Here is a 57,671-nt window from a genome sequence, read left to right as displayed (position 1 = left end):
TCGTCCAATCCGCCAAGGGTTCTGTTTTGCCTGGATTGTTTTCTGGCTTCCAGGAGGCTAACTGCGAGATAGATCGCCTCCTGGTCTTTTGCGGCATTGAATTTTTGGATCAAAGAAATAAACAGCCAAATCGTCGCCAGTGCAGGGATCAACCAGACAGGATGCTCGGCTATCCCCAGAATGACTAAAACACCAAACGCCAAAAATGCCGCCAGTCGAAAACTACTCAACCGAACCGCCTTCCCACGGATATCCTTAAGCTTTCGCTCTAAATTTTCACTATTGAAATCCAACTCATTCATGGACAAAGATAGCCAAAGTGAAAGATGTAACAGGAATTATAAATGCAACATGATTGCATTTATTAAAGATAAGAACTAGCTTTGTTTGACAGATTATCTATGATGTTGCTTAAAAGGTTATCGATTCTTGGTTTTACATTAGGTATTATCGGGCTATCAGGATCCCTTGGGTTTTCCCAAACCCCGACCAGGCTTTGGGAAATATTTTCTAAAACAAGGTTTCAGGAAAGGTTCAACAAAACGCACGGACTGTATTTCTACTATCCACAGTTTAGCCCTGAGCTCCTCGCTCTACAGGGCAAATCTGTGGAGCTTCAGGGATTTTTTATCCCCTTGGATACCAGCCCTTCCAAAACCCTGATTCTCTCTAAATATCCTATGGCGGAATGCTTTTTTTGTGGGGGAGCAGGTCCGGAGACCATAGCGGTGGCGTACCTCAAAAATCCCCCATCGCGAAGGCTCAAACTTGACCAAATCATTAAGGTCAGAGGTATCCTCCAGCTCAACGCGGATGATGTGGAAGAGATGACCTTCATCCTTCAAAACGCAGAAATCATTTCTTAAACCCAAGCATGTCCTTGGCCAGCACAGGCTCAATGTGGGACAGAATATCAATCACAATGAAGATGGAAAATTCAAAAAAACTCCCTGTAACCGTTTTGAGCGGATTTTTGGGAGCCGGCAAAACTACCTTGCTCAATCACATCCTGCACAACAAAGAAGGGCTCAAAGTGGCCGTCATCGTCAATGACATGGGTGAGGTCAATGTGGATGCCCGACTGATTTCGGAGGGAAACACCCTATCCCGAACAGATGAAAAGCTTGTAGAAATGAGCAATGGTTGCATCTGTTGCACGTTGCGGGAAGATTTGATGATCGAGATTGAAAAACTGGCAACTGAAAACCGCTTCGATTATTTACTGATCGAAAGTACGGGCATTTCCGAGCCTCTCCCAGTCGCGCAAACCTTCAGCTTTGTGGATGAGGAGAAAGGTATTGACCTATCCCGGTTCAGCAGACTGGATACTTTGGTCACGGTCGTGGATGCCTTGAATTTCCCTCAACAGTTTGGAAGTGGAGAAACCGTCTATTCTTCCGGACTCAATGAAGACGAAGAAGATCAGCGATCCATAGTCAACCTGCTAACCGACCAAATTGAATTTGCCAATGTCATCCTGCTGAACAAAACAGACCTGGTCAGTCCGCAACAGGCAGGTGAATTAAAAGCAATTCTTTCCAACCTAAATCCAAAAGCAAAAATCATCGATGCCCAATTTGGTAAAATCAATCCCTCTTTGATCTTGAATACCGGTCTTTATGATTCCGCCGAACTGGAAGGAACAGAAGCCTGGCAGGAGGAGCTCAGCAAGATCCATACTCCGGAAACGGAAGAATATGGAATCAAAAGCTTTGTATTTCGTGACCGACGCCCATTTCATCCGCAGCGGTTCTGGAATTACATATCCAAATCTTGGCCCTCCAGCATTCTCCGGAGCAAGGGTCTGTTTTATTTAGCCTCAAGGAAAGATCAGGCCATATCCTGGTCCCAAGCCGGAGGAAGCCTCAAGGCAGAACCTATGGGAGTTTGGTGGGCTTCGATGCCTTTCAATCAGAGAATTCAATATGCTTCCTTCATCGAGAATCAAGCCTTGATTGAATCCAAATGGCATAAAAACTTTGGAGATCGGCTCAACGAGCTGGTTCTTATCGGGCAGTTTCCGGACGAAGAGCAAATCACCAAAGAACTTGAAAAGTGCCTGCTCACCAATCAGGAGCTGATGTTATATTTTTCCAACAAACCTTTTTCAGATCCTTGGCCGTTTTAATGAAAAAACAGACTGAAAATGAGTAAGAAACAAAAAAAAGCAGAACCCCTGGCTGAAGAATGGGACTTGAGTGAAGGATTCGGTATTCTGCCCAGAGACATTTCGCTGACTCAGAATATCGGATGCGTGGGAGGAAAGTCAAAAAAACCGGAACCATCCAAAATCAAAACTGAGAATAAAGAGTAGATTTAGGTTCACTTTTATTCCATCAATTCTTATGAAAATTTCATCATTATTCAGGACTTACGCCTTCTTATTCTCGTTGTCGGTGATTTTATTCTCCTGCGAAAAAGATCCGGATACAATTGTCCCTGAACCTGACCTTTCTCTGGTAGAAGACGAATTCAAAGTCAACACCGCGATGGAGGATTTGGACAATCTCACGCTCAATGCCATGGAGGCCAGTGGCCTTGGATTTAGATTGGAATCAGCATTCAATGGCGGTCTATGTTCAACAGCAAAATTGACCCATGATATTCCCACCAAAAAAATCACGGTAGATTTTGGAACAGGATGCACTTCCAACGGAGTCACCCGAAAAGGCAAAGTGATATTTACCTATACGGGAAGCGTTTTGATTCCCGGTTCCAGTGTGGTCACCACTTTTGAAGCTTATGAGGTCAACGGGCTCAAAATCGAAGGAACCCGTACCATCACCAATACGGGTATCAACATCCAGAATTTTGAAATCACCCTAGCGGTAAAAGTTCAAAATGGAAAGATCACCTGGACGGATGGGAAGACTTCTTCTTTCAATACCGATCAAGTAAGAAAAGTATCCTTGACTCCCACGGGATATGCCGCTTCGATCACAGGTACAGGAAACGGAACAAGCAAAGGTGGAACCACCTACACCGCTGCGATCACAGAGCCACTCATCGTGACTCAATCTTGTGTCGAATCCGGTATTTGGATACCCAACAAAGGAAAAATCAATTTCAACTATCAATCCATTGTAGTCACCGTGGACTACGGTTTTGGAGATTGTGACAAAAAACTGGAGATCACCTATCCGGGAGGGGTGAAAGAAGTGGTATTGGATTAACTCTTTTCTGAAAATCAAAAAAGGCTGGCCATTTTATGACCAGCCTTTTTTGCGTTTTAGTCCTGCTTGACGTGGTGCAGAACCCGCTGTGGGAATGGGATTTCTATATCGTGGGTCTCAAATGCTTCTTTGATTTTTTCCATTGTTTCCCAATGAACCGGCCACAAATCCGGGGTATCTGTCCAAATTCTGATGATCAAATCCAAAGAGCTATCTCCAAATCCGCTCAGCCAAACGACAGGAGCGGGCTCTTTATGAATCCGCTCATCTTGGGAAACCACCTGAAGGATAACCTCTCTTGCCTTTTTCAAATCCGTTCCATAGGCGACTCCAACTTTTATTTCTGACCTTCGGGTGGGTTGAGAATTGAGATTGACCACTTCTGAATTGGCCAAAGCGCCATTGGGGATAATCACCTCCTGATTGTCAAAGGTGGTCATGTGAGTGTATAGGATGTCAATTTTTCTGACGACTCCGGTAAATCCTTTCCCGGTGATCGCATCTCCTACCTTAAATGGCTTAAATAACAAGATCAAAACCCCGCCGGCAAAATTGGAAAGTGAACCCTGAAGAGCCAAGCCGATCGCCAAACCTGCTGCACCCAAAATCGTCAGAAACGAAGTCATCGGTACACCCAAAATGGTGGCCACTCCGATGAAAAGGGAAACGAACAGGATGGCTTTGACCAAGCCGACCAAAAACGTATTTAGAGATGGGTTAGAATCTCTTCTTTCCAGGATCTTTTGAAAACCCGAAAGAAATTTGTTGACCAAAAATTTCCCCAAGAAGTAAAATAAAAGTGCGTAAATCAGTGAGGGGACAATCTTATAAGCCAGCTGAATGCCTTCATCCAAAAGTGTTTTCACTGTTTCCGGTGATAATTCCATAAATCAATTGTTAAGGTTAAACATTAAACTCGAACACAAATCTGCCAGCGGAATGCCCAATACCATCGGATTTGAAAAGTTTCAAATCCGGATTTTTCCAGGATTCTCATCCAGTCTTTTCTGGAAAAACTCCTTAAGACAGATAGCGGCGCATCATGCTGTACCATCGGAGATCTGCTAAAGATCCGGGTGAGCCATTTGATGCTATAGTAGGCCAAGGGATGGCGGTGTAGGTCATTGATGACTAGGCCAAGTCTGGCTTTTTGACGCAATGCTTTAAACAATATCACTAATTCGCTGTCGGTAAAGTGATGGGTAAAAAGCGTGCAGGTGACAATATCTGTTTTTTGAACCGTAAATTCTGGCTCAAAAACATTCAACACCTCCCATTGGACAGATGACAAATCTAATTGTCTAACCCTGGCCAATTCGATAATGTTCCCATTGGCATCGATTCCGGTGAAATTGGCGGGGATTTTTCTCCTTTTTGCCCAATTATCCATTACCCGGATCATATCTCCACCTCCACAGCCGATATCCGTAATTTCGTAGACAGGTTGGGGATTTTGTTGAATCAGTCGCTCCAAACCCAGAGTAGTTACCTGATTACCCCCCAGCCAGCGATTGATGGTTTTCAACTCTCTAAGCGTCTGCTCCAAAACCGGACCGGAACACTCCAGATCATCCATGATTTCCTTTTCGTTGCTTCTCTTCGAAAAAATACTCATCGCTTTTCCAAGTGGAGCGTTTCCAAGGTCAATCCGGGCCCAAAACCCATCGCTAAAATTTCTCCCTCCAGCGATGTATCTCTGAGCATCTTTTCCAAAACAAAAAGAATACTGACCGATGACATGTTTCCAAAATTTTTCAAAACATCCAAGGCATGAAAGTTTACCTCAGGAGCCCATCCGAATGCCTCCTGGACTTTTTGCAAAATCTGCTTTCCACCCGGGTGAATCGCAAAGTTCTTAATCTTGGAGACCCGGAAAACTTCTTCAAATACTGTTGCCAAATTGCGTATCCCCTGGTCTAGCAGCGATGGGATATATTGGCTCAGGCGCATTTCAAACCCAAAATCGCCTATCCCCCAAGCCATATCTTTTTCTCCTTCCCGAATGACCTGACTTAGGTAATTTTTGATGCTCAATCCCTTATCCGACTTCATGACCAATGCTGCCGCTGCCCCATCTCCAAAAAGTGAATTGGCCAAAAGATTGTCTTCCGTGTATTCCTTTTGAAAATGTAGCGTACACAGTTCGACCGCCACGACCAATACTTTGGCATTTGGTTCTGCTTTCAGGATTTTGTCAGCCAGCTTTAAACCGGTAAAGGCGGCATAACATCCCATAAAGTGGATGCAATACCGCTCAACTGAATTACTTAGGGAAAGCTTTTCGATCAAATCCAATTCTACACCAGGGGCTACCATTCCCGTACAAGAAACCAAGATAAGGTGGGTTACTTGTCCGGGTTCTGCCTTGGCCTGATCCAAAGCAGATAAGCTGGCCTCAAATGCCAGCTTTGGCGCCTCCTTTTGAAAAATCTCCATTCGGGCTTTAGTCCCAGGAAAGGGATGAAGTGCTTTGTTTTTGGGGAAAAAGGAAAAATCCACCGGATTTTCTTTCTCAAAATCCTCCAATACACTGTAGCGGGAATCTATTCCAGACACCCGATAAAAAAATTGAAGCTTCCTGCTTTCCAATTCATCCAGCTGATGGGCTATCTGCATAAATCGGGAAATTTCGCGCTGCGGAATCGGCTTTCCGGGATTGGAAATACCAATACTTATTATGCTGGAATCCATCTAATCAAGTTAGGAGAATATTTCTAATTTAGTCGGTACTCTATCAACCCTTTCCTCACAATAAGGTTAAGTAGACTATCCAACTTTGTTATGATCACCCGCTCCAGCATCCGCCACCTACGTATTCCTTTTTCTCTTTTCCTCATGCCGGTGTTTTTCTTTGCCCTGTCCTTGACTCCCAATCTCAATGGAGAAAGACTGCTGCTGGTATTTTTGGCGCTGCATCTGTTTCTATACCCGAGCAGTAATGGGTACAATAGCTACTTTGACAGAGATGAGGAAAGTATCGGAGGACTGAAGTTTCCTCCCAAAGTCACTCCGGATTTGTATTGGCTTTCCCAGACCTTCTTTTTCATCGCTTTGGTATTGGGCGCATGGATCAGTTGGGGTTTTGCCAGTATGCTCGCAGTCTATGGACTCGTGAGCATGGCTTATAGTCATTCTTCGATCCGACTTAAGAAATTTCCCTGGACGAGTTGGGTCATTGCCGGACTATTCCAAGGCTATTTCACCTTCGGCATGGCCTATGCCGGACTCAGTGATTTGGGTTGGGAGGTGATCTTCAAGTCCCATGTGGTCATTCCCGGCATGCTGACCAGCTTGATGCTTTGGGGCAACTATCCGTTGACACAGGTCTATCAGCATCGGGAGGATGCACGTAGGGGGGATCAGACACTGAGCAGAACTTTGGGTATCAAAGGGACTTTCGCCTTTTCAAGTATCATTTTTGGGCTGACAGGAGCTGCTTTTGTCTGGTTTTTCCTGGACCGAGGGCAGGAAAGTATTATTTGGGTCTACCTTGGAGCTATGGCGCCTATTCTGCTGTTCTTTTTGATTTGGTTTGGATTTGTACAATCTAATCCGGAAAAATATGCTTCCTACAGTTGGGCCATGGGAATGAATGCTATCTCAGCGCTAACGCTCAATGCATTTTTCCTGTACTATTTTCTGGAAAACACCCAAATCATGCAGGTATTTGGCTACTGATCAAAACGGCTGACCGTGGGTATTTCGCATAATCAAGTGGGCAGCGAAAGGCACGTGCTCGATCAGATTGCGGGCAATCACCGAGCCTTTTCCCGATCCGAAAAGTTTTTGGACAGTCCTTCCCACGGCCAATCGCTTCTTGAATTGGGCATTCCAGGAAGTAAAGTAACGTTGCTCTATCTCTTTTCGGGATGTTCCATGATCCAAGGCCTCCACGGCAAGTTTGGCCGAATGAATCGCCATTGCCATTCCATTCCCACAAAGCGGAGTGATCAATCCCGCCGAGTCACCGATCATCAGGATGTGGTTTTCGACCGGTAGCTTCGACTCAAAATTAATTTCATTGATCACCTCCGGTTTGTCTAACAGGAACTCGCTTTCACTAAAAATTCTTTTCAGGATTGGATTCTTCCACAGAATCTGCCGCTCCATTTCTTCAATGGAACCATAGGCTCGGAGTTGTTCTCGACTTCCGAGGTAGCAAAGATTATATTTTCCCTCTTCGATGGCATTTAGTCCACAATACCCGCCTCTGAAATTATGTAAGGCTACGGTATCTCTTGAAAAATCTGTCTTTATATGATATTTCACGCCGATATACGGACTTCGCTGAAGGATGAAATTTCTATGGAGCGATTTATCAAGTTTGCTTCTTTTGCCAAAAGCTCCCAAGACAAACGGAGTGTGGATCACTCTTGAATCGGAGAGGGCTAGGTGGAACAGATCTGATTTTTCATCAAAATTCACTTGAGCCACCTGAGTACCGGTCCTTACACTTACCCCTTCATCCAAAGCCTTATGGTACAACCATTCATCAAGGAAGTGTCGGCTTATCCCAAATCCCCCTAGATCCAAGGGAATTGTGACCGATTTTCCCCCTGTATCCGAAAACTCAAACTGATGGATTTGAGGCAAATCAAGAAAATCCGGATATAGGCCATGTCGAATCAAGAAGCTTACCACCTCATTGGACACATATTCTCCACATACCCTGTGAAATGGATAAGTTTTCTTTTCGATCAGCTGTACTTGATGTCCGCTTTTGGCCAAAAGAAGGCCTGAGATTAGCCCAGCCAACCCTCCACCTACGATCACCACTTCTTTTTTTTGCTTCTCCAAGTGCCTTTGATTTTATGATGCAACCGTTTATAAAAAATTAAGTTTAACTGTCGGCTTATCCCAAGGTTTGGAAGTTATTTTATTTTCCAATCAATTATGAAAGCTATGAACAAAACCCTACCCAAATTACTGAGGAGAACCACCTTTGTATTGGGTCTGATGGGCGCACTGCTTCAGGCTGAGGATACTTTCGCACAGAAAAAAAAGAAAAAAGGTGCCGAAACTCCTGCTGCCGCTGCTCCTGCCCCTGCCGCAAGACCCCAAAACAATGGACCCGCGAATGGTCCAAAGCCTTACAAAGAAGTCATCACTGCTCGCGCCAAGTCCAAAGCAGGTCTTTTTAAGGTTCACCAGATCGAAGACAAATATTTCTACGAAATCCCCGATTCCCTCCTGGGTCGTGACATGCTCATGGTCGTGAGAATCGCCAAAACTGCCGATGGAATCGGATATGGTGGGGAAAACACCACCAACCTGATGGTGCGTTGGGAAAAAAATCAGGACGACATCCTGTTGAAAGTGGTATCTGTCAACAACTATGCTGCAGATTCGCTTCCCATCTCAATGGCGGTAAAGGCATCCAACTTGGAGCCGATCCTTCAAAAATTCGCCATCAAATCACGGGCGACTGACACTACCGGGATCGTGATTGAGGCCACCGATTTGTTTACCAAAGACAATCAGGCATTGGGGCTTCAGCGAAACAGAAGAACCCAATACCGTGTGACCCGCTTGGACAACGAGAGATCCTATATCCAGCACGTCCACACCTATCCGATTAATATCGAGGCGAGATATGTCTTGACCTATGCTGCATCTGAGCCCCCATCCAATAGCGTAACAGGCTTGATCACTTTGGAAATGAACGCCTCAATGATCCTGCTTCCCAAAGAGCCGATGAAGCAACGTCTTGCTGATCAGCGTGTAGGATGGTTTGCAAGATCCTATGTGGATTATGGCGCTGATGAGCAAAGAGCTACTTCCAGAAGATACCTAGATCGATGGAGACTGGAAGTGAAGCCCGAAGATGAAGAGAAATTCAAGCGAGGAGAACTCGTAGAGCCCAAGCAACCCATTGTATATTACATCGATCCGGCTACGCCGACGAAATGGGTGCCATTCTTGAAGCAAGGGGTTGAAGACTGGCAGAAAGCTTTTGAAGCTGCCGGTTTCAAAAATGCCATCATTGCCAAAGAAGCTCCAAGCCCTCAGGAAGAACCAACCTGGAGCCCTGAAGATGCGAGATACTCGGTAATCCGCTATTTCGCTTCTGACATTCAGAATGCTTACGGACCTCACGTATCTGATCCAAGATCCGGCGAAATCATCGAGTCTGATATCGGATGGTACCACAATGTGATGAACCTTTTGAGAAACTGGTTCTTCATTCAGACCGCTGCAGTCAATCCTGACGCAAGAAGCGTGAAATTTGACGACGAAGTCATGGGCCGCCTGATCCGGTTTGTATCTGCACACGAAGTGGGACACACCTTGGGTCTTCCTCACAACTTTGCTTCCTCCGTGGCCTACCCCGTGGAAAAGTTGAGAGATGCTGCGTTTACCAAAGAGTTTGGCACTGCCCCTTCTATCATGGATTATGCGCGATTCAACTACATCGCACAGCCTGAGGACAAAGGAGTGAGCTTGATGCCGGACGTAGGTCCTTATGACAAATATGCCATCATGTGGGGTTACAAGCCGATTTTGGAAGCAAAAACTCCTGAGGATGAACTTCCGATTTTGGATCAGTGGATCCTGGAGAAGAAAGGCGATCCTATCTATCGCTATGGACGGCAAGGAAATAGCTATGACCCTACCACGCAATCAGAAGACTTAGGAGATAACGCCATGCTGGCTTCCGATTACGGAATCAAAAACCTGAAGCGGATCATGCCTAACCTGATCGAATGGACTACCGAGAAAGACAAGCCTTACAAAGGCTATGCAGATCTGGAGGAAATGTATGGTCAGGTCATCGGACAATTCAACCGATACATGGGCCATGTGCGGACTAACGTAGGCGGGGTAATGGAGATCTACAAATCTTCCGGTCAAGGGGACGCGGTATACACACACACCTCTAAGGAAATGCAAAAGTCTGCGGTAGATTTCTTGAACAAGCACCTTTTTGCTACTCCTACCTGGTTGATGGACGATGCGATCATTTCCAGAATCGGAGACTTTGGAGCTTTGGAAAGAATCCGTGGCATTCAAGTGACCACGCTTAATGGCATCCTGGAATGGGGCCGTCTGGGCAGAGTGATCGAAAACGAAGCCTTGAATGGAAACAATGCCTACAAGATTACCGAGCTTTTTGATGATCTGAGAAAAGGAATCTGGACAGAACTTGCTTCCGGCAGATCCATCGATGTTCACCGCAGAGCTCTTCAGCGTGCACATATTGAGCGATTGGAGCTTATGCTGACGGGTAATGAGCCCCAATTGCCGGCTCAATTCAGAGCATTTGCAGGACCACAAATCAATGCCTCTCAGTCCGATATCCGGCCTATGGCAAGAGGAGAATTGAAAACTCTTCAAAGCCAAATCAGAGGAGCCATCGGTAGAACTTCCGACCGAATGAGCAAACTTCACTTGGAGGATGCTTTGGAACGTATCAACAAAATCCTGAAAGAAACCTCAGGAGAATAATCCATCAAGGGCGTCGAATTCGACGCCCTTTTTTTTCACTTCCCTTTTTTGAGTTAATTTGGAACAGCAAAAGACCCCAAATGATGAATCCAAATTCCATCCTCCAATCCCACAAGCTTAGAGTCACCGATTGCCGACTGGAAATCATTCAGGAGTTTTTGAATAAAAACATTGCGCTGTCTCATTCAGATCTGGAAGAAACCCTCAACAATCAATTTGATCGGGTGACCATCTATCGTACACTCAAAACCTTCCTTGACAAAGACCTAATCCATAAAGTATTGGATGACAGCGGGGCGACCAAGTATGCCTTATGTGCCCATGGTGAATCCGATCACGATCACAGCCACGAACACGTGCACTTCAAATGTGAGGTCTGTGGAGAAACCACCTGCCTGGAGGATGTATCCTTGCCTCAAGTCAAGCTTCCCAAAGGATTTGAAAAAAAGGAGATGAACCTATTGGTGCAGGGAGTCTGCGAAAAATGTCACTAACCCTCCACCGGCTCGGGGGTTTTACTTTTTTTAGGGGTGTCTGAAGGCCAAATCACACCGGGAGGCAGGTCAATTTTAGGAGGAGTCAGATTCTCAATCCCTCCATCCCCATCGTCGCTTCGCTTCCCTTTATTGAGGGAGTTTTTGGTCAGGGTGGCTAGGAAATATACCGAAATCACATAAGCCAACCCACAGACGATAAGATCGATCACCAAACTGTTCATACCCAAAAATTTTACTTAAGATAAAGCAATGAACAGTTTAAATCAATGGAAAAGGCCATTTGTTTTCACCCGAGGCCATTATTTAAGATTTCGATCCATTTGCTTAATCAAGGGGATAGGTGGATATTTGCGCACTCAAATTCCTGATTCATGATTATTAAAACAAAAAAATACCAGCTCGAAACTGGAACCTACATCAAAATGGGGCTGAAATCCATCCTGAAAGAACAGTGGTGGGTCATCCTGATCGCTTTAGCTATTTGCTGTGGTTATTTTTGGATTGCTTCTATTTGGTGGATTATTGGTGCGGTCATCGCCTACGGTCTATATGTTCTTTTTTGGGCTATCCAATTTACCGGAGTTACGCAGATGGAGCAAAACAAGCCTATTTTTCAAAAAATGGCCTACGAGATAGACAGCCGGCAGATTTTGATGAAAATCAATACCAGAGAGGGAATGCCCGTTCAGTGGAATATGATCAAGCGGGTAGAAATGACTGCAGATGCTTTTGTACTTTATCTTTCCAAGGCCCAGTTTATTCACCTTCCTTTCCGGATTTTTAATTCAGACAATGACAAAAAATTTTTGGAAACCATTCTCAAAAGAAAAGAGCTGATTAAATAATTGGATTGATCGCAATTGCACCACCAAGTAAATCCTCTTTGGTAAAAGGATCGGATGCTTCTAACTTCCCGACTCTCATCGGGAAGGTGCTCAGCACAGGCGACCGAAGGATCCCAGATTTCAACTTTTTCGAGAAATTTCTTAATTGAGCTCAGCCTTCTATTGAGAAAGGGGATATTATGATTAAATAAACTGATTATACGCTATTCTGCCAGTTGACGAATATTTCACTGATTTTGGGCTGGAAGACCGATGACCGAAGACCGAAGATTGCCAAAAATATGGCGTTAACTTGGTCTTCTGACCTTTAGAAATGCTACTGGCAAGATTCCGTATATTCATTTTAAATAAAAAGCCCGCTGAAGTGAATTTTCAGCGGGCTTCTGTTTTTTACAGCGTCAATTACATGGAGGGCAATATCACGGTGTCGATGACATGTACCACACCATTGCTGGCTTCAATATCAGCTGCAGTCACCGTTGCATCGTTAACCATCGCTTTTCCTCCTTTAAGAGAAATTGTAACCTCACCGCCTTGAGCTGTTTTTGCCTTCATTCCATCCTTCAGGTCGGAAGACATTACTTTTCCAGGTACTACGTGATAAGTAAGGACAGCAACCAACTGAGCTTTGTTTTCAGGCTTGAGCAGGTTTTCTACAGTTCCTGCCGGAAGCTTGGCAAACGCCTCATTCGTCGGAGCAAATACTGTGAAAGGACCGTCACCCTTGAGCACCTCTACCAAGTCGCCTGCTTTCACAGCTGCAACTAGCGTGGACAAAAACTCTGTAGATACAGCCAAATCAACGATATCGGCATCTACTTCGTGAACATTGGTGTTTTTGGGAGTGAAGGCAGATGCGAAAAAGATCGTCATCACCATCAAAATTGAAAGTACTTTTTTCATGGGTAGAAATAGTTTTGGTTTATGGATGACGAACAGGCTGTTTAGCAGGATTGTTTTCAAATAGTCCAAAAGTAAGTTCAATGGGATGTGGGAAAGAAAGACGGAAAAAATAGGGGATTAACGGAAAAAATGATTCAGAACCTCATGATTTGGTAGTTTTTCGGATATTTATCTCATGCAAATCAAGCTTTTAGCCATTGGCAAAACAGACCACGCCTCCATTCAGGATCTCATTCGTGAATACAGCAGCAGATTGGGATACTATATCCGATTTGATTTGGAAGTCATTCCTGATTTGAAGAATACCAAATCGATCTCAGAAACTACCCAAAAAGAAAAAGAAGGGGAGCTGATTTTAAAAAAAATCCAGACTTCAGATGAGCTCATTTTACTGGATGAACGAGGGAAGACCTTCACATCGATGGAATTTTCGGAATACCTACAGAAAAAAATGAATGCAGGTCTACGCCAGCTCATTTTTGTCATCGGCGGTCCCTATGGATTCTCGGAGGCAGTCTACGCCAGGGCTAATGGGAAGATCTCACTTTCCAAAATGACTTTTTCGCATCAGATGATTCGTCCTTTTTTTATCGAACAGATCTACCGGGCATTTACCATCCTTCGCAACGAGCCTTATCATCACGAATAAAGCGACAGCTTTATCCCAATGTTAAGTTTTGGGTTAATTTTTTTGCTAATGTTATCAAATTGTTAATTTTAGCAACATAAGGTAACACTAGCTTCATGAATCATGAAAAGGTTTGGGTTGTTTGTAGGGATATTCATTTCAATTTTCCGCTTGGGAATTGCTCAGCAGAAACCCCTGCAGCAAGATTACCTGTTTTTTGGCTCTGAGATTGAGAAGGAAATTTGGAATTCAGAACAGAAAAACCCTTACCAACTTTTTAAAGCAGTCAATGCTTTACCGGATCTACCGGATGAAAAGTGGGATATTCTGGTCAAAGAACTAGACCAAAAAGCCGGAAAGGAAAAAGACCAACTCTCCCTACTTCGGACTATTTTTCAAAAAACCCATCAAAGGCTCCTTCGAAAATACGAGCAGCATTCTTCATTTAATGCCATGCTATCCGAAGGCAAGTTTGACTGCGTGAGTGGATCCGCTGCTTTAGGGTTGTTATTGGATCGATATGGATACGATTTTGATGTTGTCGAGACCGATTACCATGTGTTCATTCAAGTGCGCCTGGACGAAAAAACCATCATTTTAGAAAGTACCCTACCGGTAGGTGGCATGATCACCCTTCCTTCAGAAGTAGACAAATACCTCAGTGCTTACCTCCCTCAAAAAGATGCGAAAGCAACTTCATTCAATCAGCGATTGGCAGGTCAAGCGATTGATATCCGCGAAGGTACCATCTTCAGGAAAGTCAACCTGACAGAACTTGCGGGGCTTCAATATTACAATGATGCCATCGTGCACTTCAATACTCAACAGTATGGACAAGCAGTCCAGCAATTATCGAAAGCGTATTTGCTGTACCCTTCAGATCGAATCGAAGGTCTTCGTGAGCTAAGTATCGACTTGGCATACAAGACTTTCGGATACGATCTACGTAAGTAAGCCACGGTCTCCCCGAAGAATCTTCGGGGAGACCGGCTACTTTTCGACACAATCACCCCTCACTGGACGAAAAGAGCCATTTCAAAAAATTAGCCTAACCACCCGATGGCGAACCACTCAGGTGATTGGGCTTGCCTAGCGCATGATATTGATATCGGTAAAGAAACCTTCGGTGATGGTTACTTCTGCTCCCCCTCCAAGTGCGGGTCTAGCAGTGAAAGAAAAAGTACCTGATACTTTATTTCCATCCAGTTTGGTGATGTTCAAGGTGCCGGAAGTAGCATTGTGAACTACCAAATCAGCAGTAGTCCAGACCGCATTGCCGGCCATATTAAATGTCCCTGTACGCTCTTCGGTCATGGTGAATGCAAAGCTCGATCGATCCGTTGCCCCTGCTCCAATTGCGAAAGCCTTGAATCCTCCCGGTAAACTTGTAATTCGGCTATTGCCAGATCCCTTCCAAGCGACACCGTTGATCTTTGCCTCTACATTGAGGGAACCCTGAGGCAGCTCGTCTTCACTGGAACAAGCCATAAATGCGATAAAAAAGCCCAGTAAGGCAACTTTACTTAAAATATCAATCCAATTCTTCATAGGAGTAAAAGGTTAAATTTTTGAAAATGTACTTTTCAAATGTATCCTATGAATACAGGGCCTACCATACGACAAATGCCCTATTCTTTTCAAAACAGGGCATTTGTCAACTCGCTTATTCCTAAAGTTTAATGGTGGTGATGACCGTCCGGTCCATGGGCATGGCCGTGCTCGATCTCCACCGGTTCGGCATCCCGCACTGCGATGACTTTGCCTTCAAAATATAAATCAAACCCTGCAAGAGGAGGATTGAAATCCATATGAACACCCAAATAATCTACCTTCAATACTTCCCCACGCATTTGATTGCCCTTATCGTCTTGCATGGGAATCACCGCGCCTACTTTCAGGACATCCTTATTTTTCTTTCCATCCTCTTTGAAATTCGCCTTGGGGATGATCACTTTTTTGTTTTCATCATAGTCCCCATAGCCATTTTCAAAGTCAATAAATACCGAGAAGGAATCTCCTGCTGACTTTCCTTCGATCGCCTGTTCAAAAAGCGGAAGGACATTCTGGTAGCCAAACAGGAAGTAAAAGGGCTGATCTTCTGAGACCGTTTCGAATAATTCTTTTCCACTTTCTCCGTCATCCACCATCAGGGTGTATGAGACCGCCACGACTTTATCTTTGATTGCTTTCATTGTTTCCGGGTGTTTTTCCTTTTATCTAATGAGGTAAGTGACTCCAATTTGCCCTACAATATTTTTCCGATCATAGCCAGGAACAAAATATCGGTCAGGATCATTTTCCAAGTACCATTTGTAATTGAGGGTATTGACATATTGAAACTTTCCGGAAATAAGCAAGTTTCCAAACTTCCACTCCGGTGTCAAGGAGAAAACCAAATCGACAAACTTGTTTCTGAAATCTTTGGAATCTTCATATCGGTAATAATAAAAATCATTGTTGTACTCGATGCGTTCAAATTGCAAACCGATCTTTTTCAATCCCTCGACCCAGGCGACTCCCACAAAAATCTGATTGCTTCCCGGTCCATTGCCGATGCCCAATACCTGCCCTTGATGGGTGTAGCCATGCCTTACATAATCATGAATATACCAGGTACGGAGCTGACGGATATCCTCTCGGATGGTCTGACCAGACTGGGTCATTTCCGAACTGATCTCCAAGAACCGGTTGGCTTTTTTCAAGGCCATCAAATGCGTAAAACCAAACGTAAATGCTCTTCCTGATTCAGGAGTGGTAATGAAATCGGAAAAAGGCCGGTCATTGTCCCGGGTACCATATTCCCCATAAAACTCAAACCTTCCCTCGGGACTCAACCATCTGAAAAATCCAGAACTGAATTGCTGTCTTTTTTCCTGAATCGGATCATACACATTCTGGGACTTTTTCCTTCCGTTCAAAATTGGGAGCGCATCTGCCAATGTACCTACATCTGACCGATACATATGATTGACCGAACCATAACCCAAAAACAACCCGGGGACCCATTTAGGCTGATACGTCAAAACCAGCCCGGAAAGGTATCGTTGATCATCACGTTTGGGGATAAAGACGGAATTTTGCTGGATAGTGTAATCCGGCCATGGCGGAAGAAATCCCGAGTTTTTCAAAAATCCTGAAATCACCTGACCTTCAAAAGAACCGATCCCGGTCTTAACAGGCTTCCTGGTATTAAGTGTAAAGTGGAGAAACCCGGGTGCATTATTCCCCATCAAAAGTGAATGGCGTCTGGAAGGTCCCCACCAGAGGTTTTCGGTAGAAAGTCCCAGCGAAAATTCTTTGAGATTGAACCGCAGGCTGGACTGCCCGGCAAATAATCGGACCACATCCGTAGTGCCAAATCGTTCCGGCATATCGATGCGGTTCATGTATTCATAGTAAAAAAGAATGGTCGCCTGATGTTCGATTGGAAATCCTTTGTACTCCTGATTATCCGCCCATAAAAGCTCAGGCTGAAGCTGCAGGCTAAACTTCCCATATTCTGCAAAAGCTCCCCAACTGAAAACCTGCTGTATCCCTTTACTGGGGATCATCGCTCCGTCATTTACGCCAAACGCATAATTGGAATTGTACTGAGCGCGATAGATACCCGGCAAAGTAAGAAACTTCCCCTTTCCATCCTTTCCAAAACGATGGTGATATTCTGACTGATCTAAGTCAACCAAAGAACTGTCCAAATCAAATCCGTCCTTCACTCCGAAGGCATCCACCGGGTAAAGCGGACGAATCATCCAGGAAGAAGCCGAATCAATCTTCCCTGTCAACTGTAACCTTCGAAGGTAATCATCCAAAACGGGAGTTCCGACGGGGATCGTTTGTGCAAAAGAGGATGGAATCGTGGCCGCAACCAAAACCCCAAAAAGAATCCCGATCCATCTATTTTTAGCGCTCATCATCTATTGGTTTGAATGGCGAAAACCTGAATACTTGCTACCGACCATGATTCATCACAGACAGGATCAGGACTGTTCAACTGCTTCAATTCTCCGCCCATGAATACACGGACATCCGGATTGGTGTGCTCAATAAGTTGCTCGACCCGGTATCGCGTAGTATAATTTTGGAACGCTCCAAAAATGCATAATCCAGGGAGGTTGGTTTGAATGGCACCGGTTTTGGGTCTATTCTGTCTAAAGTATTGATTGGGGTAGGACTGATAGAGGCAATAAGTAGATTCGCAGGGTGTATTGGAAAAGGTCGTTCGGAAAGTTTCACTCTGATCTAATCCCATGTACCAATAATCGGGGCCGGAAAGACTATCCAGAGGGTTTCCATCCCAAGTGTCATGAATCAGGATTTCGATGGAGAGTTTGAGGTAATTGTGTGGCGGAAGATCCTTCAGATTGACAGCAACTTCCTCATTATGGTAATATCCGGCCAAGGTGTCATTTCTCCAGATGAACAATTTCCCATTTTCAAAACCTGCCAAATTCAAATCCGAAAAATCATTGGAATAGGCCAGAATCTCATTTTCTACTGTTTCGACACAAGAGGATACTCCCAAAATCACCCCAAAAAATGCCGTCAACCACGCTAATCTATACTGCTGAATTTTTCCCATGAAATCTCCTTTACTCAAAAAAACATTGTGCTACAAAGAAACAAAAAACCGACCAAACCCACGTTTTTTCTAGGCACTTTACCTTCACTCCCCGCCGAGAATCCCTATTTTTGACCAAATTTTATCTGATTCCTATGCCTCTTTTTACCATCGTCGCCGGAGCCCGGCCTAATTTTATGAAGATCGCACCGATCATTCACGCTTTTCAAAAGAAAAAAGAAGCGGGCTTGGATGTCGCTTTCCGGTTGGTCCACACCGGGCAGCACTATGACAAAAAAATGTCCGGTGACTTTTTCGAGCAACTGCATATTCCTGATCCCGATGCCAATCTTGGTGGAGGAGGCGGTACGCAGGCCGAACAAACCGCAGCCATCATGGTAGCCTTTGAAAAAGAACTGATGGATCATCGACCCAATCTCGTGATCGTGGTAGGAGATGTGACCAGCACCTTGGCCTGTTCTATTGCCGCGAAAAAGCTGCAAATCGATGTGGCGCACGTAGAAGGGGGAATCCGCTCAGGTGACCTCAGTATGCCGGAGGAAATCAACAGAATGGTGACAGACTCCATCACCGATCACTTTTTTACCACCTCAGAAATTGCCAATACCAACCTGAGAAAAGCGGGAGTTGCGGAGGAAAAAATCCACTTCGTAGGCAATACCATGATCGATACCCTCATGGCGCAAATGCCTTATTTCAAAAAACCGGAAGGGGAAATTTTCGAATCCTTGCGGCTTGGTCAATACTTTGTAATGACCATGCATCGCCCGGCCAATGTGGATCAGGAGCATTCGCTCAAAGCCATGATTGATGCCATCTTGGAAGGAACGGAAGGGCTTCCGATCATTTTCCCGGTCCATCCCCGTACTGCCAAAAACCTGCAAAATCTGGGAATCAACGCCCCAAACCTCCACATGTGCGAACCACTCGGTTACTTAGAGTTTAACTATCTGGTGAAAAACGCCAAAGGCGTGATTACCGATTCCGGTGGAGTAACTGAGGAAACCTCCGTGATGAATGTGCCCTGTGTGACCCTGAGAGACAACACCGAACGGGCCGAAACTATCCACATGGGCACCAATGAACTGGTAGGCACCGATCCATCCAAGCTAAAGCCCTATCTGGAAAAAATCATGCGGGGCGAATGGAAGCAATATCAGGGTATTCCGCTTTGGGATGGAAAAACAGCCGAACGAATCGTGGATACTTTAATCAAAAATTATTCATGACTTCCACTGAAAAACGAATCCAAGAATTGGTGGAAATCCTGAAGCTCAAGGCCCATCCGGAAGGAGGATTTTATTCGGAGACTTTTCGATCAGCGCAGGAAGTGGTTCATTCCAATGGAGAAAAGCGCCAACTGGCCACTTCTATTTACTTTTTGCTACGATCTCAGGATGTTTCCCATTTTCACCGCATTCAAAGTGACGAACTGTGGTTTTGGCATGAGGGAAGTCCTTTGTCTGTCCATCTTTTGGGAGAAAAAGGGCACGAAATTCTTCCTCTTGGACCCGTCTCAGAAAATGGGGCAAAACCTCAACACCTCGTCCCTTCAAAAACCATCTTCGGAAGCACCGTAGATCAGTCGGACAGCTATGCACTCGTATCCTGCGTGGTTGCCCCGGGGTTTGATTTCAGAGATTTTGAGCTTTTCACCGCTGATGATTTGCTTCCTCTTTATCCGAAAGCAGAAGAAATCATCCGGAAATTGACTTGAAAATCACTTCCCATACTTCAACACCAAAGCCAACTGACCGGCATGGTAAGCGGTATGGGTGGTGATCCTTCCCAATGCTTCTGCCCTGGTCTTTTTGCCAAACTCTTTGGTTTCGATCACTTCTTCCCAATTTTCCTGAAGGGAAATCGCCTTTTCCAACATCTCAGCAGCATAGGCTGCTATTTCTTTCAGCTCAGCAAGATTGGTCCATTCTCCGGTATCTTTTACGGCAATCAGGGTTTTTGCCACGATTTTCACCTCCGACAATCCAAAGACATTTTTGGCAAAAAGCAGCTCAACTTCCGCAATATGACGGATCAGAAATCCAGCAGAATTGGGACTGTCCCCATTTTTTTTGACTAGGTCAGCCTCTGAGCTTTTGTCCAACAGCTGGGTGAAGCGGGTTCTGCCCTCTTTCCACATCGCAATCAGGGAAGTGTTCATGGTTTGGTTAGTTTAGTCTGCCCAACCCCAAGGTGCTGCCGGGGCTTCTACGGGCTGAGTCAAATCAAATTTTACAGTAAACAAAGTTGGCGAACCCAATCTTCGAAGGTTATATGTGAAAGATGTCTCGTCCACGGTGATCCACCAGACATTTCCCACAGCGGCAGGAAGGAGATTGGCGGTAAATTGGTCTGCTGGAAAAAACTGAGTCGAAGCGGATCCTGTATTGGAGGCCTTTCCTCCGTATTGGGTCACCTGATCTTCGGAGCCGTCCTCGTGCCGATGATCATGTTTGAGTTGAATCAGTCCGGCCTCATCCCTAGTCAGCACCCAAGTTCTGGATCGATCATCTCCTACAAAAAACGGGATACGAATCCTCCCTTCCTCACAAGCTCGCACATGCATGACCAATTTGCCTGCAAATCTCGGATCAGATTCAGGAGATACCAATTTGCCTTCATAGGCTTTGCCACAATGAGCCTTGAGATTTTCCCAGAATTTTTGGGAAGGGGATTTCTCTTGAGCGAATGCAGAATTTGGGAAGAAGCCCAGGCCGATCAGCAAGGACAGAAGCAGGGTGAATCTTTTCATCATGGTCTAAAATAATCAATCCAAACAGATCGCTCTTATTCCACCGGAAAATTGACTCATAAAAATAAAAAAAAGCCATCCCAACAGGAATGGCTTTTCGGAACTAGAAGCTGTATTTCTTAGAAAGAGAAACCTACGCTGAAGTTAACTCTTGTACCTGGAGCGAGCTGAGTGAAAATCTGATCCTGTGCTCCAAATGAACTGAAGACGATCTCACGCTTGTCATTGAGCAGGTTTTGGACTCCCAGACTGGTACGGATGCGCTCATCCGCGCCAAAAGTCTTGTTGATATTCAGGTTGAGTGAGTGGAACGGCACGGTGTAAGTATCCGTTCGGTTGCCAAATCCCACCAGGTTCAAGGTTGGTCCTTGGACATTGTAGTAAATCCCTGCTTCCCAGCCTCTGCTGAAATTGTTATAGGACAAACCTGTATTGACGATATAGGGTGCCTGTCCGGCCATGTCTCGGGTATTTCCGATTTCCTGTCCTTCCCGGGCGGTCAATTGTCTTGATTTCTTTTCTGTCTCAGACATATTGATCTGAGATTCAGTGATCGTCAGATTGGTCGTCCACAAGAAGTTTTCCATTTTTGAAGAAAGGAATCTCAGCGATTTTCTAAACTCCAATTCTACACCCATTACGGTCCCGTTACCCACATTTCTTGGCTGAAAGGAACCTGGGTCAGACAAAAACTGGACAATTTCGATCGGCTTGTCGAAAGTCTTGTAGAAAGCACCTACTGACCACATTTCTCCTTTTTGCTGGAAAGATTCCCATCTCACATCGAAATTGTTGATCCGGGTAGAAGTCAGATTGCCGTCCCAAAGGACTTCTGTACCGCCATTGGTAGACTCCGGAAATAATCCTCCGATAAACGTTCTCCCGGTGATCGGATCCAAAATTTCCGCAAAAGAAAGCTCCTTGAACGAAGGTCTCGCAATCGTCCGGCTGGCAGACGCTCTCAGGTTTTGGTTTTCTTTAAGACCATACACCAAGTTTAGCGTAGGAAAGAAATCCAAATCATCCAACATCTCAACCAAATCGTAGTCGAGAGTTCCGGTTTGGTTGGTTCCCGTGTAGAACTGGTTGTATTGCTCTACCCTCAATCCAAGGATAGCCCGGAGGTTTTGAATCGGACTGGATTCGAAAGACCCGTATCCCGCGAAATTGGTCACATACCCCTGATACGCATTCGGGTTGATGGGAATGAAGTCAGGATTGTATCTGACTCCGTTTCGGTTGGTACCAGAAAACAGGTTTTCCGGATTTAAAATAGCATTTGGGTCTCCATTCAGCTTTGTATTTCCGGTTGGGAATTGGAAACTTTGAATCTCAAAATCTCTAAACTTAAAAGTATACGCTCCACCCATTCGGATTTTTGCATCTCTGGAAAAGGCTTTTAGGCTTCTGGCCACATCCAGTTTACCAGCAATGTTATACTCCTCCAAACTTCTCCAAATACGGGTGGGAAGCCCCACTTCGGTAGAGATCGTATTGGTCGGCAATCTGAATCGGGTAAATCGGATATCCGGATCCTCGATGGTAGAGCGGGTCGGGGCCAATTTCCAGTTGACTTCCCAAGTGCGGCCTTTGAAAAAGTGACTACCTGAAAGCAAAATGCTGGAAAGTCCCCGTTGACTGTATTCAAGGTTGTATTGAGCAGCTTCAAAGTTTGCCCCAAGGTTGGTATTTACAAAATCAAAAGTACCGGCTTTAGACTCCCCATTTTGAAGGTGAAGGATGTTCAGTTTGTACTTGGACGTATTGGTTTTTAAAGCAATTCCTGCCAATCCACCCAACAATACACTATTGACGCCATAGTCACCGACCTGTCTTTCCAAAGCTTCCAATTCAGTATCACTTGGACTGATCGGTTTGGCATAAAGATTAAACTGGGCGCCCTGGTAAAATTCAGTTTCGTTTTTGTAAGTCAGGGCAGCATTGTAACCCCAAGTCGCCTTAGGCCTCGCTATTTGATTTCCAAAGGAAAGCCCCAAACCGAAATCCATCATTGAGGTCTGTTGTGTAGCACCGAGGATCTTATTGAATCCACCCAAAATAGTTTGATAATCTTGCCCTCTGGCACTGCTTGGGTTCCCGACTACCTCACCAAACTGAGGAATAGTGGTTCTGCCTCCGGTAGGATTGGCACGGGTCCCGTCATCAAATCCCAGGAAGTCGGTTCGTCCGCCCTGATAGGTCAGATAGTTTTTATTGAAGTGCATCGAAGGGTTAACACCTCCCGATACGCTGACCCGAAAGGTCTTTTCCTCAGGAAAATCTTTGGTTTCGATATCGACCACACCGCCTGTAAAATCCGCAGGCAGCTCTGCCGTGAATGACTTGGATACGATGATATTGTCTATTACGTTGGTTGGGAAGATATCCATCTGAATCGTATTTCGGTCCGGATCCAAACCGGGGATATCCACACCGTTCAATACAGTTTTGGTATATCGATCTCCCAAACCACGGACATAAACATATTTACCTCCTTCGATGGATACGCCGGTCACCCGCTTTACTGCGGAAGCCGCATCGCCATCACCGATTTGTCTAAATGTACTTGCAGAGATCCCGTCCAAAAGATTCGGAGCATTTCGCTTGACCGACATCAAAGCAGACTCGGTGGTTCTGATCGCAGCAGCAGAAACAGTCACCGTTTCCAATTCTGAAGCTTCTTCCTTCAAAAGCACGTCAGGAATAACCAGAACTTTACCGTTTTCCACCAAAACCTCTGTAAGGCTTAGTGTGGAATAAGAAATGTAAGAAATCTGTAGGGTATAGGTGCCGGGAGTTGCCTGAATTTCGAATTTACCATCGAAGTCAGTCACCTCGCCTTTTGCGGTCTCCACGACCAAAACCGAAACACCAAAAAGCGGCTCACCGGTCTTTTCATCATATACGGCTCCACGGATGGTGCCATTTTGGGCGAATGCAAAACCCGTAAGGAGCTGGAATGCAATCACTAGTAAAAGAATTACCAAGGGTTTCAGAGGTAATTCCTGTTTTTTATTTTTCATACAGCTTGTTATTGAAGAATATTTCTGGGAGGGAGAAAGGGAAAGGAAGGATCCTTGCAAGACCTTCCTTTTCCTTAGGTATTCATTATTATCTGAAGTCAGCGAGTGCGTTGGCAGCTGCGGCCCAAGTCCAACCTTCAAAGGCAGCTTTGTTGGCTCCTACTGTATTGGCTCTGATGGCTACTGTGGCAGCGTGTACATCGGTACCGTTTCGGAATGCCTGCTGAAGCGTCACGCCCTCTGCAAGGGTAGCCTCAAGCTTGGCAAACTTTAATACTCCGTTGCTGAAGTTGGCGATGGTGTTGTCACCGCTGAGAGAGAAGTCACCTCTTCCTGCATTGTTGTTGGCAGCTGGAGAAGGAAAATTGAAGAAATAAAGATTTTCGAAAGTTCCTCTGGCACCGGCTCTGAAGTCAGCGAATTCAGAAGACGGGTGACCTTTGATAGAGCCGTTTTTCACGGTATGAGCAGCATTGTAAGACCCTTCCGGACCATCTATTTCCAAGGCATGGTCTGTGTTGACTCCGCAGATCACGATGAAGTTGTCCAAAGTACCTGCCCAAGCTTGGTCAGTATCTACAGCATCATCTCCTGAATTCCAAATCAAGGCGTTTTTCACGGATACCGTGCCACCAAACCACTCGATACCATCATCTTGGTTGGCTACTACTTCCACATTTTCGATGACCGTTCCGGAACCTACACCGCCCAAAGTCAAACCGTTGATTTCGTTGCCTTCACCGATATTGGCACCCCCATGGCGAATAGAAATATATTTGATTACTCCGGAGTTGTCGGCATCATCCGTACCTCCGTATAGTCCATTGGTATCTGATGCAGGAATGCCTTCGATCTGGATTTCTTGGATATCCCCTGGGAAAGAACCTCTTGCTCTACCCAAAACGATCAATCCTCCCCAAAGACCTTCTAAAGTAGGATCCATGTTTGGTGAAGCGATTTGACCTGGTCTGATTTCGTCAGCTACTGTGGTAAAAATGATCGGTTGTGTGGCCGTACCTGCCGCGTTGATTTTGGCGCCTCGGGCGATGATCAGTGCCGTGGCATTGGCGCCGGTTCCCACTTCACCCTTCACGACTACTCCAGGCTGGATGGTTAGCGTAGCTCCGTTGGTTACGGTTATTCGTCCGGAGAGTACGTATACCTTGCCGGTTTCCCAAGTGGTATTGGTGGTAATGTTGGAGCTGACTACAATGTTGGATCCGTTGTCTCCATCATCAGTTCCTGGTCTGTCATTTCCTTCGATACATCCTACGAAGCCGATTACTCCAGCCATGAGGATCAACATAAGGGATTGGATTCTTTTCATCTTTATCAATTGAATTGTGGTTTTGCGATTTGTTGATGCAAAGGTGAATTCAATTTTCGGCCCCGATAGAATGAATCGAATTATGGTTTTTTTAAAAATGAAGACAGAATTTAATATTGAAGTAACAGAAAAAGCATAAAAAAAGGCTTCCCTTACGAGAAGCCTTCCAAAGCGGCAATTTGTGTTATTTCAATGTTACCGACTTATTAATCGGTACTTTTTCCAGTAGTGTTTTTACCAGACTACGAGTACTCACATTATCTGCTTCTGCCTCATAATTGAGCAAAATCCGGTGGTTGAGCACGTCCTCGGCGATCTCTTTGATGTCCTCAGGCAATACGTAGTCCCGTCCATCCATGTAAGCCACCGCTTTTGAGGCCAAATTCAAATTGATACTGGCACGAGGTGAAACTCCAAACATGATGTATTTGGCCTCGTCCCTTAGCCCATATTGCTGGGGAAAACGGGTAGCAAACACCAACTCTATTATATAGTGTTCCAAAGGTTCTGCCATATTCACCGCATTGATTTGATTGCGGATTTCAAAAATGTCCTGCTTGGATAGAATGGGACGGACCTCTGAGGAGTATTGCATATTGGACATGCGGCGCATGACCTCCATCTCGTCAGATTTGCTCGGGTAGTCGATGTGAACCTTCATCATAAATCGGTCCACCTGCGCCTCCGGAAGGGGATAGGTGCCCTCTTGGTCCACAGGGTTTTGGGTAGCCAAAACCAAAAAAGGCCGATCCAATTGATAGGTATGCTCTCCGATCGTCACCTGCTTTTCCTGCATCGCTTCCAGAAGTGCGGACTGTACTTTTGCCGGGGATCGGTTGACTTCGTCTGCCAAAATCACATTGGCGAAAATGGGCCCTTTTTTCACCTCAAAGTTGGCCGTCTGCTGATTGTAAATCATCGTCCCGATCAAGTCGGATGGCAACAAATCGGGAGTAAACTGTATTCGGTTGAAATCGAGATGTAGCACCTTAGCCAGGGTGTTGACGGTAAGGGTCTTGGCCAATCCGGGTACGCCTTCCAACAAAATATGTCCGTTGGTAAACAGTCCGATCAACAGTCGATTGACCATTTTGTCCTGCCCTACGACGACCTTTTTGACCTCCTGTATGACTTCTGCGATTTTTTCCTGATGCATGAACGACTCGAGTTTAATCCATTATTTTGGCTGGGCTAAAATAGGGGAAAATGTACCAACCCACAATCTTAATTCCTTCCAGTGGCAGGTGTCATCCCTGTCAGGTCGGGATTTTAGGAATTTTTAAGAACGACGATTCTTTTTCACCGAACTACCCGGGGTATTAACCTTCACAAATCCCGTGAGCCCCAAGGCACGATAGACCGATTCCTGATCCATTTCACGGATTTCCCCGACTTCCATCCCGGAGATGGTGATTTTTTCCATGGAAAACCGAACCAAGCGCAGCGTGGGGAATCCCACCGCAGCCGTCATTTTTCGGACCTGACGATTTTTCCCTTCGATCAGGGTCAATGAAATCCAAGTATCCGGAATGCTGGCTCGGTATCGGATCGGAGGGTTGCGCTCGGGAAGTTCAGGTATCGGCGTCAGGATTTTGGCTAAGGCTGGCTTGGTCTTATAGTTCTGTCCATCCACTTGGATCACGACTCCGGATTGAAGTTCCTTTAACGCTTCCGGAGTTGGGACGCCTTCTACCTGGGCATAATAGGTTCGCTGATGTCCAAATCGGGGATTGAGCAGGTGATGGTTGAGCCATTTGTCATCGGTGATGAGGAGGAGCCCTTCACTGTCTTTGTCCAGTCGACCGACAGGATATACTTCTTTGGGAAAATCGCCGAGAGAGGCCAAAGTAGGCCCCTCTCCGCTGAATTGGCTCACTACGCCAAATGGTTTGTAAATAATGAAATATCTGGGCAAGACAGTGGATTTAGCTTCCGCAACCGATGCAGTCGAAATGTGAATCCATCGGTTTCACTCCTTTGAGCTGCATTTCCAGATTGTGAATCTGATCCCGGACTTCCATATCGGCAAACATGTCACCGGTAAGCTGGGACTTGAGGGAGGCAATCGCTTCCTCGAGGGCTTGTTTTTGTTGTTCGGTCATAAAAGTGGTGTTTGGTTGTGAATGATTGAGTGGATTGAAAATAGCCAAATCAGGTGATTTGGTTCCTTTCGTGAATGATTTTTTTAGGGTCAAAAATTAAGCCAGTTGATCGTCAGGGGGATGGGAGATGGAAAATGTTTCGACTCGGTTGGGGTCGGGAAAACCATCAAAACGAAATCATGTTTTCCATGGGTTCTATCCATGGTTATGGAGAAGTATGACCCTATTAGAAAGGTCATACTTGAAAAATTTTCAAAATGAATTTAACGATCTTGTAATGCAAGTCCCGATGAGCGCTGGGATTTCGGTAGGGCTGAACTTTTTGGAAATGCAATTATGCATAGACTACTAGATAATGTGCCACATCGATTTTTACATGGGAAAGAAATCTTTTATCTCCATAAAATTTCCCCCATATTAAGTTCTTACCTTAAGTATTACCGTCACATTTTCAAAGTGTTAAGTTCTGGTGAAACTTTAGAATAGGCATTCCAAAATTCCATTTAACAAAGGAAATTGGATCAAAAACCATCTTCATGGAGTTTAACCTTTTCGAATATCTGAGAGGCAAGGGGGAGGAAGGTTTTACTCAGGTAAAACCTTTGGAAATAGAAAAGGGAATCTTGCTCTATCAACCTCCCCAACGCGTCACGCCCATTTATGAAATTGTCAAAGGAGCCATCCGGATTGGTTCCTATTCCTTACAGGGTGAAGAAATATGCTACGATATCCTTAAGCCGGGAGACTTTTTCGGCAATCTCCAATACCTCAACGGGCAGTTCTCTGAATTTGCAAAAACCCTCACCCCGGTCATCCTGAGAGCGTATGATCAACCTTATTTTAAAAAAATCACTACCCAAATCCCGGAAGTCTCCGAATGGTTTTCTTATAAACTGGTCAGTCGATGGTGTAGGGCCGAAGAGCGGCTTTTTGCAGTGCGAAGCCTAAATGCCCAAGAAAAAGTACAACGAATCCTTAAGCAATTCCAAGAACAGATCGAGGATGGAACGGGCAAAAACCATAGTTTGGTCAACCTCCTCACCCTACAAGATATGGCTGATCTCACAGGTATGACCCGACAAACCGTCTCCAAAGTGATCAAAGAAGAACTTTTCAGAGCAGGGCAAAAAAGAAGCAAGATCAGAACCTAAAAAAACCGGTCGAAAAATCGACCGGCTTTCCCAATGGAGGCAAAACGTTATTTCTTGATTCCCGGATACAGGTTGCTCTCGGGAAGGTCCATCTTCAGGTTGAGTAGATAGTCGACTACCGCAGCCACATCCACCAGACTCATTTCTTGGATCTCGACATTGGATTGGATCCCCGCTCCCCAAGCGATAAAACCGGTTTCGATCTCATCAAAGTCAGGAAAAAATCCATGAGTACCACCCTTTGCAGGTTTCAATAGGCCACCTTGACTGCTGGGGGAAAATGACACGCCGCGGATTGGAGCCAAGGCCAAAGCGGCATTGGGATCCGCGCCGATTTGGGCCAGTTCTTCTTTGCTGACCACTCTGAAGAGTTTTTTGTGATTTTCCGGCAGGTTGTCCAAAATGGACTTGACCTGATCCAGGGTTTTTTGGTCTTTGGGATCTTTGAGATGCAAAAATGCCGAAGCTCCACTCGTATGAAAAGTCGCCTTCCAATTGCCACGGTCAGGCCTATTTTCCATCAGTCCGGCATCCACCAGCCAAACATTAGGACTGAGCGAACTGTGGATATTGACAAACCCATGGTCTCCCGTAACGATAAAGGTGGTCTGATCAAGGATGCCCGCGCGCTCGGCAGTTTCGATGATTTTGCCGATTGCCCGGTCGGTGGCAGCAAGCGATTTTCTGACCATGGGGCCTTCTCTTCCTTCCACATGCTGGAAATGATCCGTGGCAATCAGATGCAAAGTGATCAGATTAGGCTTGTAAGTCTCCAACACATAGCCCGCCATCTCCCCGATCCGATCCTCGCGGTTGAGGTAATCCCCGTTGAAAGTTCGCTCATTGAGCTTTCCGAGAACCTGTTCCTCCAGTTCTGCCAAAAGCCCTTTGGGGTTCTCTTCATTTCTCATGGGTTCGATTCGTCCAAAGCCTTCTTCCAAACTCCAAAACTCGGGTAGATTGTAGTCTATCGGAGCTCCTACCGAAACTGGCCAGATAAAACTGGCGCTTTTCATTCCGGCCTTTCGCACAGCATCCCAAAGGGTAGGTACTTTTATTTTCTCAGTCTCCCAATACCATCTGCCTGTTTGACCACCTGACTCAAATGGGGAGTTATAATAAATCCCATGGGCCGCTGGAGTACGGCCTGTGACGATGGTGGTATGAGAGGGATAAGTCACCGAAGGAAATACTCCGGTCACCCCTTCGGCACGGGCACCCTGAGACGCCATCTCCTGAAGATTGGGTGCTGGCCAGGAAGGATCCAGGTAAAAATCCGGTCTGAATCCGTCAATGGAAATCAAGACTACATGTTGACTGGGTTGATTTTGGGCATTGGCTGCGGGATACCCAATCCCTAAGCCTAGAGCAAGGGACGCAATAGCTATAACTATTCTAATATTGTTCATTTGAAAATGGATTGATGAGAAGAAAAAAGCCCGCTTTTCACCATGGAAAAGTCGGGCTTGTGGTTTGTTGCGATAATCAGAAGAAGAACCTTCCGGAGATCTGCACTTGGAAAGGTGTCCCGCCCGGATTGGCTACGCCCACGTTGGGGTTGATTTGATACACATATTCTTGCCTGGCACGATCAAAGTTCCTCAAGGTCATCAAATTTTGATTTCCTAGATTTTTGGAAGTCCCCCACTCTTTGTTAAGCATATTGGCGACATTAAAAATGTCAGCACCCAGTTCAAATCCGGTTCTTTTGGCATCGTTAAAGAAGAATTTCTTGGTGACTCTCACATCCCAAAATCCGAAGTAACCATTTTCGCCTCCGTTTCTTTCCGCCACTTTGCCCAAACTGTTTTGCAGGTAGCTCAGTGCAAGATTGTCTGGATTGGCCAACACCTCTCTCATGGCAGTGGCCACCGATTCAGACAATCCCGGCGTATTCGGATCAAAGACAAAGGCTAAGTCATTGCTGTTTACAAAGTCACCGTTCACATTTCCGTTGACTACCAGGGAATAACGGGTCCCACCGATACCAGAATATCTTACGCCTACAGTCACTCCTTTGAAGGAAGGAAGCGTACCGTAGAACACCACTTTTTTCCTAAACTGACCATTGGAATAGCTCATGCGGGAGAGATCTCGGGGATCATCTACTACGGCCTGAAACAAGGTCGCACTGTTGGCTACGTTACCGTTGAAGGAAGTATTGTCTTTGGAGTCATTCCAGGTGTAGCTGGCTGTGACTTGTCCATCTTTGAAATACCGATAAGTTCCATCGATCACCACCGTATAGGTATTGTTTCTTCCTTCGCTGACCAGCTCCAGTACTCGCCCTATCTCCGTTGTTTTTCTACCTCTGGTCCAGTCTGCATTACCGTTGGTAGTGCTGATGGTTTCGATAGGCACATAGACTCCCCGATTTCCTTCATTGGCCAGTCTAAAAAACGGTTCATCCACCATATTTCGGTCGACATACATGTAGTTGTTTCGGGCAAGGGATGCGATTACATTAGCTCCAAGACGAAGTCGGTTGTTGATGATTTTGTTGTACATCACATTTCCCTTGTAGACAGTGGGCACTTTCAGGTCCTCACTGTTCATATTGATCGTGGCGACGGGTGATACACCCGGAAGATTCAAAAGCTCTCTTCCCGGTGCTGTAGCGGGATTGTTTCTGTAGGAGACAAAGTCCGGGGTAGGAACCGCAGCCCCGGTGATATCCACGGCTACGATTTTGGTGCCGTCAAACTGTAGGTTGTTTACATCCGTGTAGTTGTTCAGCGCCGATCCAAAGACTCCTCCTCCGATTCTTAACACATCCGTTTGCTTCTGATTGATATCCCAAGTAAACTGAAATCGAGGCTGAATCTGGAAGGCATTGGTTTTCACATCTGTCCTTAAACCAAGCTCATCAAATACGGTCTGATTAAAGTTGGGCGCATTTTTATACCCCGTGTAATCTCCTCTCAAACCCAAAACCAAGCTCATGCCTCGTCCCAAATCTGTATTGGACTGGGCATAAATCCCCCCTCCAAAAATCGTCTGCTCCACAGTAGGATCAGTCAAAGCGACTTCTCTTGCATATCGGAAAGGCCGAAGATTGTCAAAGTTGTCCAAGCCGGTGAAGAAGAATCGACCGTTGAACTCACTGGTGGCCAAAGAGGACAAGTTGTTCATCAACAGGTCCATGCCGAATGTGTAATTGGTTTTTCCCTTGTTATAGTACAGGTTATTGACCAATTGATAGACATTGGACTCAAACCGTTCTGGAAGAAAACGTTGGCCTCCAAGCTGAATATTGGTGTTGACGGTCCGGTCATTCACTTGAGACTGTACATTTTGCACAATCGCTCTTGGGATGTTTTCACTGGGGAGTTGGGAGCTTGGACGACCATCATCCAAGGTATAGAGGTATTGAAGCTTCAGTTCATTGGTCAAATTGGGGGTAAGCACCGTCCGGAGGGAAGCCATCAGGCTGTTGGCAGTGGACAGGTGATCTCCATATACCTCATATAGATTGATAGAGGTGTTATCATTGACTCCTTGACTGTTTAGATCCCAGGAGAAATTGTTTCGTACTGTCAAAAGGTTTTTGGAATTGATCTGATAGTCCAAGCGCAAAAATGCCGTGTGAGAATACCTCAGCTTGTCAAAGCTGCCCGTCTGTGGAGAATCTGCCACACCATATTTGGTTCTGGCGATCTGAAGATAACGGTCGAGACTTTGGCGGGAAACGTTGAATCGGACTTCATCCTCTGGGGTCTGAAGATCTGCGATAAAAAGTGGCTGCGCATCTCGCTGCCCATCATAAGCTATAAAGTAGTGGAGCTTGTCTTTGATAATCGGGCCTCCCAAAGTCACCCCATACTGCTGAATGGAAAATTCATTGTTTCTGAGATTTCCGCGGATATCATACTTGCTGGCTAGCCAATCTGCCCGATTGAAGAGAAATGCAGAACCTTCTACACGGTTGGTACCGGTCTTGGTCACCGCAGAGATAATCCCTCCTCCGCTTCGTCCATTGGTCACGTCATAGTCATTGGTCATCACTTCAAACTCCCGAATCGCCTCCATTGAAATCGAAAAAGGCCCACGGTTGGTAGATCCGCTGGAAAGCGGACTGCGGTTGGTCATCCCGTCAATGGTGTAGTTGGTGGATGAAAAAAGCTGACCCAAAAGGCTGTTTCCATTCGAAACCGGAGACAAATCGACCAACGAATTGAAGTTCCTACCATTGACAGGAAGGGTGGACATATCCTTAGCCGAAACTGCCGTAGAGCTTCCGAGTCGGTCAATGCTGTTGGTAATAGAGTTGGCCATGACGCTGACTTCTCCCAATTCCTGGGCTTGCTCATTGAGGATAAAATCCAATTTGATATTATCGCCTTGATTGAGCGAAATACCGGTAAATGTTTTGGAACCGTATCCCATGTAGGTTGCTGTGACCGTATAATTAGTCCCCAATGGAATCTGTGAAATCAGGTAGTTGCCCGTCACTCCGGTGACAGTTGATGCTGTAAATCCGGTCAATTCGTTTTTGACCAAAATCTGAGCTCCGATCAGCATTTCACCATCCGAGTCGGTCAACTTACCGGAAACAGAGGCATTCACTAATTGAGCCGGGGCATTTTGATGTAGAAGGATACTGAAAATCAGAGTCAGTACCATCCCGAAGGTTTGTGTAAAAGTTTTGAATCCCATAGAATTGAGCAGGTTGATTAATGCTCAAAACTAGCCGTCGCCCCAGGCTGGGATTTGTTAAAAATTAACATTCAGACCATTCTTCATGAAAGCTTAAAGCGGGAAACAATTCTTTAAAATTGGAAAATGGAGCGAAAAGAATGAGCGTCGCCATCAGTCAAATTCCGACAGTGATCCCCACACTTTTCCCAATTCCCATCTGATTCATTTGATGGAATTTTCAACAAATCGACCTAAACGGAAGGTCTGGCAGTTTAATTTTCAAGGGGGTTCATTCTGATTTTGAAATTCATTCTCCCCCAAAAGCCCAATTCTGCTATCTTTGTGCCTTGTTTTGAGCAGGATGGGGCGACCCCATCCTCTTTTCTCGTCTACTCGCCCCTAAGAAAGGAACTTGTGAAAACGTATCAGGAATTCAAACAGGTCGATTATCCGCATATCGGAGAATCTGTCCTTCAGTATTGGAAAGAAAATCAAATCTTCGAAAAGTCCATTGCCAACCGAGAAGGGGCAGAAACCTTCACCTTTTTTGAAGGCCCGCCTTCGGCCAATGGCACTCCCGGGATTCACCATGTGATGGCCCGGACGCTGAAGGATATTTTCTGCCGATACAAGACCCTGAAAGGCTTTCAGGTAAAGCGAAAAGGCGGTTGGGATACCCATGGTCTTCCGGTTGAACTTCAGGTGGAAAAGGAACTGGGCATCACCAAAGAGGATATTGGCAAAAAAATAACCGTCGAGGAATACAACCGCAAGTGCCGGGAAACGGTCATGCGCTTCAAAAACGAATGGGATGACCTGACTGAGAAAATCGGCTATTGGGTAGACCTCGATGATCCATACATTACGTTTGATTCCAACTATATCGAATCACTTTGGCATTTGCTGAGGAAGCTTTATGACAAAGGCCTCCTTTACAAAGGCTACACCATACAACCCTATTCTCCAGCTGCAGGTACGGGATTAAGTTCACACGAACTGAATCAGCCGGGCACTTACAAGGATGTCAAAGACACTTCGATCACTGCCCAGTTTAGGCTAAAAGGAGAAGAAAACACCTACATTCTCGCTTGGACGACCACACCATGGACCTTGCCATCCAACTCGGCCTTGGCGATCGGTGAAAACCTGGATTACGTGAAAGTGAAAACTTTCAATCCTTACACCCACGAACCGGCAAATGTGATTTTGGCGAAAGCCCGAATGGCGGCTTACCTCAATCCAAAGGCAGCTGAATTGAAGCTGGAAGATTACAAAGCCGGAGACAAGTTGATCCCTTACGAGGTGATCGAAGAGTTCAAAGGAAAATCCATGCTGGGTTGGGAATATGAGCAGCTCTTCCCGATAGCGGGTATTGCTTTACCACACCCAGCCTTTACCGTGATAGCGGGTGACTATGTGACCACCGAGGACGGTACGGGTATCGTCCACTTAGCCAAAGCATTCGGTGCAGATGACTTTAGAACCTTGGTGCAGAATAATGTACCGGGTGTATTTGTGCAGGATGAACTCGGAAATGACATTCCGGTCGTGGACAAGCAAGGAAAGTTCCTCCCTGTGGTGGGTGAATACCTCGCTGCCAAAATGCAGGAGCATGGCATCACCGCGCACAAAGCTTACGGGGTAAATGACTTCTATGTCAAAAATTATACAAATGATGACGAGAGCGCAGCGGATTACAAAAATACCGATGTGATCATCTCCATCATTCTCAAAAATGAAAACAAGGCCTTCAAGGTCGAAAAATACGAGCACAGTTACCCACACTGTTGGAGGACCGACAAGCCGGTATTGTACTACCCGCTGGAAAGCTGGTTTATCAAAACCACGGCCTTCAAAGACCGCATGGTGGAACTCAACAAAACCATCAACTGGAAGCCCGAGGCAACAGGCACCGGCCGCTTTGGCAACTGGCTGGAGAATCTCGTGGATTGGAACCTCAGCCGTTCCCGATTCTGGGGTACGCCGCTTCCGATCTGGAGAACCAGCGATGGCACGGAAGAAAAATGCATCGGATCTATCGCCGAGCTGAATGCCGAGATCGAAAAATCCGTAGCAGCTGGATTTATGGCCAAGTCTCCTTACGAAGGCAAGGAACTCGATCTACACAGACCTTATGTAGATGATGTAATATTGGTTTCGGACAAAGGACAGAAAATGTTCCGGGAGCCGGACTTGATCGACGTTTGGTTTGACTCAGGAGCGATGCCGTATGCCCAGTGGCACTATCCATTCGAGAACCAAGATATTTTCGAGGCAAACTATCCTGCAGATTACATCGCCGAAGGCGTGGATCAGACCCGAGGCTGGTTCTTTACCCTGCATGCGATTGCCGTGATGCTCTTTGATAGCGTGGCTTTCAAAAATGTAATCGCCAACGGACTGGTTCTAGACAAAAACGGCAACAAAATGTCCAAGCGTTTGGGCAATGCCATTGATCCGTTCAAAACCTTGAAAGAATACGGTCCGGATGCTTTGCGCTGGTACATGCTGAGCAATGCCAATCCTTGGGACAACCTCAAATTTAACTTGGATGGCGTGACCGAAGTGCAGCGTCGCTTCTTTGGTACGCTTCAGAATACGTATAATTTCTTTGCGCTCTATGCCAATTTGGATGCCTTTGTCTATGACAAATCCAAGTCGGTATCTGTGAGCGAGCGGGCCGAACTCGATCAGTGGATTATCTCCAAGCTACAGTCTTTAATCGCAGAGGTAGAGGAAGCCATGGACAACTACGATGCGACCAAGGCCACCCGTGCAATCATGAACTTTACCGTGGATCAACTGTCCAACTGGTACGTAAGACTGGCCAGAAAGCGATTCTGGAGAGGAGAAATGAGCGCCGACAAGCAGGCCGCTTACGAGACACTCTACGAATGTCTGCTTTCCCTTTCCCAGCTGATGTCGTCTTTCGCGCCATTCTATGCAGATTGGATGTATAAAAATTTGACCGAAGCAGGTGAAAGCGGTAAAGAATCCGTGCACCTGACCGATTGGATTTCAGCGGACACTTCCTTGATCAATACCGATCTGGAAGCCAGCATGGACTTGGCTCAGAATATTTCTTCCTTGGTGCACTCGCTGCGCAAAAAGGAAAAGCTCAAAGTCCGTCAGCCACTTCAGCGTATTTTGGTGCCCGTGCTATCCAAAAAAGTCCAAGCTCAAATCGAGCATGTCGAAGAGCTGATCAAAACCGAAGTCAATATCAAGGAGGTAGAATACTTGGACGATGCATCGGGCATTTTTGTCAAAAATGTAAAACCCAATCTGCCTGTATTGGGTAAAAAATTGGGACCAAAACTCCGCCTGGTCAATGCATCCATCAGCGCTTGGAGTCAGGCAGAAATTGCCCAATTGGAACGGGAAGGAAAACTGGAGGTCAAGGTAGAAAACGAACCCATGGATATTCTCCTGGAAGAAGTGCTGATCACCACTCAGGATATTCCCGGCTGGTCTGTGGCTTCGGACCAAGGTCTCACCGTGGCACTGGATGTGCATCTGACTGATGAACTCAAGCAAGAAGGTGTCGCCCGTGATTTGGTCAATCGCATCCAAAATCTACGAAAAGACATGGGACTCGAGGTTCAGGATAAAATCACCATTCAGGTAGCTGACGGAAATGACTTAGTCAATGCCGCTATTGCCAATTTTGGAGAGTATATTCAGGCCGAAACCCAAGCCTTGAAACTTGAGGCAAGTCAAGATTTGGACAATGCCACCCTTCTGGATATGGACGATTTTGAATTGGCAGTAAAAGTGGTCAAGGCCTAAGCCCTCTAACATGAATAATTATATCAAATACTTTGGAATTGCCCTATTGGTCATTGCCATCGATCAGGTGGTGAAAATGTTGGTGCATTTTCAGATGGATTTTGGAACCCCGGGCCAGATTCCGATTTTCGGAGACTGGTTTAAGCTTCATTACACGACCAATCCTGGAATGGCCTTCGGTATGGAGTTGGGCTCAGAATACGGAAAAATGATTCTCACTTCTTTCCGCTTGGTGGCTATGGTAGGGATTGGGTATTACCTCCATTACATCATCGAAAAAAACAACCATCCGGTGTATATTTTATGTATTGCCATGATTCTGGGTGGAGCCATTGGCAACTTGGTTGATTCGGTGTTTTATGGAGTTTGGCTGGATAATGCGCCCTACAATGCTCCCACGCCATGGTTTCATGGACAGGTGGTGGATATGTTTTACTTTGATATTTGGGAAGGCTATATTCCGGAGTGGGTACCTCTTTGGGGAGGAAGCTACACCGCACTTTGGCCCATTTTCAATGTTGCCGATGCCTCCATATTTATAGGAGTGGCGATTATCCTGGTTTTTCAGAATAGATTTTTCCCCGAAAAGCCCCTTCCTCAAACCAAGGAAAACACGGAGGTAAATTCCTAAATCGACAAAAAAATCAACTCATAAGGCCTTTTCGAAAAACGGAAAGGCCTGTTTTTTTTAAAGAAATCAAAATATCCCCTTTGTTTTTGCCATTGCATGATCTTTTTAAGTAATTTTCCTTTTGTATACCTAAAAAGAACCAACCCACACGGTATAGTCAATAAATATATATTTCTCTGACTATATATAGCGTAGTAAAATAGTATGATTGTAAATCCAGAACTGCCTTTTCAAATTGTTTATTCTATTTTCAGTCATGAATATTTAGGATTACTTTTTGAGTCCTACGTAGTCCCTGTTGATGATAAAGGGAGACTAACTTTTGCCTATCAAAACATAAGTTTTGCCAATGCCAAGGAATTTGATTCTGGCCTTGACAAGACGGATTATGAATTGATCCGGTTGATGGATGCGATGCAACAGGATGTGGTGGTAAAGCCCTATATGAAAAAAGGGAACCTGAAACCAAAGGAATTTCTCCGCAAAATCTTCGATCCCAAAACAGAGGACAAAACCATACAGGAACTTCTATTCAAAAACCTGGAGATCAAGCGGGCTAAGATTTTGCCGCTTTTGATCGGAAAAAGACTTTTTGAAACTGCCTCCGATGGCAATCCTACGGGCAAAGAAATCAAAGTACACGCGGAACGGGCTACTGTCATTTTTCATTTTGACAAAGGAGAATACAATACCCAATATTATCCTACGGTAAAATTTCGTGGACAAAAGCTCAACTGGCAGCATAAAGGAGGCTATCTGGTCTGCAAAGACCCGGCTTGGCTGATTGTGGACGAGCAACTTTTCCACTTTGAAAAGGGAATTGACGGCAAAAAACTTCAGCCTTTTCTCAACAAAAACTCCATCATGATCGAGCGTAGGTTTGAGCCGGAGTATTACCGAAAATTTGTCACCTCCCTCATTACCCAATTCGAAGTGGTGGGAAAGGGCTTTGAGATCCATACCGAACAGGGGACTCCCGAAGCCTTGCTTGCCATCAGTGAGCTCGCCGGAGGTACTGCGACCGGTAATCTTTTTGGGGAGGAAATAGAGGATACTTCCGAAGACATCATCGTATTGGAACCCAGGTTTAAGTATGGGGAATACGATTTTGGTGTCTTGGCCAATGATGGGGAGAGCAATGGCAATTCCTGCAGGTTTGAAGAAAAAGACGGACTATATACTTTCTATAAAACCGTCCGTACCGCCAAGGTTGAGGACAGGTACCTGACCCTGATGAAAAAGAAGGGGCTGACCTTTATCCATGGAAAAATGGCCATGCCCAAAACCCAAGCATTCGAATGGCTTGGAAATCATGAAGATTACCTAGAAGAACATAAGATCAAAATTGTCCAGAGAAATGGACTAAACGGTAAAACTTACCATATCGGAAAAGCACAAATCACGATTGAAGTCAATGAAAGCATCGATTGGTTTGATGTCAAAGCCCTGATCAAATTCGGAATTTACCTGGTCCCTTTTGCGAAGCTCCGAAAGATGATCATCCAAGGAAAACATGAATTTGAACTTCCCAATGGTGAAATTGCAGTAATTCCGGCTTCCTGGTTTGTCAACTATTCCGAACTCTTCAATTTCATTGAAGAACGTTCCGCAGAGGAATTGGTCTTGAGAAAACACCACCTGGCATTCGCCCGGGAACTGCAGAATGGAGAGCTGATCCGGCTCAATCTCAGTTTAAAACTCGAGCGCCTTCGGAATTTTGATGCCATCGAGGACTATGAGATTCCATCTTCGTTCCAAGGTTCTTTGAGACCCTATCAACATGCCGGGTACAATTGGCTCCGCTTCCTCAACGAATACCAGTTTGGTGGCTGCCTCGCCGATGACATGGGTCTTGGAAAAACCGTCCAAACGCTGGCACTTTTGGCTCACGAAAAAGAAGAAAATCCGGGATTTGCCTCCCTTCTGGTTATGCCAACTTCCCTAATCTACAACTGGGAACTGGAAGCGCGCAAATTTACCCCCGACCTCAAAATCCTAGTCTACTCCGGTACGCAGCGAATCAAAGATCCATGGAAGTTTCGTGGGTACGATGTCGTGTTGACATCTTATGGCATTGTACGACTGGATGTGGATGTGTTGAAAGACTTCTATTTCAACTATGTGATCTTGGACGAGTCTCAAGCCATCAAAAACCCCACCTCCAACATTGCCATGGCGGTAAATAAGCTGAAAAGCAAAAGACGTCTGATCCTTACCGGTACCCCGGTAGAAAATGGCACGATGGATCTCTGGTCTCAAATGAACTTTGTGAATCCAGGCCTGCTGGGAAACCAGAATATTTTCAAAAAGCAGTTTCTTCAGCCCATCGAAAAACAAAACGACAAGACCAAAGCTTCCCGCCTCCATGCGATGATCAAGCCTTTTATTCTGAGAAGGTTAAAATCTCAGGTAGCCAAGGACCTTCCAGAGAAGCTCACCAACGTGAAGTATTCGGATATGACCACCGAACAGGAAAAGGTATACGAGGAAGTAAAAACCTATTACCGAGAAAAAATCATCGGGGAATTTGATGGAATGGGAAGAGGCAGTCAGCAGTTTATGCTTCTCCGAGGTCTTACCCAACTTAGACAAATTGCCAATCACCCCAAATTGGTGCGAGAAGACTACAAAGACGAGTCTGGTAAGCAAGAAGACATCAGGTACATGCTGCAGGAGACCATTTCAGAAGACCACAAAGTACTTGTTTTTAGCCAGTTTGTCCGTCATTTGTCCATTGTCAGGGAGTTTTTGGACAAAGAAAAAATCCCTTATGCCTATCTCGACGGCTCTACCAAAGACCGTCAGGCACAGGTCGAGAAGTTCCAAAATGACCCCGAGGTCAAAGTCTTTCTGATTTCCCTGAAAGCCGGTGGAGTAGGCCTAAACCTCACCAAAGCAGAATATGTGTTTTTGCTGGATCCCTGGTGGAACCCTGCCGTAGAAGCCCAGGCCATCGACCGAGCCCACCGAATCGGACAAGAAAATAAAGTCATCATCTATAAATTCATTACCCGAGGCTCTGTCGAAGAAAAAATCATGGCTCTTCAGGACAGGAAGCTTGCTCTGGCGGGAGAACTGATCTCCAACGAAGAGAGCTTCATGAAGTCATTGGATAACGAGGATATCCGAGGGTTGTTGGATTAAGGGCAGAAGTTTCAAATTAAGAGCAATAAGAAAATAAATTGGAAATAGGAAAGAAGAATGTCCAACCACCTGAGGACGGGTGGTTTTTAGGATATAACCCTTTCAAATTTCCTTTTAATTGTCTTCCAAAGATGAATAGGTCTTTTGTCTTATTTTTTGGGTAACTTGATTTAATTCCTGGAATCAAAGTTTCCAACGCTTCTTCTTAAAAGGCCTTTTTTTAACCCTTAGAAACCAAAGATGTCTCGGCTGCGTCGTCCCATTTTATTTTTAAGCCAAGGAGCGGATTTTTACGGGTCAAACTTGATCCTTCTCGAAACTGCCAAACACTTAAAAAATCATGGCTACCCGATTCATGTCATTTTTTCTTTACAAGGCCCTATTATCGAAGAGTTCCAAAAAGAAAATATCAGTACGGAGATCATGAATCTTGCAATTCTTCGGAGGCAATACGTGACATTTTTTGGACTGATCAATCGAACTTATTATTTCATTACGGCTCTTTTCAAACTGATCCTCTTGATTAAAAGGCGAAAAATAGGAATAGTGTATTCAAATGGTTTGGGGGTGCTTGTTGGTATTTTCGCAGCTTTCTTTTCAGGTGTCATCCATGTCTGGCATATTCACGAAATCATCAGAAAGCCGGATTATTTTTACTCCGTTTACCACAGACTGCTCAACTGGCAGTTTGGCTATAACATTGTCGTCTCAGAAGCGGTAAAATCGTTTTGGGCAAAGGAGGGATCAACCAATTTCTACAGAATTTACAATGGAATTCCACTGCCAAGAACTTCTCCTTCTCTCTTTAAAATACGCGAAGAGCTAGGGCTACCCCCATCTGCTTTGGTCATCGGCATGATCGGGCGAGTTAGTTATTTAAAAGGACAGGATTATTTCCTTAAAATCGCCTATGAACTTTTAAAACACGACCAAGACTTAAAGTTTATAATGGTAGGAGACGTGTATCCGGGTAATGAAGACCTTTATGATGAGCTTAATCTTTTGAAAGATAACCTAGGAATTAAAGATTCTATTATTGATTTAGGCTATCGTCGGGATATCTCGGATATTTTGGAGGCATTAGACCTGTTTATTCTCCCATCGACTTTGCCTGACTCCTTCCCAACAGTCATTCTGGAAGCTATGCAGCAAGGAAAAGCCATCATCTCTACCCGGCAGGGTGGAGCTTTAGAAATGCTGGAAGAGCATGTATCCGGCCTCTTTATTCCGATCCATGAATCAAAAGCAGCTGCTGACATCATTCTCCCTTTACTTCAAAATGAGAACACAAGAAAAGCGATGGGGATTGAAGCAAAGAAAAAAGTGCTAGAAGATTTTTCCTCCGAAAAATTCAAAGAAAAACTGCTAGCTACAATTGAAGAAATCCTAAAAATTACGATACGGTGAAAATAGCAATTCTAGGTACGCGCGGAATCCCAAATGCCTACGGGGGCATAGAGGAATTTGCAGAACATCTGTCTCTCGAACTTGTCAAACAGGGATTTAATATCACGGTATACCAAAGTAGCGATCACCCCTTTAAGGGAAATAACTTCCAAGGTGTCCGGCTATCCAGGCATCTCAATCCTGAAAAATACCTAGGTCCTGCCGGACAATTCATCTATGATCTCTTATGTATTTTAGACTCACGAAAGCAAAACTTTGATATCATTCTGCAGGTGGGCTATACTAGCAGCTCCATTTGGAGTTGGCTTTTGCCAAAGCGCAAGTCCATAATTATCACCAATATGGACGGTTTGGAATGGAAAAGATCAAAATGGAATTCCGCGGTAAAAGCATTTCTCAAGCAAGCAGAGAAATGGGCGGTTCACTCCAGTCATTTTCTAGTGTCAGACTCACTGGCAATCCGGAATTTTATCCTGGACACTTATGAAAAAGACTCCGTATTTATTCCTTATGGCACCTATTCCATTGAGCAGGAACCAAGTCCCGAGACTATTGCCGAATTTGGTTTAACGCCCTTTGAATACAATCTAATGGTCGCCCGTCTCGAACCCGAAAACAACATCGAGATGATCATCAAAGCCACGATCGCCGCAGGAGATTTGAAAAATAAATTCGTAATAACCGGAAGTACGACTACCAAGTTTGGCAAATACCTCTTGCAAACCTACGGCAACCATCCGCTGATTCAGTTTACGGATGGCATTTTCAATCGCGAGAAATTGTCTGCTTTGCGCTTTTTCAGTAACTTTTACTTCCATGGCCACTGTGTGGGAGGAACCAATCCTTCACTATTGGAAGCTATGGGAGGGTACTGTTTGATTTACGCGCATGATAATGATTTTAATAGACTGATATTGGGCAAGAATGGAGGCTACTTTTCTACGGAGGCTGATATCGTTAAACTCATTAAGACAGCACCTAGGAAACAAATGGATCATCCATTTTTAGCTACTAATTTGAAAAAAGCGAAGTCATTTTATTCTTGGAAAAATGTGGCTCAGGCCTACGAACAAATATTTAAAGAACTTTTAGATGGAGAAAGTCCGAAACCTAATCATTTCACCCCACATTGACGACGAAGTCTTGGGCGCTTTTACTTTTTTGAATGAAACCACATTTGTGGTCTATTTGGGTGTGGAAAACAGATCCTATATCAGTGCAGAAGAAAGAAAAATAGAACTCGCCCGTGTAGCCGAAAAAGTGGGTTTCCAATATGCAGTGCTGGATTTTGAAGTCAATCATTATCAATGTGCAGATTTGATCTCACCGATCGAATCCTACATTAATGACCTAAAACCGGAGTTTCTGCTGATCCCTTCAAAGTCTTATAATCAGGATCATCGGGCAGCATATGAAGCAGCCCACTGTGCAGCAAGGCCTCATGACCAGAATTTTTTTGTAAAGAATGTTCTCGTTTATGAACAACCCCAAACATTACTTTGGCCAGTCGATTCGTTTAGTCCGGTATATTTCAAGGAGCTAGACTTGGAAAAAAAACTCGAAGCTTACGAATTATATGCATCCCAAGTGAGAGGTCACAGATCTCCTCAAGTTCTTAGAAGTATGGCCCAAATCCGGGGAAAGCAGTCTAATTACCTTTACGCAGAGGGGTTTCAAATTTTAAGATTTTGCTAGAATGAGAAAAGTATTAATCACAGGTGGGCTTGGATTTATCGGCAGACATCTGATCCGGCATTTTCTGACGGTACCCAATAAATATCAGCTTACGGTCATAGACGATCTTTCTGGAAGTGAATTGATCGCCTCTGCTGCAACAGAAATCGGTAAAAATGTGGAAGTAATAATTGAAAACTTTCTGCAATTCGAGCCCGAGGGAAGGAAATTTGACGACGTCTATCATTTGGCGAGTCCAGTAGGTGCGATTGGGATTCTTGCTAAATCTGGGAAAATCGCAAAGCAAATTGTTGACCTCGCTGAGAAGGCCACAGAAGTCGCTTTGAAATGCCAAGCTCGATTGATGTACACTTCCTCCTCAGAAATATATTATGCCTCGCCCAACCAACACGAAGAAACTGAAATCACACTCAACGTGCATCACGGAGCTAGAATAGAATATGCCATCGGAAAGTATGCCGGGGAAGTCTTGGTTCGCAACATGGGTATTTCCAAAAACTTGGATTTCAACATTTGCCGGCCATTCAACCTGATCGGTGAGGAGCAATCCTCAAAACTGGGTTTTGTGGTGCCGCGGTTTTTTGAGGCTTGCCTATCCAATAGCACATTGGAGGTTTTTGGTGATGGAACCCAAGAACGGAGCTTTTGCGATGTAAAAGACTTCGTGCTCGCCTTGGTAGCTTTTCAAGAAAGCAGTTTGTCAGGCGAAACGCTAAACATTGGAAATCTCCACAATCGGACTACCATCCTCGCCCTTGCGGAAAAGATCAAACTTCTCACTCAAAGTCAATCATCGATTAAGTTTGTCGATCCGATGAAAAAATACGGTAACCTTTATATGGAAGGTGGAGAAAAGCTGGCAAACACGGTAAAAGCGCATCAATTAATCGGTCACAGTCCCCCAGCAAATCTTACAGAGACACTAGACCGAATTCACTCCTACTATTTGGGATTGAGATAGAGAGCAATTTTCCCAATCTTCATCGTAATAGTTTTTTAATCCAAAAAACCACCTGCTGAATTGCCCATGAGCAAAATGCTCAAACAGAGTAATGATTCAGCCAGACCATCTTTCGAATCGAGTTTGGGATAGTTCTCGCAAACAAATTCCTAACTCATAAAGAAGCACTGACCACCCGATTTGCTATCCTTTTGCCGATTTCCAAGATTTAGAAAAAAACTATACCGAATGAATTGTCAGCAGAGATTTCATTTGGAGATTTGATAATACTCAGTTTTTATCAAATTGATTTTCAATCCACTATCTATTCCTGAAACTTCTTAATCATTTTTTATTACAAGTTCTTAGCCATTGATGAGGATATTTTTCTAATTTAAATTCACTACACCACTACAATTTTCCTGCGCATGCCTAGAGCCAAGTCCGATAAAGATCGGAAAATCTTCGTGCTGGACACCTCCGTGATCCTTTATGCACACAACTCCATCATGAATTTTGCTGAGCACGATGTAGTGATTCCCATCACAGTGCTTGAGGAGCTTGACCAGTTCAAGAAAGGCAACGACACCAAAAACTTCGAGGCCCGGGAGTTTATCCGTCTGCTCGATAAGTTGTCACAGGATCAGCGGATCGATCAGTGGACCCCGCTCAATGGGAAGACCAAGGGCTTTTTCAAAGTGATGATGCATCATCCTGAAAATGAAAACAATGCCATCAAAATCTTTGGAGAGGAAAAAAATGACAACAAAATCCTCAATGTCGCGGTCCATCTCATGGAAACCGAGAAGTCTCGTAAGGTCATCTTGGTCTCCAAAGACATCAACCTCCGCCTCAAAGCCAAGTCGCTCAATGTACACGCGGAAGATTATGAGACGGGTAAAATCAAGAATATTACCGAACTCGAGAATACAGGAAAATACATACTCGATGACGTAGATCCCGGAGCAATCAATAAACTCTACGAACAGGGATTCATTGAGGCCAAGGCTATTTTGGGAACCCGAAAAAGAAAAGCAAACGCCTACTACATTCTCAAAAGCGAGAAAAATTCTGTATTGGCCTATTTCAATGCGGATCAAAATGTGCTGGAACGGGTAGACAAGCGGCTGGCCTACAATGTAAAACCCCGAAATGCTGAGCAGACTTTTGCCCTTCATGCCATTATGAATCCGGATATTAAGCTGGTTTCTATCCAAGGCGTGGCCGGAACGGGTAAAACGCTTTTGGCTTTGGCCGGTGCCTTGGAGCAGCGAAGAGATTATAAGCAGATTTTCTTGGCTAGACCGATTGTTCCACTTTCCAATAAAGACATCGGCTACCTGCCGGGCGACATTAAGTCCAAGCTCAATCCTTACATGGAGCCACTTTGGGACAACCTGAAGTTTATCCAAAACCAATACAAGGAGACGGACAAGGAGTATCAGAAAATCACCGAACTGGTCAACCAGGAAAAGTTGGTCATCCAACCCCTGGCTTATATCCGAGGTCGCTCACTTTCCAATATCTTCTTTATCGTGGATGAGGCGCAAAACCTGACTCCGCATGAGATCAAGACGATCATTTCCCGAGCTGGAGAAAACACCAAAATCATCTTTACCGGTGACGTTTTCCAGATCGATACTCCCTATCTGGATTCGCAGTCTAACGGCTTATCCTACCTGATCGACCGGGTCAAAGACCACCCGCTCTATGCCCACATCAAGCTGGAGAAAGGGGAACGGTCAGAGTTGGCCAATCTGGCGAATGAGTTGTTGTGATTTATCACAGAAAATGAACCTAAATGAACCCCGAATATGGACTTGCACCCAAAAGTTGGACACTTATTGGGGGTAAGTCCAAATAGGCAGCTTTTCTTTTTTTTGGAAGAATGTTGTTAAATCCCCTTAAAGGATACAACCAAATATTGTTCGGTGAATTTGTCCGCCCATGGCTGATAGCTGTACGGTATCGTACAGCCATTTTTCTAAAAAAGGCTCCCTGGCTTATTTGGAGCACTTTTTAAAGTTTGGTCGCCTTTTGGCATAATGTGGTATACGAAAACAAACCAACTTCTTTACTGCCATGACTACTGCACTATTTTCCCAAAAAAATGTCTGCGCGGCGCTGGGATTCGCTATGGCAATCACCATCGTCCTCAAAGCAAAAGCTGAATCCAGCATCGAAAAGCATACTGCCCGATTTGAAACTACTAAACCAACTCCACAGATCGGATTTGAATCTCACACAGATCCTGAAATTCATCAGGTACACCTCTACAAAAGCGAAAAGTCCCAGGACCCCGGGACTTGCTGAAAGATAAACTCGTAAGGGTTAATTTGGTTGATTGTTTGGTTACGCTAAAGAGGCGGGTTTTGCCCGCCTCTTTTTTATTTCATCTTACGCAGTAGGGCTTATCTCAATAGTATTTCGCCTTGGGCTTATTTCCCATTGGTTAACTTTCAGTAATGGTATTTAGCTTGGCCAAGAAGCTGTTGTAATATTGTCTCCCCACCTGTACCACCGCACCTTGCTTCAGCGTGATTTCCTTGGTATTGAAGCTTTCGATCTGACCCAGATGGACAATGTAGGATTTTTGAACCCGGAGAAACAACTGAGAAGGCAAGATCTCTTCGATTTCCTTCATGGATTTACGGATACTGAAGTCCCGATTTTTGGTGAAAATGGTAACCATATTTCCGTTAGCCTCCACATAGAAAATATCGTCGTACTGAACCCGTTCGAAAGCATTGTCTGCCTTGATAAATACGGCATCATTGACCAGAAAAGGACTTTCATTGGGAGCCTTGGCTACCACTACTTCGGCGGAGGGTTTTGTCCGCTTGTTGTACAAAACAATTTCTACAATGGCATGGATGTCATTGGTGTTGAAGGGCTTTACAATAAAGCCTGCAGGCGCGATTCTCTTCGCTCTCTCAATAATCGTAGGATCACTGTAGGAAGTCACAAAAACCAGCGGAGCGTCAACCATTTGCTTGATGATCTCGCCCAATTCGATTCCGTCTTTGTCTCCCTTCAATTTGATATCCATGAAGATCAAATCCGGACGGTATTTTTTGATGACTTTAATACACTGATTGGCAGAATTTGCGATATCAATATTCACATATCCGAGGAGCTCGAGGATTTCCTGGATGTTTTCTGCAATACTTATATCATCTTCGACGATAAGGATCCGTTCCTCTTTCATAATCTAAGCGATTGATTTGGTTTTAATTAGGGGTGAAAAAACAAAGTTGACTCAACATTTTTGCCTACTCACCTCCTAATTTCTTGATTTTATTCGGAAAACCAAATGCTTTTTTTTGACTATGAAATAGTGCCTGGCTAAAAAGTGTGAATATCGGATCGACCCTGCTGGTGAGATTTGTACAATTCCTCTGATCTTTCCCGAGCGGGGCCTTCACTCCGGAAGGAATATCAGGAGTGAAGGCATGAAAAATATTCTAATTCTGCCGTGATTTGATCACAGGCTCATCATCTCCTTAAATCGGGCAGCCTGTCTTCTGCTGACTTCGATCCTATCTCCACCTCTCAGGGTCACGACCAAACCTCCGTTGAACCACGGCTCGATCGCCTCCACCCAACCCAAATTGATGATATGCTTGCGGCTGGCGCGGAAAAAAGACTTTTCATCCAATCGCTCATCCAAGGCATTCAGTGATTTATGGATCATAGGTTTGAAATTGTCAAAATAGACTTTAATATAATTTCCGTCAGACTCAAACAACCTCACATTGGATAATCTGACGAACCAGCAACGGTCTCCATCCTTCACAAATACCTGATCTTCCAACGTCAGTTTTTTCTGATTGATAAATCCCCCGCCTTCTTCCCGTCTGGAGATCCCTTCGATTTTTCCCTGCAATTTTTGGATGGCTTCTTCCAATCTTTTCGGCTCTACCGGTTTTAGCAGGTAGTCCAAAGCATTTACCTGAAAGGCCTTCAGGGCGTATTCATCATAGGCGGTAGTAAAAATGACATGAGGCACCTGATCCAACTCCTCCAAAAGATCGAATCCTGTCTTTTCGGGCATCTGAATATCCAGGAAAATCACATCCGGCTGAAGTTGCTCGATTTTCTCCTTGGCATCTTCTACATTGACGGCTTCCCCGACTACTTCTACGGTTTCCAATTGATTCAGCAAGGTGATCAGTTCCTTACGGGCAAGTCTTTCATCATCGATTACGATTGCTCTCATTTTTATTGAGTTTGTTAGTCTAAAGTAACTCTTTGTTTCGGAATTTTGATTTCTGTGATTACAAATTGGCTACCCGAATTGAATATCCTGAAGGTAGCATGTTCTCCATACAGAAGTTTGAGTCGTTGCTTGGTGTTTTCCAGCCCATGACCTCCTTCTTCCCTTTTTCCTTTGGTATGCTTCGGATTGAGATAGCCACTGTTCTTTACCTGAATGTACAATTCTTCATTTAGTCCTTCCCTACATTTGATTTCAATGAGTCCTCCTTTTACCAAATTGGAGATCCCGTGCTTAATCGCATTTTCCACGATAGTCTGTAGCATCATGGGAGGAATCTTATACGAATAGGCCTCATCTTCGATCTGATAGATCACTTCGAGGCGTTCTTCAAAGCGGATAGATTCCAAGGCCAGGTAATCTTTGACCGTGGACAATTCATCAGCAAAATCTATCACTTGTTTCTTATCCATCATCAAAGAAAACCGAAGCATATTGGAGATCCTGGTGATTGCTGTTTTTGCCTTATTCGGATCTTCATCTACCAAAGCTCTCACTGAATTGAGTGCATTGAATATGAAGTGAGGATTCAGTTGGCTTTTCAGGTGATTGAGCCTAATCTCATTGATTTTTGCTTCATATTTCAAACTGTTGTTGTAATTGTCCAAAAAGTGAAACAAAAAGTAAAGCAAAAACCAAAACGCATAGTAAAGAAAGCTCACAAAAAGATTGACTGCGATCACCAAAGCACGAAAGTCCTGTCCCGGATTGAGCGTACCGAAGGCAATATTGATCAGAATCTGAGCAAAAACGTTGACAACCGAAAGCGCCAATAATGCAACAATGGTCTGAATCAACAACCTGAAAATCCCCAACTTAAACCATTCATAGGATTTTACTACATGGCGAAAAGCATGGGTGGATAATAAGTAGTAGGCAGCGAGGGCTACAAAAGCCCAAGCCTGAATCATAGAAATTCCCTCGGATAAGGAGGCAAAAAAGACGTTTACAAAGGCAAAGCTTCCCCAGCCCAAAATCTGTAAAACCCAATACAGCCTTACCCTGTTCATATCCGGGCCAAAGTTAGACAAGGAATCAGTCTTCTGATCTGTATTTTGATAAAAGGGCGAGGCACTTGATTTAGGCGCCAAATTCAGCGATTTAGTTCTGATTTTAGGAATCTTCCCGTATGGCTTTTGGGATGTGAGGCTACTTTCTCGGGCGTTCCCTGCACCAGAATAGTCCCGCCTTTATTTCCTCCTTCAGGCCCTAAGTCCACCACATAGTCAGCTACCTTGATCACATCCAGATTGTGCTCGATGATCAGGACGGTATTTCCTTTTTCTACCAATTTTTGTAACACTCCCATCAATAAATCGATGTCCTGAAAATGCAGTCCGGTGGTCGGTTCATCCAGAATATAGAAGGTTTTTCCGGTGTCTTTTTTAGACAGTTCAGTGGCTAATTTGACGCGCTGCGCTTCCCCTCCGGAGAGGGTCGTAGCATGTTGGCCAAGAGTAATGTAGCCCAAGCCCACATCACTAAGGGTTTGGATTTTTCGCAGGATTTTGGGCTGAAATTCAAAAAATTCCACGGCTTGCTCCACGGTCATATCCAGTACATCCGAGATGGATTTCCCTTTGAACCGCACTTCAAGCGTTTCCCGATTGTATCGCTTGCCCTTACAGGTTTCGCAGGGAATATGGACATCGGGCAGGAAGTCCATTTCTACCAGTTTCATTCCCGCTCCCTCGCAATCTTCACATCGGCCACCTTTGACATTGAAGGAAAATCGCCCAGGCTTATAGCCACGGATTTTGGCTTCTGGCAATTCTGTAAAGAGGGTTCGAATATCTGAAAACACCCCCGTATACGTAGCCGGATTGGATCTTGGGGTACGGCCGATTGGGCTTTGGTCCACCTCGATCACTTTGTCCAGATGCTCCAAGCCTTCGATACTTTTGAAGGGCATGGGTTCCTTTTTGGAATTGTAAAATTCCCGGTTCAAAATCGGAAACAGCGTCTCATGGATCAGGGTACTCTTTCCACTTCCCGAAACGCCCGTGATCAGAATTAAAGTACCAAGCGGAAGCTCCAGATCCACATTTTTGAGATTGTTTCCAGATGCACCCTTCAACACTAGCTTTTTCCCCTTTCCTTCTCTTCGATGCTCAGGTATGGGCAAGCCAAGTTTTCCACTCAGGTATTTGGCCGTGACCGAGTCGTTTTTTAGAATCTGATCCGGAGACCCCGCCGCCACCACATGACCTCCATGACGGCCGGCACCTGGTCCCATGTCCAAAACAAAGTCAGACTCCAGCATCATGTCTTTGTCATGCTCTACTACCAAAACCGAATTGCCAAGATCTCGGAGGCTTTGAAGCGCTTTGATCAGCTTTACATTGTCGCGCTGATGCAGGCCAATGCTCGGTTCATCCAAAATATAGAGCACCCCGACCAATTGGGTACCGATTTGAGTAGCCAGGCGGATTCGCTGAGCTTCACCACCGGAAAGTGTTCGAAGCGGTCGGTTGAGCGAGAGGTAATCCAGTCCGATATCCATCAGGAACCCGATTCGCTTTCGGATCTCTTTCAGAACTTCGGCGCCGATCAGCTGCTGCTTTTCGGTCATTCGCTCTTCCAATCCTTCAAACCAGTCCGCTAAACCGCGGATATCGAGCATGGCGAGTTCACCGATGTGTTTTTCGTCAATTTTGAAGTGGAGCGCTTCTTTTTTCAATCGATAGCCCTGGCAATCCGGACAAGTCTGAGTAATGGTAAACTCAGACACCCAGTCCTGGATCTTATCCGAACTGCCCTCTTGGTATTTCTGGAGAAAGTTGACAATCCCTTCAAACGTTGTATTCCACTGCGTCCCGGGATATTTCACCGAGTCCACAGCTACTTCGATTTTGTCTCCATAAAGGAGAATTTCGATCACCTTCTCGGGAAGATCCTTGATCGGGGTACTCATCGAGCACTTGTAATGCTTGAGAATGGCTTCGATTTTTTTGAAAATCCAGATATCCCGATATTCTCCCAACGGGGCGATTCCACCTCGGGTGATGCTCAGCGAAGGATCGGGAATGATGCTTTCACGGGTGATTTCCTCGATGATACCAAGTCCATTGCATGTGGGACAAGCTCCGTAAGGAGAGTTAAACGAAAAGGAATTGGGTGCCGGTTCGTCGTAAGAAAGGCCAGTCTCCGGATCCATCAGGTACTTGGAAAAATGGTGAATTTCCCCGTTTTCCTCGCGGATCATAATCACACCTTTGCCATGCTGAAGGCCAGATTTAAGCGATTGGGTGATGCGGAATCGGTCAGATTCATCAGCCACAATCCGATCGATTACGATCTCGATATCGTGAATTTTGTACCGGTCCACCTGCATTTTGGGCACGATATCCATGACTACTCCATCCACTCGAACCTTAGAAAAGCCCATTTTTCGGATTTGCTCGAATAGCTCCCGGTAGTGCCCCTTTCGGCCTTTGACCACAGGTGCTAGGATGTATAGTTTTTTGCCCAAAAACTTCGAAAACAACTGCTCGATGATCTGATCCTCGGTCTGCCGGATCATCATTTTCCCTGTCAAATACGAATACGCTTCTCCAGCCCGAGCATACAGTAATCGCATGAAATCATAAATCTCAGTGACTGTGCCGACAGTGGATCGGGGATTTTTGGACGTGGTTTTTTGCTCGATGGCGATGACCGGAGAAAGTCCGTTGATCTTGTCCACATCCGGTCTTTCCATCCCTCCCAAAAAAGAACGGGCATACGCAGAAAAACTCTCCATGTAGCGTCGTTGTCCTTCGGCGTAAATGGTATCAAAAGCCAGGGAGCTTTTACCGCTGCCCGAAAGTCCCGTCACCACAACGAGCTTGTTGCGGGGGATTTTGAGGTCTAGGTTTTTAAGATTGTGCTCTCGGGCGCCAAAAATCTCGATATATTCTTCCTGGGATGCAGGGGATTGACTCATGGGCGAAGGGAAATTTGCAAGGGGCAAAGGTAAAGTTATTTACAGGAAAGCGGAATCTTTCCCTGAGGATAAGTAACCCCAATTTACCTCTGGAAGTTTTCTCTTCGCTTGTTTTCTCAGTGCCCCTTTAGTTAGGTTCCCCCAATTGAATGCTAGGTGGACTACTCGGTGGATTGATGTCAAAAGGCTCTGAAGAAGACTGCGGCGTAGGGGCGTTGCTGAATAAAGCCAACTCCCCATCTCTCAGCATTCCGGCATTCCTTATCCGTACCCTAACAGCCGGAAGAGAGGACGAACTCCCATCAGTCCGGGAGGACACACCCAGTACATCAAATCCTACTATACCCAAATTTGCACCTTGAAGATTTCCCGTGAGTGGGGAATAATTGATGGAAATATCAGAATCATAGACCACGGCAAAGATGGTTTGGCCAACTAGCATGGCCAGACCTGTGGCCCTGAGCGGGGTGACATTTGGGATTTTGTCCAATAGGACTTCCCGATCATCATCCGGAATCCGTGCTCCCAAGCCCGGACCTGGTGTTAGGTAATTTCTCAGGCCGTTACCGGAAGGTCCGGCACTTCTCCAACTGGAAGGAATTGTCTTCAAGGCAAACCAACCTTCATCACCCACCTGACCGGTGTACAGTGTGATTTCTCTTCCGACATTTTGCTCAAAAAACCGGAGCGGTTGCCGCTGGCCCAACTCTGCCAATTGATCATTGACATCCGTGGAAGAGAAGTTATTGGGCTCGTTGCCATTGTCTATGCTTTCCTCATCGATAAGAAGAAACACCGCAGTGGTATTGGAAAAATTTCCTGATTCATTCGGATCCGATGACTCTGTGCAAGAACCAAAAATCAAGATCGAAATTACAACTGCGATTTTTGGAAGAAAAGATAACTTGATTGTAGGCTTCATGATTAGTCGGTTAATGTTTCAAAATCAATGGGAAAAGAAAGAATCCCATATTATATACTAAGTCAAAGTCGGGTAAAAAGTTGTAACCGGTCCACTCAATTTATTTTGGCAAGCTAATTTCATACACCTTCCCCCGCTTCACATTAAGATTTCGGTCACGAAGCCAAGGATTGTAAAGTTTGAGATGTTTGTAAGTGCTTCCTTGGCTTTTAGCCCAAGCTGCCAGGTCTTTGATGTCGCTATCTACTTGGATCTGTCTGAATTCCGGATTTTTGTAATAATCTTTCTCCTTCAGGTGAAACCCAAATTCTCCCGGATTTTCGAAGATGAGCTTAAAAGCCAAAATCCTAAAAAGGTATCGACTCGTCTCCTCATTGAGGTAGAGATCATAATAGTTGCGGTTGAGCTGCTCTTCTTGTCTACGGGAAAAGCCGCTTTGCCCCATGTTGTAGCTCGCCGCCACCGCAGTCCAATCCCCAAATTTGGCATGAGCCTTTTTGAGGTAACGGACGGCCGCTCGGGTCGACTTTTCGAAATGGTAGCGTTCATCCACATCTTGGCTCACCTCGAGGCCATACTCCTTGGCAGTGCTTTCCATAAACTGCCAAAATCCCCGAGCCCCAGCCGGAGAGACAACATTCATCAAACCACTTTCGGCCAAAGCCAAATATTTAAAATCCGTAGGCACGCCTGCTTCGGTGAAAATCCGGTCGATTTCTTCAAAGTATTTCCCCGATCGTTTCATCAGGAGAATCATATTGGACTCCCAATAGGCATTGACGTAGATTTCCCGCTCCAGTCGCTCCAAGACGTCCTGTTCTTCCAGTGGTACTTTCTCCCCTGCAAAAGTCACCTCCTTGGGCAAGTCAAACAATCGAATGGAATCCCTCGCCATGGACAAAGGTGGAGTGGGATAAGCCTCTAGGATTGGAAACTCAGGCTGATTGGTTACCTGATCCTGGTTTTGAGACTTCCAAAAAGCCATTCCTCCCAAAACCAGAGCAATGCCCAACAGGACATAGGTCAAAATCAAATGAATCGCACGCATGATTTAAAATACGGATTTGAAATGCGATGAAGCTAAATAATTATTCCAATGGCCTTAAAGATATTTCAAATACGGAATAGGATTACTGTATTTTCCAAAAAACAAAATCAATAAGTGTTTTTTACAAAAAACAATTTTTACATTTGTTCAATTGATAAATCAAAATGGAGCGACTGATCACCTTATCCAAGCGAAAAGAAACCACGTCTTTACCCAATTTTACCCGATATCTTAAACATGAGATTGATTGGAGTCAACGACTGGTATTAATCCTCGGGCATCGGGGAGCGGGGAAGACTACGTTGATCTTACAGCGGATGAGTGAAGTAAAAGACTCTAAAATCTACCTCAGTTTGGATGACTTCCATTTTGAAGAAAATAGGCTTGTCCTTGCAATTGAAGAGCTTTACACCTTAGGCTACAGATATTTCTTTTTGGATGAGGCACATCGCTATGTCAACTGGTCGGTGGATTTGAAAACCATCTTCGACAGTTATGAAGACATTCACGTGGTGGTTTCAGGTTCATCGATATTAGGTCTTGAAAAAGGAAAAGCAGACTTATCCAGGCGAGCAGCCGTCTATCGTTTGGCGGGGATGTCTTTTCGGGAATTTATCAATCTGGAATCAGGGAAAAATTTCCCTACCTACTCGCTGACTGAGATTTTGGAAAGTCATATTGGCATTTCCAATAAAATTTCAGACGAGGTAGATGTCCTAAATTTATTCCCAGAATATCTTCAGTATGGATATTTCCCTTTTTATCGAATGGGAAAAGACTTGTATCTAACGAGATTACTCCAAACCACACATTTGGTATTGGAGATGGATATTGGTCCATTTGAGGAAATCGCCCACAAGACCATGCGAAACATGAAAAAACTGTTGTTTGTACTCAGCGAATCCGTTCCGTTTACCCCCAATATCCTCAAATTGGCAGAAAAACTGGATGCTTCAAGAAATACTGTTTTAAAGATCTTAGACCTGCTCAGTCAAGCTCAAATTCTTAATCTTCTTCACGCTTCGACTCAGGGAATTTCTCAACTCCAAAAACCGGAAAAAGTCTACTTACAAAATTCAAACCTTGCCTTTGCATTAGGTCCATCCGAACCGAATCCGGGAAACATCCGGGAAACTTTCTTCTTAAATCAACTTCAAGCCAAACATCAAGTGACCGCACCTAAATTTGGGGACTTTATGATCGATGACCAATTCGTCTTCGAAGTAGGTGGACCAAACAAAACTGCCCATCAAATCCAAGGAGTCCCTAGTTCTTTTTTAGCTATCGACAACATCAAGTCAGGTTCTGGGAACAAAATCCCGCTTTGGCTTTTTGGCTTCCTTTACTGATTTGCTGCCATCATCCCCAAAATCTCATCGATATACTCCCGGGAATTGGAGAGTCGGGGCACTTTATGTTGTCCTCCCAGCTTCCCTTTTTTACCGAGCCAAGCTTCGAATAATCCCTCCGGAGCTTGATGAAGAATCAGTCGCTGTAGCGCGAGGTTTTTGTGCCGCTTGGCATCATAGTCCGAGTTGATCTCCCGGAGCTTTTGGTCCAAAAGGATTGCAAAATTCTCCAAATCGTCCGGCGCATTCCGAAACTCCACTACCCACTCATGTGCACCTTTTGAGCCACTTCCTTCAAAATAAACCGGCGCTGCGGTAAAATTGGTAATGGTAGCGCCCGTCTCCTCACAGGCATAGCGGAGTGCGGACTCGGCATTTTCGACGATGACTTCCTCCCCAAAGGCATTGATAAAATGCTTGGTCCGACCGGAGATTCTAAACCGGTAAGGAAGTGTGGACGAAAACCTAACCGTGTCCCCTATTTTGTATCGCCAAAGCCCCCCATTGGTCGTGATCACAATGGCATAATTTTTCCCCACTTCAACTTCCCGAAGCGAAATCACCTGTGGGTTTTCCTTGTCCCACTCCTCCATGGGAATGAATTCATAGAAAATCCCATAATCTAAAAGCAGCAGCAATTCCTCAGAATCGGGTTGGTCCTGAATTCCAAAAAACCCTTCTGAAGCATTGTAGGTCTCCATGTAGCGCATCTTATCCGAAGGTATCAGTTGCCTAAACAAACTTCGATACGGCCCAAAAGCGACCGCGCCATGAAAAAAAACTTCCAGATTGGGCCAGACTTCCAGGATATGTTTGGCCTTCTTCAACTCCAAAATGCGCTGAAGCAACACTACCGTCCAGGTCGGCACACCTGCAATGGAAGTGACATTTTCATTCATTGTCTCCCGAGCCATTTTTTCTATTTTGGCCTCCCATTCGCCCATCAAGGCAGTTTCGAGCGATGGAGTCCGGGCAAACTGCGCCCAAATGGGCAAGTTTTCCATGATTACTGCTGAGATATCTCCTGCACGGGCAGTTCCTTGGGGATTCAATGGATTTTTCTCGAGCGTACCTCCAATAGAAAGGCTCTTTCCGGTAAACAGTCGAGACTCCGGAAAATTGTTGACATAGAGAGAAAGCATGTCTTTACCGCCCTTATAGTGGCATTCTTCGAGGCTTTCCTCTGTGACAGGAATGTATTTGCTCCGGCTGGAGGTAGTACCTGAGGATTTGGAAAACCATTCGATATCGGTATTCCAGATCACATTCTGCCTGCCTTGCATCGTTTTTTCGATATAGGGCTTGAAGCCTTCATAATCGGTGACCGGAACTTTGGCTGCAAAATCAGAATAAGATTTGATGCCCTCAAATCCAAACTGACGGCCAAATTCCGTTTTCCGACCAGATTCGATCAGCATGCGAAAGGTGGTTTCTTGAACAGCGTGAGGATTTTTCTTAAAATTTTCAATCTGACCCAGTCG

At 45.1% G+C, this 57,671-nt stretch carries 50 protein-coding genes (2 of these 50 running past the window's edge); 23 read left to right on the top strand and 27 right to left on the bottom strand.

The genetic code is table 11. The annotated features are described in order from the left end of the window. Window positions 1-302: the start of a MutS-related protein gene (locus tag CLV31_RS04380; protein WP_111391640.1), read on the bottom strand. Its footprint begins 1,459 nt before the window's first position; only the first 302 of its 1,761 coding nucleotides appear in the window; the start codon lies at window positions 300-302; the stop codon falls past the left edge of the window. A 99-nt stretch (window positions 303-401) separates the two neighbouring features. On the opposite strand from CLV31_RS04380, the gene CLV31_RS04375 reads away from it, so the two are divergent. From CLV31_RS04375 to CLV31_RS04365, 4 genes are all read left to right on the top strand, one after another. Then, the gene (locus CLV31_RS04375) at window positions 402-866 is read left to right on the top strand and encodes a hypothetical protein (protein WP_245943317.1); all 465 of its coding nucleotides are present in this window, start codon (window positions 402-404) and stop codon (window positions 864-866) included. A gap of 62 nt (window positions 867-928) precedes the next feature. Further along, on the top strand, window positions 929-2,128 hold the full coding sequence (locus tag CLV31_RS04370) for a GTP-binding protein (RefSeq protein ID WP_111391685.1): 1,200 nt from the start codon (window positions 929-931) through the stop codon (window positions 2,126-2,128). Window positions 2,129-2,146: 18 nt separating this feature from the next. Further along, a complete protein-coding gene (locus CLV31_RS21785; RefSeq protein WP_181452568.1) occupies window positions 2,147-2,314 on the top strand; it encodes a hypothetical protein in 168 nt (55 codons plus the stop codon). 31 nt (window positions 2,315-2,345) lie between these two features. Then, a complete protein-coding gene (locus tag CLV31_RS04365) occupies window positions 2,346-3,173 on the top strand; it encodes a hypothetical protein (RefSeq protein WP_146250859.1) in 828 nt (275 codons plus the stop codon). Between the two features lie 56 nt (window positions 3,174-3,229). Here CLV31_RS04365 and CLV31_RS04360 read toward each other — a convergent pair whose 3' ends face one another. Genes CLV31_RS04360 through CLV31_RS04350 form a run of 3 tightly spaced genes read right to left on the bottom strand, consistent with a single transcriptional unit; the run spans window position 3,230 to window position 5,864 of the window. Beyond that, the gene (locus tag CLV31_RS04360; protein ID WP_111391637.1) at window positions 3,230-4,060 is read right to left on the bottom strand and encodes a mechanosensitive ion channel family protein; all 831 of its coding nucleotides are present in this window, start codon (window positions 4,058-4,060) and stop codon (window positions 3,230-3,232) included. 23 nt (window positions 4,061-4,083) lie between these two features. Beyond that, window positions 4,084-4,788 (bottom strand): methyltransferase domain-containing protein, encoded by a 705-nt coding sequence (locus CLV31_RS04355; protein ID WP_111391636.1) that lies wholly within the window; start codon window positions 4,786-4,788, stop codon window positions 4,084-4,086. Beyond that, window positions 4,785-5,864: a type III polyketide synthase gene (locus CLV31_RS04350; RefSeq protein ID WP_111391635.1), complete on the bottom strand. Its 1,080-nt coding sequence runs from the start codon at window positions 5,862-5,864 to the stop codon at window positions 4,785-4,787. Before CLV31_RS04350 ends, CLV31_RS04355 begins: the two co-directional genes overlap by 4 nt. Window positions 5,865-5,954: 90 nt before the next feature. Here CLV31_RS04350 and CLV31_RS04345 point away from each other — a divergent pair, with 90 nt between their 5' ends. Then, window positions 5,955-6,851 carry a UbiA family prenyltransferase gene (locus CLV31_RS04345; protein WP_111391634.1) on the top strand — a complete coding sequence of 299 codons (897 nt, stop codon included), beginning with the start codon at window positions 5,955-5,957 and terminating at the stop codon, window positions 6,849-6,851. Here the strand turns inward: CLV31_RS04345 and CLV31_RS04340 are convergent, their stop codons facing one another. Next, window positions 6,852-7,970 (bottom strand): NAD(P)/FAD-dependent oxidoreductase, encoded by a 1,119-nt coding sequence (locus tag CLV31_RS04340; protein ID WP_111391633.1) that lies wholly within the window; start codon window positions 7,968-7,970, stop codon window positions 6,852-6,854. A 159-nt stretch (window positions 7,971-8,129) separates the two neighbouring features. Between CLV31_RS04340 and CLV31_RS04335 the strand changes: the two genes are divergently transcribed. Both CLV31_RS04335 and CLV31_RS04330 read left to right on the top strand, forming a co-directional pair. After that, the gene (locus tag CLV31_RS04335) at window positions 8,130-10,619 is read left to right on the top strand and encodes a zinc-dependent metalloprotease (RefSeq protein WP_394335947.1); all 2,490 of its coding nucleotides are present in this window, start codon (window positions 8,130-8,132) and stop codon (window positions 10,617-10,619) included. A gap of 80 nt (window positions 10,620-10,699) precedes the next feature. After that, window positions 10,700-11,113: a Fur family transcriptional regulator gene (locus CLV31_RS04330; protein WP_111391631.1), complete on the top strand. Its 414-nt coding sequence runs from the start codon at window positions 10,700-10,702 to the stop codon at window positions 11,111-11,113. Here the strand turns inward: CLV31_RS04330 and CLV31_RS04325 are convergent. Continuing rightward, window positions 11,110-11,337: a hypothetical protein gene (locus CLV31_RS04325; protein ID WP_111391630.1), complete on the bottom strand. Its 228-nt coding sequence runs from the start codon at window positions 11,335-11,337 to the stop codon at window positions 11,110-11,112. The genes CLV31_RS04330 and CLV31_RS04325 overlap by 4 nt on opposite strands. Before the next feature lie 150 nt (window positions 11,338-11,487). On the opposite strand from CLV31_RS04325, the gene CLV31_RS04320 reads away from it, so the two are divergent. Continuing rightward, the gene (locus tag CLV31_RS04320; RefSeq protein WP_111391629.1) at window positions 11,488-11,961 is read left to right on the top strand and encodes a YcxB family protein; all 474 of its coding nucleotides are present in this window, start codon (window positions 11,488-11,490) and stop codon (window positions 11,959-11,961) included. Window positions 11,962-12,363: 402 nt separating this feature from the next. On the opposite strand, the gene CLV31_RS04315 is transcribed toward CLV31_RS04320, so the two are convergent. Then, on the bottom strand, window positions 12,364-12,864 hold the full coding sequence (locus tag CLV31_RS04315) for a fasciclin domain-containing protein (RefSeq protein ID WP_111391628.1): 501 nt from the start codon (window positions 12,862-12,864) through the stop codon (window positions 12,364-12,366). A 175-nt stretch (window positions 12,865-13,039) separates the two neighbouring features. On the opposite strand from CLV31_RS04315, the gene rlmH reads away from it, so the two are divergent. Both rlmH and CLV31_RS04305 read left to right on the top strand, forming a co-directional pair. Next, window positions 13,040-13,513 (top strand): 23S rRNA (pseudouridine(1915)-N(3))-methyltransferase RlmH, encoded by a 474-nt coding sequence (gene rlmH / locus CLV31_RS04310; protein WP_111391627.1) that lies wholly within the window; start codon window positions 13,040-13,042, stop codon window positions 13,511-13,513. Window positions 13,514-13,615: 102 nt separating this feature from the next. Continuing rightward, on the top strand, window positions 13,616-14,446 hold the full coding sequence (locus CLV31_RS04305; protein WP_111391626.1) for a hypothetical protein: 831 nt from the start codon (window positions 13,616-13,618) through the stop codon (window positions 14,444-14,446). A gap of 135 nt (window positions 14,447-14,581) precedes the next feature. On the opposite strand, the gene CLV31_RS04300 is transcribed toward CLV31_RS04305, so the two are convergent. The 4 genes from CLV31_RS04300 to CLV31_RS04285 all read right to left on the bottom strand — a co-directional run bounded on the left by CLV31_RS04300 (window position 14,582) and on the right by CLV31_RS04285 (window position 18,071). Then, a complete protein-coding gene (locus tag CLV31_RS04300; protein WP_111391625.1) occupies window positions 14,582-15,040 on the bottom strand; it encodes a DUF6252 family protein in 459 nt (152 codons plus the stop codon). A 128-nt stretch (window positions 15,041-15,168) separates the two neighbouring features. Further along, the gene (locus tag CLV31_RS04295; RefSeq protein ID WP_111391624.1) at window positions 15,169-15,684 is read right to left on the bottom strand and encodes an FKBP-type peptidyl-prolyl cis-trans isomerase; all 516 of its coding nucleotides are present in this window, start codon (window positions 15,682-15,684) and stop codon (window positions 15,169-15,171) included. Window positions 15,685-15,705: 21 nt separating this feature from the next. Continuing rightward, on the bottom strand, window positions 15,706-17,403 hold the full coding sequence (locus CLV31_RS04290) for a capsule assembly Wzi family protein (protein WP_111391684.1): 1,698 nt from the start codon (window positions 17,401-17,403) through the stop codon (window positions 15,706-15,708). Further along, window positions 17,403-18,071 (bottom strand): hypothetical protein, encoded by a 669-nt coding sequence (locus tag CLV31_RS04285; RefSeq protein WP_111391623.1) that lies wholly within the window; start codon window positions 18,069-18,071, stop codon window positions 17,403-17,405. The genes CLV31_RS04290 and CLV31_RS04285 overlap by 1 nt, the downstream gene beginning before the upstream one ends. Window positions 18,072-18,205: 134 nt before the next feature. Here CLV31_RS04285 and wecB point away from each other — a divergent pair, with 134 nt between their 5' ends. Continuing rightward, a complete protein-coding gene (wecB, locus tag CLV31_RS04280) occupies window positions 18,206-19,300 on the top strand; it encodes a non-hydrolyzing UDP-N-acetylglucosamine 2-epimerase (RefSeq protein ID WP_111391622.1) in 1,095 nt (364 codons plus the stop codon). Continuing rightward, window positions 19,297-19,788 (top strand): cupin domain-containing protein, encoded by a 492-nt coding sequence (locus CLV31_RS04275; protein WP_111391621.1) that lies wholly within the window; start codon window positions 19,297-19,299, stop codon window positions 19,786-19,788. Before wecB ends, CLV31_RS04275 begins: the two co-directional genes overlap by 4 nt. A 3-nt stretch (window positions 19,789-19,791) precedes the next feature. On the opposite strand, the gene CLV31_RS04270 is transcribed toward CLV31_RS04275, so the two are convergent. The 7 genes from CLV31_RS04270 to CLV31_RS21780 all read right to left on the bottom strand — a co-directional run bounded on the left by CLV31_RS04270 (window position 19,792) and on the right by CLV31_RS21780 (window position 27,275). Further along, the gene (locus CLV31_RS04270; protein ID WP_111391620.1) at window positions 19,792-20,232 is read right to left on the bottom strand and encodes a DinB family protein; all 441 of its coding nucleotides are present in this window, start codon (window positions 20,230-20,232) and stop codon (window positions 19,792-19,794) included. A 12-nt stretch (window positions 20,233-20,244) separates the two neighbouring features. Continuing rightward, a complete protein-coding gene (locus tag CLV31_RS04265) occupies window positions 20,245-20,826 on the bottom strand; it encodes a hypothetical protein (protein WP_317048772.1) in 582 nt (193 codons plus the stop codon). 116 nt (window positions 20,827-20,942) lie between these two features. After that, a complete protein-coding gene (locus tag CLV31_RS04260; protein ID WP_111391619.1) occupies window positions 20,943-23,846 on the bottom strand; it encodes a TonB-dependent receptor in 2,904 nt (967 codons plus the stop codon). Window positions 23,847-23,934: 88 nt separating this feature from the next. Then, window positions 23,935-25,173 (bottom strand): hypothetical protein, encoded by a 1,239-nt coding sequence (locus CLV31_RS04255; RefSeq protein WP_111391618.1) that lies wholly within the window; start codon window positions 25,171-25,173, stop codon window positions 23,935-23,937. Window positions 25,174-25,357: 184 nt separating this feature from the next. Continuing rightward, on the bottom strand, window positions 25,358-26,329 hold the full coding sequence (locus tag CLV31_RS04250) for an AAA family ATPase (RefSeq protein ID WP_111391617.1): 972 nt from the start codon (window positions 26,327-26,329) through the stop codon (window positions 25,358-25,360). Between the two features lie 123 nt (window positions 26,330-26,452). Next, window positions 26,453-27,088 carry a pseudouridine synthase gene (locus CLV31_RS04245; RefSeq protein ID WP_111391616.1) on the bottom strand — a complete coding sequence of 212 codons (636 nt, stop codon included), beginning with the start codon at window positions 27,086-27,088 and terminating at the stop codon, window positions 26,453-26,455. Between the two features lie 10 nt (window positions 27,089-27,098). Continuing rightward, on the bottom strand, window positions 27,099-27,275 hold the full coding sequence (locus CLV31_RS21780; RefSeq protein ID WP_181452567.1) for a hypothetical protein: 177 nt from the start codon (window positions 27,273-27,275) through the stop codon (window positions 27,099-27,101). A 536-nt stretch (window positions 27,276-27,811) separates the two neighbouring features. On the opposite strand from CLV31_RS21780, the gene CLV31_RS04235 reads away from it, so the two are divergent. Continuing rightward, a complete protein-coding gene (locus CLV31_RS04235) occupies window positions 27,812-28,426 on the top strand; it encodes a Crp/Fnr family transcriptional regulator (RefSeq protein WP_111391614.1) in 615 nt (204 codons plus the stop codon). A gap of 47 nt (window positions 28,427-28,473) precedes the next feature. On the opposite strand, the gene CLV31_RS04230 is transcribed toward CLV31_RS04235, so the two are convergent. Then, window positions 28,474-29,835, bottom strand: coding sequence for an alkaline phosphatase family protein (locus tag CLV31_RS04230; protein ID WP_111391613.1), 1,362 nt, complete (start codon window positions 29,833-29,835; stop codon window positions 28,474-28,476). 76 nt (window positions 29,836-29,911) lie between these two features. Then, the gene (locus tag CLV31_RS04225; RefSeq protein ID WP_111391682.1) at window positions 29,912-33,049 is read right to left on the bottom strand and encodes a TonB-dependent receptor; all 3,138 of its coding nucleotides are present in this window, start codon (window positions 33,047-33,049) and stop codon (window positions 29,912-29,914) included. Window positions 33,050-33,478: 429 nt separating this feature from the next. Between CLV31_RS04225 and ileS the strand changes: the two genes are divergently transcribed. The 9 genes from ileS to CLV31_RS04180 all read left to right on the top strand — a co-directional run bounded on the left by ileS (window position 33,479) and on the right by CLV31_RS04180 (window position 46,983). Further along, window positions 33,479-36,853 (top strand): isoleucine--tRNA ligase, encoded by a 3,375-nt coding sequence (gene ileS / locus CLV31_RS04220; protein ID WP_111391681.1) that lies wholly within the window; start codon window positions 33,479-33,481, stop codon window positions 36,851-36,853. Window positions 36,854-36,863: 10 nt separating this feature from the next. Beyond that, the gene (locus CLV31_RS04215) at window positions 36,864-37,484 is read left to right on the top strand and encodes a lipoprotein signal peptidase (protein ID WP_111391612.1); all 621 of its coding nucleotides are present in this window, start codon (window positions 36,864-36,866) and stop codon (window positions 37,482-37,484) included. 204 nt (window positions 37,485-37,688) lie between these two features. After that, a complete protein-coding gene (locus CLV31_RS04210) occupies window positions 37,689-40,628 on the top strand; it encodes a DEAD/DEAH box helicase (RefSeq protein ID WP_111391611.1) in 2,940 nt (979 codons plus the stop codon). A 240-nt stretch (window positions 40,629-40,868) separates the two neighbouring features. Beyond that, window positions 40,869-42,035, top strand: coding sequence for a glycosyltransferase family 4 protein (locus CLV31_RS04205; RefSeq protein ID WP_111391610.1), 1,167 nt, complete (start codon window positions 40,869-40,871; stop codon window positions 42,033-42,035). Continuing rightward, on the top strand, window positions 42,032-43,168 hold the full coding sequence (locus CLV31_RS04200; protein ID WP_111391609.1) for a DUF1972 domain-containing protein: 1,137 nt from the start codon (window positions 42,032-42,034) through the stop codon (window positions 43,166-43,168). The genes CLV31_RS04205 and CLV31_RS04200 overlap by 4 nt, the downstream gene beginning before the upstream one ends. Then, entirely contained in the window at window positions 43,128-43,730 is a 603-nt protein-coding gene (locus tag CLV31_RS04195) for a PIG-L deacetylase family protein (protein ID WP_111391608.1), read from the top strand. Before CLV31_RS04200 ends, CLV31_RS04195 begins: the two co-directional genes overlap by 41 nt. A gap of 1 nt (window position 43,731) precedes the next feature. Further along, window positions 43,732-44,691: an NAD-dependent epimerase/dehydratase family protein gene (locus CLV31_RS04190; RefSeq protein ID WP_111391607.1), complete on the top strand. Its 960-nt coding sequence runs from the start codon at window positions 43,732-43,734 to the stop codon at window positions 44,689-44,691. Window positions 44,692-45,098: 407 nt separating this feature from the next. Then, window positions 45,099-46,448, top strand: a complete 1,350-nt coding sequence (locus CLV31_RS04185) for a PhoH family protein (protein ID WP_111391606.1) — start codon at window positions 45,099-45,101, stop codon at window positions 46,446-46,448. 304 nt (window positions 46,449-46,752) lie between these two features. Next, window positions 46,753-46,983: a hypothetical protein gene (locus tag CLV31_RS04180; RefSeq protein ID WP_111391605.1), complete on the top strand. Its 231-nt coding sequence runs from the start codon at window positions 46,753-46,755 to the stop codon at window positions 46,981-46,983. Window positions 46,984-47,122: 139 nt separating this feature from the next. Here the strand turns inward: CLV31_RS04180 and CLV31_RS04175 are convergent, their stop codons facing one another. The 6 genes from CLV31_RS04175 to CLV31_RS04150 all read right to left on the bottom strand — a co-directional run bounded on the left by CLV31_RS04175 (window position 47,123) and on the right by CLV31_RS04150 (window position 54,841). Next, complete coding sequence (locus tag CLV31_RS04175) at window positions 47,123-47,878, bottom strand: LytR/AlgR family response regulator transcription factor (RefSeq protein WP_111391604.1); 756 nt, start codon at window positions 47,876-47,878, stop codon at window positions 47,123-47,125. 276 nt (window positions 47,879-48,154) lie between these two features. Then, window positions 48,155-48,889: a LytR/AlgR family response regulator transcription factor gene (locus CLV31_RS04170; protein WP_111391603.1), complete on the bottom strand. Its 735-nt coding sequence runs from the start codon at window positions 48,887-48,889 to the stop codon at window positions 48,155-48,157. A 14-nt stretch (window positions 48,890-48,903) separates the two neighbouring features. Further along, window positions 48,904-49,956, bottom strand: coding sequence for a sensor histidine kinase (locus CLV31_RS04165; protein WP_111391602.1), 1,053 nt, complete (start codon window positions 49,954-49,956; stop codon window positions 48,904-48,906). A gap of 83 nt (window positions 49,957-50,039) precedes the next feature. Continuing rightward, window positions 50,040-52,871 carry an excinuclease ABC subunit UvrA gene (uvrA, locus tag CLV31_RS04160; protein ID WP_111391601.1) on the bottom strand — a complete coding sequence of 944 codons (2,832 nt, stop codon included), beginning with the start codon at window positions 52,869-52,871 and terminating at the stop codon, window positions 50,040-50,042. A 127-nt stretch (window positions 52,872-52,998) separates the two neighbouring features. After that, the gene (locus CLV31_RS04155) at window positions 52,999-53,793 is read right to left on the bottom strand and encodes a hypothetical protein (protein WP_111391600.1); all 795 of its coding nucleotides are present in this window, start codon (window positions 53,791-53,793) and stop codon (window positions 52,999-53,001) included. Window positions 53,794-53,893: 100 nt separating this feature from the next. Further along, on the bottom strand, window positions 53,894-54,841 hold the full coding sequence (locus CLV31_RS04150) for a lytic transglycosylase domain-containing protein (RefSeq protein ID WP_111391599.1): 948 nt from the start codon (window positions 54,839-54,841) through the stop codon (window positions 53,894-53,896). 164 nt (window positions 54,842-55,005) lie between these two features. Between CLV31_RS04150 and CLV31_RS04145 the strand changes: the two genes are divergently transcribed. Next, window positions 55,006-56,190, top strand: coding sequence for an ATP-binding protein (locus CLV31_RS04145; RefSeq protein WP_111391598.1), 1,185 nt, complete (start codon window positions 55,006-55,008; stop codon window positions 56,188-56,190). On the opposite strand, the gene CLV31_RS04140 is transcribed toward CLV31_RS04145, so the two are convergent. After that, on the bottom strand, window positions 56,184-57,671 hold the 3' portion of the coding sequence (locus CLV31_RS04140; RefSeq protein WP_111391597.1) for a GH3 auxin-responsive promoter family protein. Its footprint extends 42 nt past the window's final position; the window shows 1,488 of its 1,530 coding nt (coding positions 43-1,530); its start codon lies off the right edge, out of view; the stop codon is at window positions 56,184-56,186. The two genes, CLV31_RS04145 and CLV31_RS04140, sit on opposite strands and share 7 nt — an antisense overlap.

The organism is Algoriphagus aquaeductus (assembly GCF_003253485.1).
Classification (GTDB): Bacteria; Bacteroidota; Bacteroidia; order Cytophagales; family Cyclobacteriaceae; genus Algoriphagus; species Algoriphagus aquaeductus.
The sequence above is the reverse complement of the archived record's forward strand: the minus strand, read 5'-3'. Positions and strand labels throughout refer to the sequence as shown.

Coding starts and splice junctions, on each gene's coding strand:
- CLV31_RS04300 (WP_111391625.1), bottom strand. CDS start 15,040: ATGAAGAATTGGATTGATATTTTAAGTAAAGTTGCCTTACTGGGCTTT.
- CLV31_RS04165 (WP_111391602.1), bottom strand. CDS start 49,956: ATGAACAGGGTAAGGCTGTATTGGGTTTTACAGATTTTGGGCTGGGGA.
- CLV31_RS04210 (WP_111391611.1), top strand. CDS start 37,689: ATGATTGTAAATCCAGAACTGCCTTTTCAAATTGTTTATTCTATTTTC.
- CLV31_RS04235 (WP_111391614.1), top strand. CDS start 27,812: ATGGAGTTTAACCTTTTCGAATATCTGAGAGGCAAGGGGGAGGAAGGT.
- CLV31_RS04230 (WP_111391613.1), bottom strand. CDS start 29,835: ATGAACAATATTAGAATAGTTATAGCTATTGCGTCCCTTGCTCTAGGC.
- CLV31_RS04320 (WP_111391629.1), top strand. CDS start 11,488: ATGATTATTAAAACAAAAAAATACCAGCTCGAAACTGGAACCTACATC.
- CLV31_RS04260 (WP_111391619.1), bottom strand. CDS start 23,846: ATGAAAAATAAAAAACAGGAATTACCTCTGAAACCCTTGGTAATTCTT.
- CLV31_RS04205 (WP_111391610.1), top strand. CDS start 40,869: ATGTCTCGGCTGCGTCGTCCCATTTTATTTTTAAGCCAAGGAGCGGAT.
- CLV31_RS04370 (WP_111391685.1), top strand. CDS start 929: ATGGAAAATTCAAAAAAACTCCCTGTAACCGTTTTGAGCGGATTTTTG.
- CLV31_RS21785 (WP_181452568.1), top strand. CDS start 2,147: ATGAGTAAGAAACAAAAAAAAGCAGAACCCCTGGCTGAAGAATGGGAC.
- CLV31_RS04375 (WP_245943317.1), top strand. CDS start 402: ATGATGTTGCTTAAAAGGTTATCGATTCTTGGTTTTACATTAGGTATT.
- CLV31_RS04345 (WP_111391634.1), top strand. CDS start 5,955: ATGATCACCCGCTCCAGCATCCGCCACCTACGTATTCCTTTTTCTCTT.
- CLV31_RS04145 (WP_111391598.1), top strand. CDS start 55,006: ATGGAGCGACTGATCACCTTATCCAAGCGAAAAGAAACCACGTCTTTA.
- CLV31_RS04265 (WP_317048772.1), bottom strand. CDS start 20,826: ATGATGAAAAGATTCACCCTGCTTCTGTCCTTGCTGATCGGCCTGGGC.
- CLV31_RS04360 (WP_111391637.1), bottom strand. CDS start 4,060: ATGGAATTATCACCGGAAACAGTGAAAACACTTTTGGATGAAGGCATT.
- CLV31_RS04365 (WP_146250859.1), top strand. CDS start 2,346: ATGAAAATTTCATCATTATTCAGGACTTACGCCTTCTTATTCTCGTTG.
- CLV31_RS04290 (WP_111391684.1), bottom strand. CDS start 17,403: ATGAGCGCTAAAAATAGATGGATCGGGATTCTTTTTGGGGTTTTGGTT.
- CLV31_RS04190 (WP_111391607.1), top strand. CDS start 43,732: ATGAGAAAAGTATTAATCACAGGTGGGCTTGGATTTATCGGCAGACAT.
- CLV31_RS04175 (WP_111391604.1), bottom strand. CDS start 47,878: ATGAAAGAGGAACGGATCCTTATCGTCGAAGATGATATAAGTATTGCA.
- CLV31_RS04270 (WP_111391620.1), bottom strand. CDS start 20,232: ATGAACACTTCCCTGATTGCGATGTGGAAAGAGGGCAGAACCCGCTTC.
- CLV31_RS04150 (WP_111391599.1), bottom strand. CDS start 54,841: ATGCGTGCGATTCATTTGATTTTGACCTATGTCCTGTTGGGCATTGCT.
- CLV31_RS21780 (WP_181452567.1), bottom strand. CDS start 27,275: ATGACCGAACAACAAAAACAAGCCCTCGAGGAAGCGATTGCCTCCCTC.
- CLV31_RS04215 (WP_111391612.1), top strand. CDS start 36,864: ATGAATAATTATATCAAATACTTTGGAATTGCCCTATTGGTCATTGCC.
- CLV31_RS04330 (WP_111391631.1), top strand. CDS start 10,700: ATGATGAATCCAAATTCCATCCTCCAATCCCACAAGCTTAGAGTCACC.
- CLV31_RS04255 (WP_111391618.1), bottom strand. CDS start 25,173: ATGAAAAGAATCCAATCCCTTATGTTGATCCTCATGGCTGGAGTAATC.
- CLV31_RS04155 (WP_111391600.1), bottom strand. CDS start 53,793: ATGAAGCCTACAATCAAGTTATCTTTTCTTCCAAAAATCGCAGTTGTA.
- CLV31_RS04225 (WP_111391682.1), bottom strand. CDS start 33,049: ATGGTACTGACTCTGATTTTCAGTATCCTTCTACATCAAAATGCCCCG.
- CLV31_RS04250 (WP_111391617.1), bottom strand. CDS start 26,329: ATGCATCAGGAAAAAATCGCAGAAGTCATACAGGAGGTCAAAAAGGTC.
- CLV31_RS04315 (WP_111391628.1), bottom strand. CDS start 12,864: ATGAAAAAAGTACTTTCAATTTTGATGGTGATGACGATCTTTTTCGCA.
- CLV31_RS04180 (WP_111391605.1), top strand. CDS start 46,753: ATGACTACTGCACTATTTTCCCAAAAAAATGTCTGCGCGGCGCTGGGA.
- wecB (WP_111391622.1), top strand. CDS start 18,206: ATGCCTCTTTTTACCATCGTCGCCGGAGCCCGGCCTAATTTTATGAAG.
- CLV31_RS04295 (WP_111391624.1), bottom strand. CDS start 15,684: ATGAAAGCAATCAAAGATAAAGTCGTGGCGGTCTCATACACCCTGATG.
- rlmH (WP_111391627.1), top strand. CDS start 13,040: ATGCAAATCAAGCTTTTAGCCATTGGCAAAACAGACCACGCCTCCATT.
- CLV31_RS04335 (WP_394335947.1), top strand. CDS start 8,130: ATGGGCGCACTGCTTCAGGCTGAGGATACTTTCGCACAGAAAAAAAAG.
- CLV31_RS04355 (WP_111391636.1), bottom strand. CDS start 4,788: ATGAGTATTTTTTCGAAGAGAAGCAACGAAAAGGAAATCATGGATGAT.
- uvrA (WP_111391601.1), bottom strand. CDS start 52,871: ATGAGTCAATCCCCTGCATCCCAGGAAGAATATATCGAGATTTTTGGC.
- CLV31_RS04275 (WP_111391621.1), top strand. CDS start 19,297: ATGACTTCCACTGAAAAACGAATCCAAGAATTGGTGGAAATCCTGAAG.
- CLV31_RS04170 (WP_111391603.1), bottom strand. CDS start 48,889: ATGAGAGCAATCGTAATCGATGATGAAAGACTTGCCCGTAAGGAACTG.
- CLV31_RS04305 (WP_111391626.1), top strand. CDS start 13,616: ATGAAAAGGTTTGGGTTGTTTGTAGGGATATTCATTTCAATTTTCCGC.
- CLV31_RS04185 (WP_111391606.1), top strand. CDS start 45,099: ATGCCTAGAGCCAAGTCCGATAAAGATCGGAAAATCTTCGTGCTGGAC.
- CLV31_RS04285 (WP_111391623.1), bottom strand. CDS start 18,071: ATGGGAAAAATTCAGCAGTATAGATTAGCGTGGTTGACGGCATTTTTT.
- CLV31_RS04195 (WP_111391608.1), top strand. CDS start 43,128: ATGGAGAAAGTCCGAAACCTAATCATTTCACCCCACATTGACGACGAA.
- CLV31_RS04325 (WP_111391630.1), bottom strand. CDS start 11,337: ATGAACAGTTTGGTGATCGATCTTATCGTCTGTGGGTTGGCTTATGTG.
- CLV31_RS04350 (WP_111391635.1), bottom strand. CDS start 5,864: ATGGATTCCAGCATAATAAGTATTGGTATTTCCAATCCCGGAAAGCCG.